Annotated in this window: 44 protein-coding genes, 1 tRNA gene and 1 pseudogene; 17 read left to right on the forward strand and 29 right to left on the reverse strand. The window is 40.5% G+C overall.

Going from position 1 to position 48,415, the window contains the following annotated elements; all coding sequences use genetic code 11:
- From ABJV04_RS17290 to ABJV04_RS17315, 6 genes and pseudogenes are all read right to left on the reverse strand, one after another.
- A pseudogene (locus ABJV04_RS17290) lies at positions 1-171 on the reverse strand (transposase); the annotation flags it as partial.
- 405 nt (positions 172-576) lie between these two features.
- On the reverse strand, positions 577-1,047 hold the full coding sequence (gene ybaK / locus ABJV04_RS17295) for a Cys-tRNA(Pro) deacylase (protein WP_348492898.1): 471 nt from the start codon (positions 1,045-1,047) through the stop codon (positions 577-579).
- 33 nt (positions 1,048-1,080) lie between these two features.
- Positions 1,081-1,698: an FMN-binding negative transcriptional regulator gene (locus ABJV04_RS17300; RefSeq protein ID WP_348492855.1), complete on the reverse strand. Its 618-nt coding sequence runs from the start codon at positions 1,696-1,698 to the stop codon at positions 1,081-1,083.
- A gap of 86 nt (positions 1,699-1,784) precedes the next feature.
- Positions 1,785-2,033 carry an EF-hand domain-containing protein gene (locus ABJV04_RS17305; protein ID WP_348492856.1) on the reverse strand — a complete coding sequence of 83 codons (249 nt, stop codon included), beginning with the start codon at positions 2,031-2,033 and terminating at the stop codon, positions 1,785-1,787.
- Positions 2,034-2,100: 67 nt separating this feature from the next.
- The gene (locus ABJV04_RS17310) at positions 2,101-3,093 is read right to left on the reverse strand and encodes a rhodanese-related sulfurtransferase (RefSeq protein WP_348492857.1); all 993 of its coding nucleotides are present in this window, start codon (positions 3,091-3,093) and stop codon (positions 2,101-2,103) included.
- 119 nt (positions 3,094-3,212) lie between these two features.
- Positions 3,213-3,683, reverse strand: a complete 471-nt coding sequence (locus ABJV04_RS17315; RefSeq protein ID WP_348492858.1) for a VC2046/SO_2500 family protein — start codon at positions 3,681-3,683, stop codon at positions 3,213-3,215.
- A 97-nt stretch (positions 3,684-3,780) separates the two neighbouring features.
- Here ABJV04_RS17315 and ABJV04_RS17320 point away from each other — a divergent pair.
- Together ABJV04_RS17320 and ABJV04_RS17325 are read left to right on the forward strand one after the other, a co-directional pair.
- Positions 3,781-3,865 (forward strand) — tRNA-Tyr (locus ABJV04_RS17320).
- 244 nt (positions 3,866-4,109) lie between these two features.
- Positions 4,110-4,415, forward strand: a complete 306-nt coding sequence (locus ABJV04_RS17325) for a hypothetical protein (RefSeq protein ID WP_348492859.1) — start codon at positions 4,110-4,112, stop codon at positions 4,413-4,415.
- Between the two features lie 124 nt (positions 4,416-4,539).
- Here ABJV04_RS17325 and ABJV04_RS17330 read toward each other — a convergent pair whose 3' ends face one another.
- The 3 genes from ABJV04_RS17330 to ABJV04_RS17340 form a co-directional block, all read right to left on the reverse strand.
- The gene (locus tag ABJV04_RS17330; protein ID WP_348492860.1) at positions 4,540-5,304 is read right to left on the reverse strand and encodes a 2,5-didehydro-3-deoxy-L-galactonate 5-reductase; all 765 of its coding nucleotides are present in this window, start codon (positions 5,302-5,304) and stop codon (positions 4,540-4,542) included.
- A gap of 64 nt (positions 5,305-5,368) precedes the next feature.
- On the reverse strand, positions 5,369-7,432 hold the full coding sequence (locus ABJV04_RS17335) for a DUF4962 domain-containing protein (RefSeq protein ID WP_348492861.1): 2,064 nt from the start codon (positions 7,430-7,432) through the stop codon (positions 5,369-5,371).
- 67 nt (positions 7,433-7,499) lie between these two features.
- Entirely contained in the window at positions 7,500-9,290 is a 1,791-nt protein-coding gene (locus ABJV04_RS17340; RefSeq protein WP_348492862.1) for a hypothetical protein, read from the reverse strand.
- 146 nt (positions 9,291-9,436) lie between these two features.
- Here ABJV04_RS17340 and ABJV04_RS17345 point away from each other — a divergent pair, with 146 nt between their 5' ends.
- A complete protein-coding gene (locus tag ABJV04_RS17345) occupies positions 9,437-10,444 on the forward strand; it encodes a LacI family DNA-binding transcriptional regulator (RefSeq protein WP_348492864.1) in 1,008 nt (335 codons plus the stop codon).
- A 100-nt stretch (positions 10,445-10,544) separates the two neighbouring features.
- Here ABJV04_RS17345 and ABJV04_RS17350 read toward each other — a convergent pair whose 3' ends face one another.
- The 3 genes from ABJV04_RS17350 to ABJV04_RS17360 all read right to left on the reverse strand — a co-directional run bounded on the left by ABJV04_RS17350 (position 10,545) and on the right by ABJV04_RS17360 (position 14,727).
- Positions 10,545-11,468, reverse strand: a complete 924-nt coding sequence (locus ABJV04_RS17350; protein WP_348492865.1) for a DMT family transporter — start codon at positions 11,466-11,468, stop codon at positions 10,545-10,547.
- A gap of 85 nt (positions 11,469-11,553) precedes the next feature.
- Positions 11,554-13,626 (reverse strand): TonB-dependent receptor, encoded by a 2,073-nt coding sequence (locus ABJV04_RS17355; RefSeq protein WP_348492866.1) that lies wholly within the window; start codon positions 13,624-13,626, stop codon positions 11,554-11,556.
- Positions 13,627-13,875: 249 nt separating this feature from the next.
- Entirely contained in the window at positions 13,876-14,727 is an 852-nt protein-coding gene (locus ABJV04_RS17360) for a DUF6279 family lipoprotein (RefSeq protein WP_348492867.1), read from the reverse strand.
- A 212-nt stretch (positions 14,728-14,939) separates the two neighbouring features.
- Here ABJV04_RS17360 and ABJV04_RS17365 point away from each other — a divergent pair, with 212 nt between their 5' ends.
- On the forward strand, positions 14,940-15,938 hold the full coding sequence (locus tag ABJV04_RS17365; protein ID WP_348492868.1) for an ATP-dependent 6-phosphofructokinase: 999 nt from the start codon (positions 14,940-14,942) through the stop codon (positions 15,936-15,938).
- 92 nt (positions 15,939-16,030) lie between these two features.
- Here ABJV04_RS17365 and ABJV04_RS17370 read toward each other — a convergent pair whose 3' ends face one another.
- From ABJV04_RS17370 to ABJV04_RS17385, 4 genes are all read right to left on the reverse strand, one after another.
- Complete coding sequence (locus ABJV04_RS17370) at positions 16,031-16,855, reverse strand: LytTR family DNA-binding domain-containing protein (protein ID WP_348492869.1); 825 nt, start codon at positions 16,853-16,855, stop codon at positions 16,031-16,033.
- Positions 16,845-17,924 carry a histidine kinase gene (locus ABJV04_RS17375; RefSeq protein ID WP_348492870.1) on the reverse strand — a complete coding sequence of 360 codons (1,080 nt, stop codon included), beginning with the start codon at positions 17,922-17,924 and terminating at the stop codon, positions 16,845-16,847. The genes ABJV04_RS17370 and ABJV04_RS17375 overlap by 11 nt, the downstream gene beginning before the upstream one ends.
- Positions 17,925-18,144: 220 nt before the next feature.
- Entirely contained in the window at positions 18,145-18,606 is a 462-nt protein-coding gene (locus tag ABJV04_RS17380) for an Mpo1-like protein (protein WP_348492872.1), read from the reverse strand.
- 121 nt (positions 18,607-18,727) lie between these two features.
- Complete coding sequence (locus ABJV04_RS17385; protein ID WP_348492873.1) at positions 18,728-19,408, reverse strand: flagellar brake protein; 681 nt, start codon at positions 19,406-19,408, stop codon at positions 18,728-18,730.
- 258 nt (positions 19,409-19,666) lie between these two features.
- On the opposite strand from ABJV04_RS17385, the gene ABJV04_RS17390 reads away from it, so the two are divergent.
- A complete protein-coding gene (locus tag ABJV04_RS17390) occupies positions 19,667-21,454 on the forward strand; it encodes a PDZ domain-containing protein (protein ID WP_348492874.1) in 1,788 nt (595 codons plus the stop codon).
- Between the two features lie 261 nt (positions 21,455-21,715).
- Here ABJV04_RS17390 and ABJV04_RS17395 read toward each other — a convergent pair whose 3' ends face one another.
- From ABJV04_RS17395 to yejK, 4 genes are all read right to left on the reverse strand, one after another.
- On the reverse strand, positions 21,716-22,117 hold the full coding sequence (locus ABJV04_RS17395) for a hypothetical protein (RefSeq protein ID WP_348492875.1): 402 nt from the start codon (positions 22,115-22,117) through the stop codon (positions 21,716-21,718).
- An 85-nt stretch (positions 22,118-22,202) separates the two neighbouring features.
- On the reverse strand, positions 22,203-23,015 hold the full coding sequence (locus ABJV04_RS17400) for a M23 family metallopeptidase (RefSeq protein ID WP_348492876.1): 813 nt from the start codon (positions 23,013-23,015) through the stop codon (positions 22,203-22,205).
- On the reverse strand, positions 23,008-23,883 hold the full coding sequence (locus ABJV04_RS17405) for a 6-carboxytetrahydropterin synthase (protein WP_348492877.1): 876 nt from the start codon (positions 23,881-23,883) through the stop codon (positions 23,008-23,010). The genes ABJV04_RS17400 and ABJV04_RS17405 overlap by 8 nt, the downstream gene beginning before the upstream one ends.
- 101 nt (positions 23,884-23,984) lie before the next feature.
- On the reverse strand, positions 23,985-25,034 hold the full coding sequence (yejK, locus tag ABJV04_RS17410; protein ID WP_348492878.1) for a nucleoid-associated protein YejK: 1,050 nt from the start codon (positions 25,032-25,034) through the stop codon (positions 23,985-23,987).
- A gap of 121 nt (positions 25,035-25,155) precedes the next feature.
- Here yejK and ABJV04_RS17415 point away from each other — a divergent pair, with 121 nt between their 5' ends.
- Together ABJV04_RS17415 and ABJV04_RS17420 are read left to right on the forward strand one after the other, a co-directional pair.
- Entirely contained in the window at positions 25,156-25,380 is a 225-nt protein-coding gene (locus ABJV04_RS17415) for a DUF1414 domain-containing protein (RefSeq protein WP_303473712.1), read from the forward strand.
- Positions 25,381-26,913: a DUF3413 domain-containing protein gene (locus tag ABJV04_RS17420; protein ID WP_348492879.1), complete on the forward strand. Its 1,533-nt coding sequence runs from the start codon at positions 25,381-25,383 to the stop codon at positions 26,911-26,913. It begins immediately after the preceding gene.
- 1 nt (position 26,914) lies between these two features.
- On the opposite strand, the gene gmhB is transcribed toward ABJV04_RS17420, so the two are convergent.
- From gmhB to ABJV04_RS17440, 4 genes are all read right to left on the reverse strand, one after another.
- Positions 26,915-27,451, reverse strand: coding sequence for a D-glycero-beta-D-manno-heptose 1,7-bisphosphate 7-phosphatase (gene gmhB / locus ABJV04_RS17425; RefSeq protein ID WP_348492880.1), 537 nt, complete (start codon positions 27,449-27,451; stop codon positions 26,915-26,917).
- Positions 27,451-28,266, reverse strand: a complete 816-nt coding sequence (locus ABJV04_RS17430; RefSeq protein ID WP_348492881.1) for a putative RNA methyltransferase — start codon at positions 28,264-28,266, stop codon at positions 27,451-27,453. The genes gmhB and ABJV04_RS17430 overlap by 1 nt, the downstream gene beginning before the upstream one ends.
- A 68-nt stretch (positions 28,267-28,334) precedes the next feature.
- A complete protein-coding gene (locus tag ABJV04_RS17435; protein ID WP_348492882.1) occupies positions 28,335-29,096 on the reverse strand; it encodes an SDR family oxidoreductase in 762 nt (253 codons plus the stop codon).
- Between the two features lie 136 nt (positions 29,097-29,232).
- The gene (locus ABJV04_RS17440; protein WP_348492883.1) at positions 29,233-30,390 is read right to left on the reverse strand and encodes an acyl-CoA dehydrogenase family protein; all 1,158 of its coding nucleotides are present in this window, start codon (positions 30,388-30,390) and stop codon (positions 29,233-29,235) included.
- A 363-nt stretch (positions 30,391-30,753) separates the two neighbouring features.
- Here ABJV04_RS17440 and ABJV04_RS17445 point away from each other — a divergent pair, with 363 nt between their 5' ends.
- On the forward strand, positions 30,754-32,394 hold the full coding sequence (locus tag ABJV04_RS17445; protein WP_348492884.1) for a response regulator: 1,641 nt from the start codon (positions 30,754-30,756) through the stop codon (positions 32,392-32,394).
- A 216-nt stretch (positions 32,395-32,610) separates the two neighbouring features.
- On the opposite strand, the gene ABJV04_RS17450 is transcribed toward ABJV04_RS17445, so the two are convergent.
- The 3 genes from ABJV04_RS17450 to ABJV04_RS17460 all read right to left on the reverse strand — a co-directional run bounded on the left by ABJV04_RS17450 (position 32,611) and on the right by ABJV04_RS17460 (position 35,006).
- Positions 32,611-33,387 carry a DUF4437 domain-containing protein gene (locus ABJV04_RS17450; protein WP_348492899.1) on the reverse strand — a complete coding sequence of 259 codons (777 nt, stop codon included), beginning with the start codon at positions 33,385-33,387 and terminating at the stop codon, positions 32,611-32,613.
- Positions 33,388-33,635: 248 nt separating this feature from the next.
- Positions 33,636-33,926 (reverse strand): putative quinol monooxygenase, encoded by a 291-nt coding sequence (locus tag ABJV04_RS17455; RefSeq protein ID WP_348492885.1) that lies wholly within the window; start codon positions 33,924-33,926, stop codon positions 33,636-33,638.
- Positions 33,927-33,980: 54 nt separating this feature from the next.
- Positions 33,981-35,006, reverse strand: a complete 1,026-nt coding sequence (locus ABJV04_RS17460) for a zinc-binding alcohol dehydrogenase family protein (protein ID WP_348492886.1) — start codon at positions 35,004-35,006, stop codon at positions 33,981-33,983.
- Between the two features lie 104 nt (positions 35,007-35,110).
- Between ABJV04_RS17460 and ABJV04_RS17465 the strand changes: the two genes are divergently transcribed.
- The 7 genes from ABJV04_RS17465 (at position 35,111) to ABJV04_RS17495 (ending at position 43,459) form a co-directional block, all read left to right on the forward strand.
- On the forward strand, positions 35,111-36,046 hold the full coding sequence (locus tag ABJV04_RS17465) for a LysR substrate-binding domain-containing protein (RefSeq protein ID WP_348492887.1): 936 nt from the start codon (positions 35,111-35,113) through the stop codon (positions 36,044-36,046).
- Positions 36,047-36,406: 360 nt separating this feature from the next.
- A complete protein-coding gene (locus ABJV04_RS17470) occupies positions 36,407-36,844 on the forward strand; it encodes a MerR family DNA-binding transcriptional regulator (RefSeq protein ID WP_348492888.1) in 438 nt (145 codons plus the stop codon).
- Positions 36,841-38,010, forward strand: coding sequence for an isovaleryl-CoA dehydrogenase (locus ABJV04_RS17475; protein WP_348492889.1), 1,170 nt, complete (start codon positions 36,841-36,843; stop codon positions 38,008-38,010). Before ABJV04_RS17470 ends, ABJV04_RS17475 begins: the two co-directional genes overlap by 4 nt.
- Before the next feature lie 72 nt (positions 38,011-38,082).
- A complete protein-coding gene (locus tag ABJV04_RS17480) occupies positions 38,083-39,690 on the forward strand; it encodes a carboxyl transferase domain-containing protein (protein ID WP_348492890.1) in 1,608 nt (535 codons plus the stop codon).
- A 13-nt stretch (positions 39,691-39,703) separates the two neighbouring features.
- Complete coding sequence (locus ABJV04_RS17485; protein ID WP_348492891.1) at positions 39,704-40,525, forward strand: enoyl-CoA hydratase/isomerase family protein; 822 nt, start codon at positions 39,704-39,706, stop codon at positions 40,523-40,525.
- Positions 40,522-42,552, forward strand: a complete 2,031-nt coding sequence (locus ABJV04_RS17490) for an acetyl/propionyl/methylcrotonyl-CoA carboxylase subunit alpha (protein ID WP_348492892.1) — start codon at positions 40,522-40,524, stop codon at positions 42,550-42,552. The genes ABJV04_RS17485 and ABJV04_RS17490 overlap by 4 nt, the downstream gene beginning before the upstream one ends.
- A gap of 4 nt (positions 42,553-42,556) precedes the next feature.
- A complete protein-coding gene (locus ABJV04_RS17495; RefSeq protein ID WP_348492893.1) occupies positions 42,557-43,459 on the forward strand; it encodes a hydroxymethylglutaryl-CoA lyase in 903 nt (300 codons plus the stop codon).
- 48 nt (positions 43,460-43,507) lie between these two features.
- Here the strand turns inward: ABJV04_RS17495 and ABJV04_RS17500 are convergent, their stop codons facing one another.
- Both ABJV04_RS17500 and ABJV04_RS17505 read right to left on the reverse strand, forming a co-directional pair.
- Positions 43,508-44,749 carry a glycine betaine ABC transporter substrate-binding protein gene (locus ABJV04_RS17500; RefSeq protein ID WP_348492894.1) on the reverse strand — a complete coding sequence of 414 codons (1,242 nt, stop codon included), beginning with the start codon at positions 44,747-44,749 and terminating at the stop codon, positions 43,508-43,510.
- A gap of 19 nt (positions 44,750-44,768) precedes the next feature.
- Complete coding sequence (locus ABJV04_RS17505; RefSeq protein ID WP_348492895.1) at positions 44,769-46,181, reverse strand: transporter substrate-binding domain-containing protein; 1,413 nt, start codon at positions 46,179-46,181, stop codon at positions 44,769-44,771.
- A 215-nt stretch (positions 46,182-46,396) separates the two neighbouring features.
- Between ABJV04_RS17505 and ABJV04_RS17510 the strand changes: the two genes are divergently transcribed.
- Both ABJV04_RS17510 and ABJV04_RS17515 read left to right on the forward strand, forming a co-directional pair.
- A complete protein-coding gene (locus tag ABJV04_RS17510) occupies positions 46,397-46,981 on the forward strand; it encodes a DUF922 domain-containing protein (RefSeq protein ID WP_348492896.1) in 585 nt (194 codons plus the stop codon).
- A gap of 86 nt (positions 46,982-47,067) precedes the next feature.
- A complete protein-coding gene (locus tag ABJV04_RS17515; RefSeq protein ID WP_348492897.1) occupies positions 47,068-48,093 on the forward strand; it encodes an endonuclease/exonuclease/phosphatase family protein in 1,026 nt (341 codons plus the stop codon).
- The last annotated feature ends 322 nt before the right edge of the window (positions 48,094-48,415 follow it).

Consider the following 48,415-nt stretch of genomic DNA (forward strand, 5'->3'; position numbering starts at 1 on the left):
TACGGTGGTTAAAAATAGCAACCTGTCCTCTACCCACTGACGACGATGCTCATAGCTTTTCCCTGTTAGTTTATCTTCTCCACACAAATAAGCGCGCCGAACACAGCGAGATACACAATGATAATAAGGGGTATCGGAAAGGTTGATTTGTCGCTTCCGTGCCAGTGGCATCATTCACTCCTTGAATTAAACATACTAAAGCTTAGTTGATTCTATTTTCCTAAGAGTCTAGTTCTAGTCTAGTTTGTGGCTGTCCATGTTAAAGGAGTTCATGTTAAAGGATATGTGGCTGTCCATGTAAAAAAAGTATGCACGGTGCAGGCGCACAACGTGCGATCCAAAAGTAGCAAGCGACGCAACTTCTTATGAGTTTGGGCATGGTCCTCAAGGGGATGCTGTACGACAATATAACTACGCCCTTTGCGTAACGGGAGGTGTAGCAAAATCATCAATGGGAGACGAACCATCAACACTAGTGTTATCTGATGCAGAGGTGAAGATGATGGAACACGGCAATATCCCACCTTTTGATGAGCCTAAGGAAAAATAAAGTCATCGGTAACCCCAAAAAAGGAGTTACTGCTGGCTAATCTCAGCAAATTTTCCATCGAGTAATTTGCTAATATCTTTAGCCGCTAATTCGATTTCTAAGCCTCTACGCCCTGCACTCACGTATATGGTAGGAAATTTTGTTGCACTGTCATCTATAATGGTTTTCAGGCGCTTCTTTTGACCTAAGGGGCTTACCCCACCTAACACATAGCCGGTGGCTCGTTCTACATCGGCTTTATCGGCCATATGTACTTTTTTAGCACCTAGTGCTTTGGCCATTAACTTCATACTTAGACTGGTATTAACAGGTAGGATGGCGACAGCTAAGGCTGTTCCGTCAAACTCCACCACCAAGGTTTTAAACACCTGTTCTTCGGCTAAGCCAAGCTTGTCAGCCGCTTCTAAGCCATAAGATTTAGCATCCGAGTCATGTTGATATTGATGGACGGTAAATTGGATTTTGCGTTTTTTAGCAAGGTTAATTGCAGGTGTCATTTTTCGAATACTCACTCAATTTCAAGCTAACGATTATGCTTCACCATTACCTAGATTGTGCTCTTTCATATATTCAGCTAAAAGCTTGGCAATTGGATCTGCACTATTTGTTAGGCCTGAATAAACACCCTGTTGATCTTCATGGCTGCGGTGTTGGCCTAATTTTTCTTTACCCTGAATTTCAGTGACTTCCAGTTTAAAACCAACAACACCTTGGCGCAGACGTTGCTGAAAATCATCGGGCATAGTGTTGTGATCGTTTAACAAATCAGGTTCATAGTGAGACACCAGTTGGTTCATTCTTGCAGCTGTCTCATTGTCGTTTAACAGTTGAACATCACCATAACAATGTACGGCCACATAATTCCAGGTTGGAACAGCGGGTTTCTTCACATACCAATTTGGTGAAATGTAGGCATGAGGTCCGCTAAACACAATTAACCCTCGTTTGTTATCAATGGTTTTCCAATGGGAGTTGGCTTTCGCCATATGCGCAAATAAACAGAGTTTGCCATTTTCGTCTAGCTCGCTAACAAAGGGAAGATGTGTGGAATTTAAGTCAGCTGTGATGAACAATCCAAAACTATTTTTTGCAATAATAGCCTGTAACCTTTCAAGATCAGACAATTGAAAATGTTTTTCAACATGCATGAATTTGTATCCTTACTCCACAATATCGCTATCAAAAATGAAAAAGCCCCATAAGGGGCTTTTAAAACGCTTAACAATCTTTGGAATTAATATTCCCACCAAGCTTCTTGCCACCACTCTAGGAATTCTTCGAAATCGATGAATCCATCGTTGTTCTCATCAATTAGTGAGAAACCTTCTTGTACGTGGCTCGCCTTAGTTTTTGGCGAAAGAATGGTTAAAAGTTCTATAAACTCAGGTAAATCAATCTGACCATTTTTATCGTGGTCAAAAAAGTCGAACTCTTTACGAATTTCAGCAATCTTGCTGTCATCCATTGGTGTTTTGTCGGTCATATTTAAGTCTTATAATACTTACTAATTTAATTCAAACATCAGTTTAACGCGTTATAAGTGTCTCTGTCTATGCCGACTTACCTGCTGCTATGCGTCTTTCTCTGCGCTCGGCAGCTTTCTGTTGGCGACGCAGCTTAGTGGCCTTTCTTGCCTCAGAGCCTACGTGCTCTTCATTACGCTCTTTGGCTAAATTAACCTGTTTCTCACGTTCGCGAAAACGTGCAATCTGCTCTTCAGAATGTTTCCCAAAACACTTTGGACAACTCACCCCAGGTTCATACTCTGGCGTTTGTTTATCTTCTTCGGTAATAGGTAGACGGCAAGCATAACAGGCTTCGTAATGACTTTTTTGCAACTTGTGATCAACAGCTACGCGGTTATCAAAGACAAAACAGTCCCCTTTCCACATGGTATTTTGCTCTGGTACTTCTTCCAAATATTTTAAGATACCGCCTTCTAAGTGGTACACCTCGTCAAAACCCTGCTCTTTCATAAATGCAGTGGATTTTTCACAGCGAATACCACCAGTGCAGAACATGGCCACTTTCTTGTGCTTTTTAGGATCAAGGTTCTCTGCTACGTACTGGGGAAACTCCCGAAAAGAGTCCGTTTTAGGATTCACGGCGTTTTCGAAAGTACCAATTTCAATTTCGTAATCGTTACGAGTATCAATGAGCAACACCTCAGGATCAGAAATCAACTCGTTCCAATCAGCAGGTTTCACATAAGTCCCTACGGTTTTTTGAGGGTCAATTCCTTCCACGCCCATAGTGACAATCTCTTTTTTGAGTTTCACCTTGGTACGATAGAAAGGCTGCACGTCGTCTAGTGACTCTTTACAGGAAATCGGGTTAATGCGGGGATCACTATTAAGATAAGCAACTAAGCTGTCGATAGCTTCACGGGTACCAGAAACTGTGCCATTGATACCTTCACTAGCCAGTAGCAAAGTTCCTTTAATATTGTGATTTTCTAACACGTCAAGAAGTGGCTGACGCATTTCTTTATAATTTTCAAGCGCAACAAATTTGTACATTGCGCAAACAATGAATTTAGACATATTTTACCTTTTTGCGAATTGGAACGTAAAACCAAAGCATATTTTTTGCGGCGCGGATTATACCAACTACGGATAATTTTGCAAAAACCTTATATTAAATAAGGTTAATTAGTCGTGGATCAACTCATCCCATTTAAAATATCGTATAGTTTGGTTTCATCTACTTTTATTTTATGTGGCTGTTCACTATGGAATCGTTGTTGGGTTTGCAAACCACAGTTAATGATAACTTCAGGTTCAATACGTTTTGCATCATTGAAGGTAGACAATGGTTGTGGATGCATTTGCTGCCAAAGAATAGCATCAGTAACATTTTGCGCCATTAACTGGCTAGTGGTGCGAGCTAACGACCAGTCCTGCTCTTCTGCTTGTAGCGGCGTTTGTGGATAGTGATGTTTTGTAATACTGCTGGGAAAATGACTAGGCTCATCATTGTCATCACTGATGTTAGGACGTTGCAGGTAATCATCTTCCAACATTGCTAATAGCAATGCGAACTTATCCCCTTGCTGTAACGCACGATTGAGGGTCCCCGACCACTCAAGATCGGAAACAACCACTTTAGATTCTGGGGTTATTTCAGCCGTCAACGTATTTTCCTTTTCATCTACTTTTTATCGTAAATTAAAAAAAAATCTTTAATTCTATTTACAGACTGAAATTTCCTGTTAGTATACGCGCCTCTTTGGAGGGGTACCCAAGCGGTCAACGGGAGCAGACTGTAAATCTGCCGGCTCAGCCTTCGCAGGTTCGAATCCTGCCCCCTCCACCACTTTTTTTTGAACGACTTCCGTTCAAATCTAAACTCAAGATTAAATAAATCCCTGATGGGGCCGGAGGAGAAGCTGCGATCCGCAGGTCGACTATTTTAATCCGCCTTCACAATTTGTTTGCAGCAATCCAAGTTCAGCTTCACTAAACGGTAAAATTTTTATTCGATAGCTTTTTTACGGCTACTCAGTTATGGTTAGCGAAAGTATAGTTTCTGATTAATTTCAATCAGCTGAGAGCATTTCATGGTTAATTCCCGTCCCTTTCAAAAAATAATTAAAACAGTTGGCACTTGTGTCTGTTTAATTTCTTTATCTGCTTGCGTGAGTAACGACAATCCCTGTGAAGAAGTGCTTGAAGTGAAACAACAACATCAAGATTGCGAACGATTGCGTAAAATCATGTTAAAAACGGATTATCCCCAGCAAGCTCTGACGGCTAAACTGAGATATGAAGAGGCCTGTGTAAATTTGCGTTACTACCGCGATGAATTTGATACGATTTGCAAAAAAGATGGCACACCTATTGGCCAAAAACCAAAAGAAAAGTAATTAGGATTGGTTGATTAACTGCATAATCTATCTCCCATTGAGAGAGGAGATAGACCCGCAGTTACTTTCTAAGATGTTCGTTGTAAATTTGTATTTTTGGCGTTGTCGTTAAAGTCGATACTAGTTATCTTCCCATCCATCCGCCATCAACTAACAACACGGAACCATTGACATAACTAGACGCCTCAGACGCTAGGAATACAGCAGGCCCTTCAAAGTCCTCAGGGGTTCCCCAGCGGCCCTGTGGAATGCGCTCTAATATGCTGGCAGCACGAGTCGGATCATTGCGTAAGGCCTCGGTATTGTCGGTATCAATGTAACCTGGTGCAATGGCATTCACATTCACACCTTTACCAGCCCACTCATTAGATAAAGCTTTTACTAACTGTCCAATTGCGCCCTTGCTGGCGGCATAACCGGGAACCGTAATGCCACCTTGAAACGTCAACAAAGAAGCCGTAAAAATTATCTTACCATGGCCACGGGCCACCATTTCTTTGCCAATTTCACGACTCAAAATGAATTGCGAGTTTAGGTTAACGTCAATTACTTTGTCCCAAAGCTCATCACTATGTTCAGCCGCCGGTGCGCGCAGTATGGTGCCTGCGTTATTAACTAAAATATCAATTTTTGGGAAGTCAGCTTTCACGTTTTGGATGAATGTATATAAGGCTGTGCGATCCGAGAAGTCACATTGATATCCTGTAAACTTTCGGCCAAGTTCATTTACCTGTTTTTCAACATCTGAACCTTGTGACTCTAAACTCGCTGAAACTCCAATAATATCTGCGCCCGCGGCAGCTAATCCCAAGGCAATGGCTTTACCAATTCCCCGTTTACAGCCGGTAACTAACGCAACTTTTCCTTCTAAACTAAACTTATCTAACATCTATGCCTCCAAACTTTATCGTGTCCAATACTCATATTTATTAATATTCGCCAACATCAATGGGCTAAACACCGTCATAACTTGTTGTTTTAACTAACTTACCAGCCTTATCCTTTAAAATGGACAGCCACTTTGTTTGGGCATGAATATCACCATACTCTATGCTATTTTCACTTGAATATAGGAAAGTTTCAGTAAACTTCTCAGAGCGAATCTCCACCCCAATACAGTTCTTGCCTTTAATAGATTGTATTGAAATATCATTCTCTTTATCTGAAAGCAGCGCATCTTTAGGTTGGAAAACATTCAAAAAGGTAGTGTTTTGACTTTTTTGCGGATTTTCAATCAATAGTGTTTTTAAGCTTATACGACGAATGTCATCAGGTCGCTGGGGGGTCATTATCTCTTCCACCAAGGTCTCATCTATTTTTGTATCCCGTGCTTCAGGAAAAACAGTAAAGACATTCAGTGCTCCTTCGCCATTGACGATTTCAAACTGATCGTCAGCGACTTTATTCGCATATTTTTCAGAGTGAATTCGCCAAGTGTAGGTATGCTCCAATTCACTTGCTAGTTCATCCAACAAAATAAAATAACCACATTCGCTATTAATGATATGCCTAGCGTTTCGGGTAAGTTGCATTTCTGGATAGTACATTCGACTGGATTCACCCACTACATAGGCGTAACCATCTTCATTGGAAAAGGCTTCAACTTTCGCAATGGCTTCTTCAGGTACATCACGCCAAACGTTATGAATGCCCTTACAGTTTAAATCGAATAATACTGGGTCACTTAAATCCCCTTCATCCCAAATTTTCTCACCAACACAACCGGTACCATCTACGGTAATTAAGTTATGAATTTCCGCTTTAGAGGTACGGTTATAACCTTCATCAATCACCAAAGACGCACCATTGTGGACTAACACAAATTGATTAAAGTCCACGTGATAATGGGTAAGACTGCGGGTTTTCCAATCATTCTCTTTATCCAGCTGCCAGCTCATCTCCCACTGTTTGTGGCCGCCTGCTGGGCTAGATTTAAATGACAAATGAGTGGCATCTGTATCCCAACTTGAGCGCATTACCACTAAACCAAGATCAGGAAAGTATTTAGTAAGCGGTAAGTTTTCTGGAGATTGTTGCTCTATCTCAGGGTTGTACCAAATCAATTCAAGAAAAGCTTCTGGCAAGATCCCAGGGAAAATTTTGCTTTGATAGGCCTCTCTAAATAAGAATTTAGTGCGAACCATCTCTCCTAACCACTGTGCTTGGCCATTATTGTATTCTGATGCGATTTTGTAATAGGCACATATTGAATGGGAACTGCGCTTGTCGTGCACATCTGCAAAATTAATATTCTCTTCCCAATTGGGCGCAGACTGATACAGTCGATAATCAAATGTATTTTCCATAAAGCCGGTTTTAAAGTGGTCAGTACCGCCGTCTTTACGGATCAAATCTGCGGCAACTAAGAAGAAGTTCATGGCAAATCGCCAATACCCTGTACCCTCATAGTTAGAGCCATCTTCAGGTAAATAGTCAAAGACCTTATCAAAGTTATCTTGAATTTCATCAATCCAAACCTGAGCCCCTGAATGCTCTGGACGAATGGCATATGCGGTGGTCAACAATCCTGAATAATTTATCCAATTGTGATTCTGCCAATAATTGGTAGACCAACAATGGCCTAGGTTTTCCTGTCCATAATCAAAAATTTTGTTGCCTTGCAGGATTAGTTTATTTAGAAATTTTTGACGTTCCTCATCACTAAGGTGATCTTTAAGCCAGTCATAGGATAAACCTAATCCAAATAGCATCCACGAAGCGCTAAGGTCAACATCCACTAGAAAACCATAACCCCACACATCGTAATCAACCGCGGTGAAAATCCAACGTTTTGCCTCAGTCAAATAATGTTCTTGCTCGGTGAGTAAATACGCCAAACTTAAATTTGCAGCTGCCATGCCCATGTAAGTAATGCTGGTATGTGGATGTTCTTTAGAAAGTACTTCATCTTCATACAACCGACATTGCTCAACAAGGCGAGTTAAATGCTCTTTACGAGTGGTTTTAATCTCAGCCTTCAGGGTATCCAGTTGTTCGTTGATAAGTAAATAGTTCATGGTTTCTTCCTGTAATCAAAATTCATTTTCGTAGATAAGTTGCGGTACGTGAAATAGCAGTGCGCCATTATTTAACCTGGGCCGCAGTGGAATTCATTTCTTTAGCCGGTGGTTTACCAGCTTTAAGCATTAAGGCACTTATCACACCGATAATTACTGCAAGCACCAAAATCGCTATCCTGCCCTCTAGGGGGTTAGGGATTAACAACATTAAGGTAATAAACCCCGTTACTGCGGCGCCAAATTGGCCGATGGCGGTTAATTGACTCAAATCGTTGCCCTCACCTATTTCTTTTTCAAAATCGATGGGTGTCTTCATATTTTTAAAAAATGCATTGACCATTTTGCGGTGTGCAGAGTTGGCATTAGGTGCAAATAACATGGAAATTAGAAAACCGAATGTACCAGTGCCCAGCACGCCAAAAAATTGCTGCTGGAAGTTCCACTCGAAGCCATCACTATAAGCTTGTGAAAAGCCTAAATAACTCAAAGGAACTTCGAAGAAAGCCAAACTAGAAAAAATTAATGCACATGCAATGGACGACAATGCCGCCCACCAAGGCGTTTGCCGAATAAACATGCCTAATAACAACGGAATGGTAATGGGCATAGATAACAAAGTTCCCACCTGCAACATGATCTCAAAAATTCCTGAGCCATCTTGCTGAGCGAAATACAGGGCTAAAACAACGATTAAAAATCCCATCACCCAAGTTAGGGTACGACCATAATTTAAAAGCTCCGACTCTCCTTTAGATTGCCAACGTAGTCTGCGGGCAACTTTGGGATAAATATCTTTAATCAAAATAGCAACGTTGGTATTCAAACCCGTGTCCATGGAGCTCATTGTTGCCGCTAGAATAGCCACCACAATCAACCCAACAAGCCCCACCGGCAGCAAACTAATACTGGCAACCGCATAGCTGGCCTCTGCCGGTTTTGCGATATCGAAGGCCATTACAAGTTCAGGATAAAGAAGTCGTGCAGTTATTGGCGGTAAAAACCAGATAAGGCTGCCTAATAACATTAATATTGAACAAAACAGGGCCGCTTTGCGGGCTTCCCGTCCGTCTTTGACTGAAAAGTAGCGTGGCGCAGCATTCATTGAGTTAAAGACGATGAATTGTTTGGCCATCATTGCGCTCGCCCAGCCCCAGGTATAAGCCCCACCAAACAAAGTCGCAGAATTGACCATACTGTATTCTTCGCTTAAGCCCTGAGCTTCTATTTCTGAAAATAAATTGCCAACACCGCCAAGGGCATCCAAACACAACCAAGCAACAATTAAGGTAAGGGGTACTAGAATTAATCCTTGTAGAAAGTCAGTGGCCATTACCGCCCAACGACCGCCGGTTGCTGAATACAGCAAGACCACAATGCCACAAACCACAATCACATAATTGATGTCATAACCAAAAACGGCGGAACAAAATATGCCCAGACCGTAAAGAGCCATGGCAGAGTATAAAATACGAATTGGTACTTCATAATATGCATAAAAATCACGGGTTGTTTCGCCAAAACGGCTGGCAATGGCTTCAGGAAAGGTAGTCACGCGCATCTGTCGTAACCAGGGTCCCATAAATAGAAAGTTCACAAAAAAACCAAGGACGTTGCCAAAGAAGATAAACATGGCAGAAAAGCCAGATTCGTATGCAATGCCCGCCGCACCGGTGAAGGTCCAAGCACTAAAGGCACTCATAAAGGCACTGCTCCCAACGAGCCACCAAGTGCCCTTACAGCCACCTTTAAAATAATCATCCGTATTGGCTGAGAATTTTTTAAAAACAAAACCAACGATAACAATTAACGCTAGATAACCAATAATTACCAAGTACTCAATATTCGAAATTTCCACACTTTGCCTCTTGTTAGATTACCTAACATTATCAATAAGATACAAAAACTAAAAGGTTTTACTAAAACGATTTAGTTGATTAAGTTAACATATTGTTGCAAAATGTCAACATCCGACTCATTAGGACTTTTTAAAGAAATATTTAAATGGCAAAAACAAAACTTATCGACGTAGCTGAACGCGCTGGGGTATCAAATAGTACCGTCTCTCAATATTTGAATGGGCGTTTTGATTACATGTCGGAAAAAACTAAAGAGCGGATTAAACAAGCCATTAGCGATCTGGATTATGTTCCCAACCCAATTGCTCGCAGCCTTAAAATGAATAAAACCAAAACCATTGGCGTGATTGTGAGGGATATAACCGGTTTTTATACCAGCCGGACCATAAGAGGCATTGACGACTTCTGTAAAACCAGTGAGTACAACTTATTAATTTACAACACAGATGTGGATCCAAAAGTAGAAGCGAAATCCTTGGAGACCCTCAATCAGTTGCGAGTTGATGGGATTATTATCGCCTCATCAGGACAAAATACTGATTTAATCAATAAATACAGTGAAAATGGTTTACCCATTGTTCACTTCCAACTCGAACATGATGGTAATGAAAAGAATATTATTATTTCCGACTACCGAAAGGCCGCGTTTGAAGCTACTGAGTACCTAATTCAATTAGGACACAAACGGATTTGTTTTGTCACACAAGACTTTAAACAGGTGAAGTCGCGCAAAGATCGATTTCTAGGTTATTCCGATGCCTTACAAAAGCATGGCATCCCTATGGATGAACAGCTGATTAAATATTGGCACCGTGAGACAGGGTTTGAACAATCCCCCGTCGACTTCTTGCAATCAGACAATCCCCCCACGGTATTTTTCACCCAACATTTGGGCATTACCACTGAATTATTATCCGAGTTAAATGCTGCAAATATAGTGATCCCCGATGATGTTTCTTTATTAGGGTTTGATGACATCCCCATGGCGGAATATTTTAAAGTACCGATTACGGTTATCACCCAAAACCCCTATGAAATAGGCCGGCAAGCAACAAAGTTATTGCTCAATAATATCAACAGTAAAGTGCCCTCTTCGGAAAAGCTCATGATTCCGTGTTCTTTGATAAAACGCTCGTCTTGTAAGGAGATTTAATGATTGAGCCTACGCACTAAACACTCACTATTTAGTGCTGGCTAGAGGCTATTGGGTGAAATGGGATATTCAAATACTTTCATTAGGAAAATGCTTGTGACTACACCACGGGCTTGACCACTTTACGTTTGGCTAACGCTGTGGTCATGGAGCCTCCCACAACACAAACCGCTCCTAGCAGGACAAATTCATTAAGCTTTATTAAACTAAACTGTTCTGGCAGCAGTTGCTGTGCAATCACCACACTTATAAATGTAAATACCGGTCCAGTTGCAATCACCGCACTAACTTTAGCAGCACTCCAAACATTTAAGGCTTCGGTAAAACAGCCATAAGCAATTACGGTATTTAAACAACAAAACAGTAAAGCAAAACTCTGTAATTGAGTTAAATCTGTTAACGCAGATAGATGAATAAAAGGTGTAAGAGCAAAGATACCGATAAGGTAAATAAGTAAGGTTAATTGTTTGGCGGTAAACGACCTTAGTAGTACTTTTTGCATGAGCGCGTATGCAACCCAAGTTACAGCGGCCAGTACCACTAATAAAATACCTGAGTTATACGAATTAATTGATGAAAACAACAAGCCTAAATTGGGACTAAAAAACAGACCTAAACCGACAAATAATATGACAGCTCCGATAATTTCAAGGCGATTAAGATGCTCTTTATAAAACACGATGCCACCTAACATCAATAGAATAGGTGCGATTTGCATCACCACTTGCACCGTTTCAGGATTGACATAATCTAAGCTTTTTACATTAGATACGTAGTTCACCACTAAAGCTAATGCTGCTATGAGCAATATAAACTGCGCTCTTGGCACTTGTTTTAAAATATTCGGTAACGCATTACGGCTGAACAACAAAACAAACACTACAAGCCCAGCGAATAAAAAACGTATCCACGTAATTGTCATACTATCGAGGGCTTGTAGGCATATTTGCAAAAATACGGGCAAAATGCCCCACAGAACAGCGGTTATCAAAGATAGAAAAAATCCGTTTAACATAAATTTCATGCTTTCATTACCGCTGACTATTTTTCGAGTTTTAATTCCGCTATTTAACCGTATTATCGTTAAGAATTACAGTTATTTAGGCCGATTAATAATTTATCGAAAAGTCGATACCAAAGGTACGAGGATCGCCTGGATAAACCGCTAAATTGCCAGTCGTACCGGATGCAGCATACTCTTCATCTAACGCGTTTTTAGCCCACAATGCGATATTGTATTCCACTTCTGTGCCCCATTTATAAGCGACACGAGCATTTAAGATATCAGTGGCTTCACGTTTAATAAGATCAGTGGTGGCCAAATCATTGAATTGATCATCGGTATAGGCATATTGCACATTATAAATTAATTGCCCCTGCCCCACTTCTTTAACGTAATTTAGGTTCACTCCGTAGCTCACCGGTGGAGCTTGTTTCAAATCAAAATCTTCTTCCACAAAGAATGTGGCTTCTTCGGTTAAAGAAACGTACTTAGCTTCCAGTAACCCTAAGAATGCATCAATGGTTAAGTCTTCTGTAGCCTGCCAAGTTATGTTCGTTTCAATACCATAGGTTTCAACATCACCAGCATTAATACGCGTAAAGCCATTAGCTGTTGAACCACTTGTTTGTAGATCCGTATAGTCGTTGAAAAAAGTCGTTACATTTAGACGGAAAGATTTAGATAAATCGCTCTTTACTCCCATTTCATAGGTCACAACTGACTCTTCTTGTACTGGAGCAAAACTATCAGGTGACCAACCGCCTGATTTAAAACCTGTAGTAATGGAGGTATAAGCCATAGTAACGTCATTTACATCATAGGAAACCACACCTTTCCAAGAGAACTTACCCCATTGATCACTTTGTAGTCCGGCATTGGCTTGACCAAGTGCACTCCAATAATCAGGTGTTGGCGCGGCATCAAAGTCTTTTTGTTCCCAGGTATAACGAATGCCGCCAATAACACGTAATTTATCAGACAGGTTATAGGTATATTGACCAAATAAGCCCGCTGACTCCGTTAATAAATCTATATCAACACCACCGAATACAAACTCACTATATTGGTCAGCTGACTCCCGGAATAAATAGGCTCCGGCTACCCAACTATAATCTTCAGCATCTTGGGCAAATCGAAACTCTTGGCTTAGCTGGTTTTGTTGCACGTCTTGGAAAAACGGCAGTGAAACTATGGTTAGCATCTTTTGATCTAACCGTCTGTATGCGGAGATTGAATCAAATGAAATGTCATTACCAAAGGTACGGTGTGCTTTGAAACTGGTACCACTTTGATACAGGTGATTATAAAACTCACCTAACTCTGTTTCACCGTTAACTAAACCACTAGTGGGAAATTGTGCTTGGTCTATTGTGAACAGATCACCATCATCATCTGCAACTAAGGAAGAATAACCTGGCTCTGAATTATCTCTCATGAAATCTGCTGACCAAGATAAATCCCATACATCACCATAATAGGCAAGTGCGACGCGGGCACCAACTTTATCTACATCACCAAGGTATTCACCGTTATCGGTATTTTTTATAAAACCACGACGACTTTTACTAAAAACAGATACCTGACCGGCCAGTTGATCTGTTAACCCTTTATTCACCATTAGATAACCGTCAGTCAAGTGATCTGACCCTAATGACATTTTTAAAATAGTGCGATCTGAAATACTTGGCTGTTTAGTGGTGACTCTGATTGCCCCACCATTAGAGTTACGACCGTATAAGGTGCCTTGCGGGCCACGCAATACCTCAATCGACTCAATATCAGCTAAATCTAACAACGCTCCTGTCTGACGACCAATATAAACACCATCAACATAAATACCCACTGCAGGATCAACCCCAACACGGGATTCATCTTCACCAATCCCCCTTAGGAACACCTTCATACCACTGGCTGCTCCCACATTTTTAGCAATATAGATATTAGGCACTGCATTACTAATGGAAAGCGCGTCTGTCATATTCCGCAATTCAATTTCTTCTTCACTGAGGGCTGTAATTGCAATAGGTACAGTTTGTAAGTCCTCTTCTTTATATTGCGCCTGAACGGTAATTCGTTCTAACTCTTGAGCACTGACATTTTGATAGCTCAACATTATTGATGAGGCCAAAAGCAGTTTTCCAACCATGCGGCAGGCATTCTTATTGTCACTTATAGTCATGCTAAGTTCCTTGGTGTTTTTAGTTGTGGTTTGCTTGCAGAATAAGCTATAGAAATATCAATATAATGTCATATTAATATAACATAACAAAACAGACATCAAGGAGTTTATGTAAATATGGTAAAGTTTATGAAGAAGGTTGACTGGTAACTTGAAGACCAATAAAGCGCAATTGATTCAGTACCTAAACTAGTTTTAACACAGAAATAGGAGGGTTAAGAAACATTCAACAATAGACTGTATAAGTGACTAATCGTCGATTAAGTCATCTATATCATCAATTAAATCATCTAATTCATTTAAAATATGCTTAGTTTGTTTTTCACTGAAGGTTGTTTGTAATTCTAGGAGTAACTGAATATACATTTTACGATTATGTTCGCTGGCCTGCTGGTATTCTGCAGTTTTAAATAGTTCAGGATGTTGAAACATGTAATCGACTTCTTCTGCATAGTTGCTTACTTCATGACGAGACAGCATGATATTTTTAACAGAAGCTTGAAAGTTACGACGGTAGTCTATCCATCCTTCAAAAGTAGGCAGAAACTTAACCGTATATTCGCTAATTAAATCTTTTTGTGACTTAGATAATTTACCCACCCATTTTTTAATTTGATCTTGGGTGTCTTCAATGGCGTTTTCCCAGCGCTGTTCTGCGGATTTTTTATTGCGTTTTTGCTCCTTTTTTTGATTCTCTTTTTCTAAGGCGTCAAACATTTCTTGTATCTGAGCATCATTGAGATGGATGGAAAGTTCAGCTAACTCTGGACTAATTTCATTTCTGAACCTTGCCCAATGGTTGTTTCCTCGTTGTATATGCGTAGACAATTGCTGCGCAGTTAAATTACCCGTTTGCAGATCCGCTTTAAGATCTTCTAAATGCTGACGGTAAGTAACTAACTCTTCTTGGCGGTGCCATTTCAACCATTTTTCAACTTTTTCATCTAACAAGACTTTTTGAGATTTATCTAAATCTACATAGTCGTCCACATACCAATACATCATCCAATCAATATTGTTATAAGCAAACTTCGACGTACAGCCGCCAAGCAATAGTAATGCAGCTAAACAGACACTGACAAATAAAGGTGTAAACTTCATAAAATTAATCTCTTATTACTCTTAGTACTATTCATATATTGAACATCATTGCCTACAAGGCCAAGGGAGGCAATAGCAATACATTAATTATTACAGTTTTAAACAATTAGCCTATTTATAGCCTTGCATGCTCAAATCTTTATAGTTTCTTGTATAAGGACTATGTTTAACAAGGAGTTATCAATTTTTGTTCAATCAAGGGGATTATATACATGCGTAAGATTGCGCTTCTCACGTCAGGCGGCGATGCGCCGGGAATGAATGCTTGTATCCGCGCGATAGTGTTAACAAGCTTGCGTTATGGTTTAGAGGTTTATGGCTATCGCCATGGTTATAATGGCTTACTTGAGCAGGAATATTTAAATCTGCGTTCGAAAAACATTCAAAATATTATTCAGCGCGGCGGCACTATTTTAAACAGTGCGAGGTGTCTAAGTTTTAAATCAGATGATGCCCCAAAGATGGCGGCAAAAAACTTGGATGCACTGGGTATTGAGGCGCTTTTAGTCATTGGAGGTGACGGGTCATTTCGCGGCGCAAAACACCTCACTGAGTTTTGGTCTGGTCAAGTTATTGGAATTCCCGGCACTATCGACAATGATGTAAATGGCACAGACGCTACAATAGGCTACTACACAGCGATTGAAACCGCGTTAGATTCAATTGATAAAGTTAGAGATACCGCTGATGCCTTTGAGCGTATTTTCCTTATTGAAGTAATGGGACGTCACGCTGGTTTTATTGGGCTCAATGCTGCTATTGCCTCTGCTGCAGATCATATTTTACTGCCAGAAATATCCCGTAGTTGCGACCATGAATTAGAAAATTTAGTTGAACATATCGAGGCGGTGAAAAAGCGCAGAGGAAATTCCAGTTATATCGTAGTGGTAACGGAAAACCTATGGCCAGATGGCATCACTAATCTTGCTGAAATGCTCACTGAAAAAACTCAGATTGATTGCCGTCCGGTGATCCTAGGTTATATCCAAAGAGGCGGTTCTCCTGTATCTCAAGACAGAGTTTTAGCAACCAAACTGGGAGCCTTTGCTGTTGAAATGGCACTTGAAGGTAAATCTGGCGTTATGGTGGGTGAAATAAATCAACAATTAGTGTGCAATGATATACAAACCAGTTGGCAGAAAAATAAAGCTTTAGATCCTTACTTAGTTAAAATCCAGCAAGATTTATTCGATATATTAAAACGTCCTTAGTGCCGTTAGGATCTTTGAGCTCAGCCACATTAAGGCATGTGACTGAAGCTGCTATTTACACACTAGGCGTTGATTAGTGAAAATAGAGGGTATTACACCCTAATCATTTCCTTCACTTTATCTCTGTGGCTGCGGCTAACTTTTAACTCAGTATCGTTACTAAGTACAAGATGATATTCACCACTAACATGGCTTACCATTTTAGTAACATACTGAATATTGACGATGGCTGAACGATGGGCTCTGACAAATTTTCGAGGATCTAACTCTTCTTCCAATTCTTTCATAGTCCGACGCATAATGTGAGTGCCATCAAGTGCATGAACACACATGTAGTCCCCTGCGGCATCAATCCATTGAATATCATCAACGGCAACCCGAGTGACTTCAGAACCATCTTTAATCGCTAGTATCGACGGATAACGTTTGTTATCTAAACTCTCACCTGATGCCAAACGTTGTAAAATATCTTCGCAATCATCCCCGGTGAACTCCGCCACTAACTTAGCGAGTTTTATTTTTTGCTCACCTTCGGTGGTTTGACCGAATACCGCTGTTACTTTTTCGATTGCTACTCGCAAGCGTTTTTCATCAATGGGTTTTAAAACGTAATCTAATGCATGAATATCAAAGGCTTTAATAGCATAGCTGTCATAAGCGGTAACAAACACAATAATGGGAATAGGTTGCTGTAATTCCCGTAGTTTATTAATCACTTGAAAGCCGTTCAGTCCAGGCATTTGTATATCGAGGAAAACCAAATCAGGACGTAATTGAGGAATGACAGAAACTGCTTCTAGACCGTTTTGACATTCTCCCAATACTTCAATATTGTCAAATTCTTGCAACCTTACCGCCAAGCCCTTTCTAGCTAACGGCTCATCATCAACAATCAACGCTTTAATTTTAGTTGTCACCTTCATTCACCTCAAAAGGAATTCGAATGCTCACTTTTAAACCGGTTGGTTGATTGTGAGATACGACGTAAGAAAAGTTATTGGAATACAATGAGTTAAGTCTTTCTTGAATATTAGGCAGTCCAACACCATTGCTTCGGTTTAGCTGGCCATTTTCAATATCCGCACCAGGGCCATTGTCACTGACTTCAAGCATCAAATCTCGCCCGAAAGATTTAGCAACCACTTTTATTTTACCGCCTTTTTCCATTTTGGAAATAGCATACTTAATGGCATTTTCAATGATGGGTTGCAATATAAGGCTAGGCACCAAGGCATCGTTACAATCATCAGCGATATCCCACTCAACCTCTAAACGCTCGTCAAAGCGTACTTTTTCAATTTCTAAATACAACTCTAACGCTTGTATCTCATGTTTAAGAGAAATCTTTTTAATGGGGTCTTTATCAAGAGAATAGCGTAGGAAATCACTTAAGCGACTGACCATAGCCTCAGCGGTTTTATTGTCTTTAACCAAAATTAGTGTACTAATGGCATTCAATGTATTGAACAAAAAATGAGGGTTAAGTTGATATCTAAGCATTTTCAAATGCGCTTGATGGGCCATTGTTGACGCTTTGAGGGCATTTTGCTTTTCTTTTTGTAGCATTTGGAAGTTCTTAATCCCAAAATACAAACCACTCCAACACACCACCATGATCAGCGAGTTGATAGTATTAGTAAAATACATAAACCAGGCATCAGGTCGATAGCCGTGCTTATAAATTTCCCAATAATTAATATTCTTTAGAACCGCCCAGAATAAAGCGATGAAATATGCACTGGCTGCTACTGTCAGTAGCATTTTCCAAGCACTTTGTTGATGAGCCCATCGATAAATGTAGCGAAGAGGTATAGTTAACAGCCAACCCGCCATAGCATTAAGAACTATAACAAGTATCCAAATTCCGCGCACATCATGCAAGAATGAACCAATGTAATAAACTATCGCGAAACCAAACCACCCTCCAGTATGAAGGGTCCAAAATAGTCTTTCACGATTTTCGTATAGTTTTTGCCAATTGAACAATAGTCGCTCTCAAGTGAACAAGTTAAGCCCTGAGTATACGCCTGCTAGATCCAAAAAACTCGTTATTAATCCCAACCTTAGTTAGGTTTGTCGCAAAGGCAGCAGATTAAGCAAAAGACTGGATTGGGTTATATCTTGTGGAAAAAACAAAATTGAATTTGCGCGGATCCGTTTCTTAGGTTGTGGCCAGAGCCTTACTTAAGTAAGGCTCTACCTTCATTTAATATTGAATATTAAATCGCTTTAACCAATGAACCCACCACCATGCTGGACCCACTAATAAAAACTGTAAATCTTTGAAAAATGATGGCTTTTTACCTTCAACTTTGTGCCCAACAAATTGTAAAATCCACATAATAACGAATAATGCCAAGCTAAATTGCCACACCGATATATTCAAATAAACTAACAGCCTCACGCCACCAAAACAAAGAATGGTAAGCAAGGTCATGGCTGCACCAATTGGTCCTGACAACTTAAAGTAATACCAAAGCACGGGAATAGAAATCACATGGGCCCAAGTGATATCGAAATGATTCAAAAATTCAGGAGTTGGAATACACCAAATCAGTGCAAAAGTCACAAAGTAAATGGCTGGTACAGCAATTCCGTGAATAAGAATATTCGTTTTATTTTTATGACTTTCGCCATATTCGTTTAATAACATTTCAACTCTGCGCATAAATACCTCTTAAATGGAGCGTTAGCTCTGCACAATATAAATTATTTTTAATTATTAATTGTGATGCTACCTAATTAGGAGTTATCCCCACGACAACGCCTATAATGTTGCTATGCATAGATTACGCTATCATCAACTGATGTAGCAAACCTTCTACAACTTTCTCAGATGCTTCAAATTTAACACCTAAGTAAAAACGAATCTCATCCACTTTTTGATTCATAACTATACCCGTTAATTCGGATATTTTTCCGTCGGGATTTTTAATCGCTAACGTAATATGACTTTTAATGGCTAACTTTTGTTTAACCAATTGCCGATCTACAGACACTCTACATCCGCTTGAGGATAGGTCCACAATCAAACCATCAAATAGCATCACATCAGTTTCCGTTTCCACCACGGTTACGTGCACATGGGCCTGTGCTCGTTGCTCGCTTCTTAACGCATGACATTGAAGTGAAACCGGGAATGTCGTAAATATATAACGTGCTGGACTGTTAACTATGACACTAATTTTAACTTTGAATGCAACCACTTCTCCAGCGTCTTCTTCATGAATATAGCGCACCACTAAAACAGCATCAGGATATATCACATCCCCTAAATTACCCCAACGAGTTTCATCAGGAAACTTAATGATTAAAAAGCGGTTACCGTCCATCCCCACAAATTCGGTCTTAATCCTTGAGACACCAGACCCAGCCATAATTTGCAGATCCAAAGCTAACCCGGGACGCATAGCGCGCAATTTACGCAAATCTTGCCGAGATAAGCCCGCTTTTTCCTGCACTATTGCCACTTGTTTGAATTCTCCTAAAGGTTAACAGTAGATTATCACTGAAGTCATAAATCCCTATGAATTGTATGTTTTTTATCATTTAAACTACGACTCTACAACTTTTAACTGCCCTATCAGAGAATAATATCAATGCCTTACCCTGTTTTAGACTTAACTCAACACTGGCTATCGGTTATGCTTGAACCTTATCATTTCGCCATTTACTAGGAGTAAACTGGCGGTCAATTCACATCACTACAGTTTAAATAGAGCACAACTTTGCAAACACCTGAACAAGTTCATTACGCCGTTACAGTTGACTCAATAGCCGGTCACACATTTAAAGTCATTCAAACTATCAATATTCCTGGCAAGCTAGATATCAAGTTCAAACTCCCCGCTTGGATCCCAGGCAGTTACATGATCCGAGATTTTGCCAAGAACATTGTGTCACTCAAAGCCTATGATGATAATCAAAACAGTTTGCATATAGAGAAGCTAGATAAACAAACTTGGCAAGTTAGCACGGAGACTGGCAAGGTTCATATTGAAAGTATTGTGTATGCGTTTGATTTGTCGGTGAGAAGCGCCTACATCTGCGATGAATATGCATTTTTTAATGGCACTAGTGTTTTCTTCGAAGTCGACGGCTACTGTGGCCCATGTAGTGTCAATGTTAGCCTACCCGAAACAAAGTCAGATACCTGGTCAATTGCAACGGCCATGTTGCAAACTCAAACCAACAAATTAACTCAGTCTTTTAAAGCTGATAATTACCAAACGTTGATTGACCACCCGGTTATTTTAGGTGAACTGGATATTGCCCGCTTTTCAGTTAAAAACGTGGAGTTTGAATTTATTTTAACCGGTTCTCATCAAGCTGATATGGCAAGGATCTGTACAGACTTACCGAAAATTTGTGAACACCATTTAAACCTTTTTGACAACAACACGCCAATAGATCGTTATCTATTTATTACGTTGCTGTGTGAATCTGGGTTTGGCGGCTTAGAGCACAGCCACTCGACAATATTACAATTCCCGCGTAATCAACTTCCCACAAAAGCGCAGCAACATAAAATGCCAGACGGCTATCGTACGTTTTTAAGTTTATGCAGCCACGAGTTATTCCATACTTGGCATGTTAAACGAACAAAGCCGGCGGAGTTTATTAATTTAGATTTAAGTAAAGAAACCTATTCAGAGCAATTATGGATTTACGAAGGCTTTACCAGTTATGTTGATGATTTGAGCTTGTTGCGCTGCGAATTAATTGACGTAGCCAGTTATTTTGAAGTTTTGGCTCAAACCTTAACGCGGCTCAAACGTAACCCAGGCTATTCCAAGCAAACGGTGACAGAGTCCAGTTATGACGCTTGGACTCGTTTTTATCAGCAAGATGCCAGTGCTGCTAACAATATCGTAAGTTACTATGCTAAGGGAGCGGAAATCGCCCTGTGCTTAGATTTATTAATTCGCAAAGAGTCCAATCACAAGCACACTATTTTTGACCTATTAAAATTACTTTGGCAACAATTTGGGTCAGTCAATTTGGGCACTCAAAACGACTCAATTCAACGGATATTGAAAGAAGACTTAAATCTTGATTTGGATAATTTTCTAGACACCGCTTTGTATTCTACCTGCCCTCTGCCAACGGAGGAATTGCTAGCCGAGTTTGGTGTTGAAATGCATTTTAGAGCAAGGAAAGACGCCAGTGACAAAGGGGGAAAACCAGCGGAAGAATCCCTTACTCTTGATTTTGGCGCTACTTTTGAATCTGCAGCAGCGGGCATTTCAATTCAACAAGTTTTAGAAGATTCAGCAGCATTTAAAGCGGGTTTACAGGTTAAAGACAACCTGATTGCTATTGAACAATGGCAAATAAACAAAGATACGTTTTTCAGTACCCTAGAGAATTATCAAGATCAGACTTTAGTGAAATTGTTTGTGTTTCGCGATGGCAAGTTAAAAACCTTTGAGATGCCAATACTACCCGCATCCAAAGACACTGTTTACCTAACAACCTCTGATCAACAAAAGCAAGCTCTGTGGCTGAACTCTTAGCACAACCATTTAATAACGGTGTTTAGAACAATTAACACCGTTATTGATCTAAGCTCTTAGTAGCTCGAGTAAATTTAGCTCAAATGAATTTACCCTGAGTGTATTTACTTTCGTAGACTACTTCTTGCCTGTGTTTGCCTTGAATGCCTGTGTTTGCCTTGAATGAGTTTTTGCCTTTATTTTCCTTGTGGAGTTTTACTTATCACTCCACAACATAAAGATTACTCACAGGCTTTTGTACCTATTTCGGCCAAGTCGAGACTAAAAATAACCGCCATTCTTATTAACAATGGCTGAGAGCATAAATCCAATTGTAGCACTGCAAAACAGCAAGCCGATTAAAAAGAATGGTGTAAATTTAGCGATGGCAAAACGTATGTTTCGTCTCTCTATACTGTCAATAACTTCATCTAAATCAGATTCGTCGTAGTGGTAACGATTAACAATATAACGGGAGGAGTCTCCCACCTCGGTAAAGTAAAAATGGTACTTATCTAATAACTCTCTTAACCGAACAGGATCCATTTTAGTTTGTTGCAATACATCTTCGAAAGCGACGCCGTTTGGTTCAAAACCATCCAACACTCGATGTATTTTTACCACTTCAGAGGCTTTCATGGGTTTAATGCCAATAATTGTACTCATGTCTAAATCGTATTTCATCGCAGAAACCTTTGTTTATGACTCAATACAAAATATATCACCAAATCCAGATAGCCATGGTACAGTTTTTAGCAAAGAATTTATTTTAATCAGCGACTCTTGTAGGGACAAGAAACGCAGGATCAACTCGTTGATTCTGCCAATTCATTCGCCAATCTAAATGTGCGCCTGTTACACGCCCAGTAGCCCCTATTTCTGCTACCAACTGACCTTGCTTTACTGTCTGGCCCACTTCTACATGACCGGCATGTAAATGCAGAAACGTTGAGGAAACACCATGACCATGGTCGATAATCATAGTGCCACCTGAATAATACATATCAGGTACCCAAAGGGTAACTATCCCATCGGCGGGAGCATAAACAGGTGTTCCTGTTGGTGCGGCAACATCAATCCCAAAATGCGGTCTTTTAGGCTGACCATTTAAAACCCGTTGACTGCCGTATACGCCGCTGATGGGGCCTTCTGCAGGCCAAATAAAGGTTTGCATAAAGTCAGTACGCGAGTCACGGAGGGCCCGTGCTTTAGCCACTTGTTGGTTATCTAAGCGAATTCTAGCCAAAACATCTTCAGGAGGAGTGACCATTTTAGGTGGTAACCCTTCAATCCGTTGAATATTGTATTCACGCTTTTTCAAAATTACTTCTTGGAGTTGTTTAGGCTGTTCTGGTGCCTGCCAGCTAAGTTCATGTTTTAGCTCGGCGTCACGACCAAAACCAAATACAAAATAACCCTGCTCAGATACCTCTAATGCTTTGCCATCCAACCACACTTGGCTGCCTTCAGGCGCTTTTCCGCGTATTAGTGATCCTTGGGAAAACTCTCCTTGCAGTTCAACTGCTAGGGTGTTCAAACTCACCAATAAACTAAAAAAACTAACAAATAAGATTTTAAGCATACGCAATGGCTCCTTTTCCAACCCCTTCAAATGCAAGCACTTTGAAACTACTTTGTGAACGTTGTTGTTTTAATTCTAACGCCATAAATTGGGCTAAACATTCCACTGTGGAGTCAGTATTTACAATGTCACATTCAGATTTAGGAATCGCCAGTGAAAATTCACCTTGAGATGATTCGTAATTAAAGAAAAAGTGCGTGGTGATATCTTCAACAAACTCAGATAAAACACTTTGTTGGCCGTCGATAATGTCTTCTTCACTACCAATGTATATATCTTGCCAACGTTTGGACCAATACTCCTGCCAATCTAAATTCAATTCATCGTTTTCATACACCACAACTTTAGAACGGTGTCCGTGAGCAATACGCTGACAGTTACCATCATGTTTTTTTAGGCCATGGGTGTAATGATAAAATGGCGTATTAATCACTTCGGGACGCAAGATTAATTCGATTCCATCAACATTACTTGGAAGATGGGTGGCAATTACCTCTTTTAAGTATTGGCCGACAGACTCGATATCGACTTCTGTTGCATAAACAAACGCATAAGCTTCAGCCGGGCACAGAAGGTGAATGGACTTACCATCTGGTCGCAGAAAATCCACTTTTACTTCACCGCTATTGGCATCACGCTTAATTTTGCTAAATGCATGTTCCGCCGGCACAAGTAATTTGTGATCGACATATTCGTCGATAAGAAACTTAAGTTCTTTTTTCACTTTTCCGAAGTCGAGTACCATACTTTCTTCGTTAAGTTCACCATCTAAGACCACATCCACAATCCAACTTTCACCAACCATCCCTCTTTGTGCACAAAGGTAGGAAAAGTCCATTACGGTTAAGTCGTTGACAAAAAGCTGCATAGTGTAAAGTAGTCCTGTAATTTTAATCTAGTGAATAAACGTTTAAAGATGCGCAAGTATATCGCATTCAGATAACAACGGCATGTTTGTATTAGACAAACCTAGCTGTTATTTCGAGTTAACTGATCTTTTAAATTAGGCGGGATGCCTTTAATTAATAAGGTGTCTGAATTTGAATCATATTGCACACGATCACCATATAATGCTCGGTCAAAACTCAAACTAATACCGCCACCTTGACCACTAAACTTAGCCAAGGTTTTTAATGCACTGCGATCCGCTTGGAACGATGATTCTAAAGGCGTTTCAGCTTGTTGATTAAAGTCTACAAAATTCCGCCCCTCTTCTTGAGGCAAGCTTTGTGACAATTCTTCAATTTGAATGTCATCCCCTTGTTCCAATTTAGCCTTATAATAATCGGACACAATTTGGCGGGTTTGATGTTGTTCTTCTTTATCTAATTGTTCAGAGGCAATAAACTCATCTACTGTTTTCAGCAGTTGTTTATTTTGCTGTTTAATATCTACAAGCTCTTCACAACCAATAAAGTGCATAAAGAAATCAGACACTTTTCTGCCCATTCGACCTTTAATAAAACTAATATAACGATTTTGTTCAGGTTGCGTTTTTAATTGGGTTAAATCAATTCTTACCGCCAGTTGCATTTTTGCAAGGTCAAGGTGATCGCTGTAAGTTAATTCTAACCCTTCGGTGATTTCAACGTGTTGTTTAGTATTTAACAACGCGATCATTAAATACTCGGTGGCTAAAAATTCATAGTGACTAAAGATTACAAAGCCGGTTTCCACCGTCGCCATCTCTAGCATACTTTTTTTGAGCTTTTCACAACTGGCAACACTGAAATCAATAAAGGTGTCAGGCTGGGCAATCATCGCTAATAATTCAGTCCGGAACGCATCGTTCCCTTTAATTGCGTCTTCATCAGCTGGATCATCAGTTTGAGACTGTTGATCAATAAAACTTCCGACCCCTTTGCCTGGCTTTTGATTGAACACTTGATTGATTTGCTGTGCCAGTGTTTCAATATCAGGCGTAACGTCAAAACAGGTGCTTTTGGGAACAACCGTTAATTCTTGTTGTTCATTTATACCTAATTGATGTACCACAAAGTGTTGAATAACAGCGCTCATGAAAATCTAACCTTCTAAAGTGATAAAAAATAAAAAAACCGACCATTGAATAAACAGCACCTAGTTACTATCTGTTCGAATACTTGTTACTATTTACCTAAATCGGTTTAAAGGTTCAAACATGCCGCAACAATCCAAATATTCAGACGCTCAATTTGAAGCGCTAATGAATGACATCGTATTTGCTCTTGAAAAAAATGAAGCAAACAGAGATTTATCTTTAATGGCGTTGGGAAATGTAATCACCAACATCTTTTTGCATCAAGTAAACGATAACCAGCGCGAAAAAATGGCCGCTCAGTTTACACAAATCTTGATGAAAAGTATCAATGGAAAACAAAAATAAATGATACTCTCAGAAACACCCCGCCGTATAATGTTAACCAAGTTAGTCACTTGGGGTCACTGGTTTACTCTTACCAATATTGTCGTCGCTTTAGTGATCGCTGGAATTTACGTTTTTGCATCACCCTTACCAGACTCATTGTTGGGAATTACCTTTCTATTAGTTAATTGGGTTAGCCATATTGGCTTCTTAACTTTTTTCGCGTTTGTGATTTTAGTCTTACCCCTTATCTATGCGTTTCCTAAATCACGCTTCATACGAGGGGCGGCATCTACTATTGCAGCTTTGGGCTTGGCCCTCTTAGCTTTTGATGCCTTGTTATATACTAAATATGGCTTACATCTTAACTTTGGCTCTGCTGATTTAATTAAAAGCGAAACCCAGCCTGTTATCAATGCTTTTGGATGGCAGCAATGGGGCTTTTTGTTATTGTTATTTGTCGTATGGTTATCATTCCAACTGATACTCGCAAACGCGTTATGGAAACGAATTGAACGATTACAAAAATTTCGTTTAGGTGCTCCTATTAGCAGTTTATTTGTAGTCTGTTTTGTGTGTAGTCATGCGTTGCACATTTGGGCTGACGCAAACTTGTACCAACCTATAGTTAAACAAGATAACTTGTTCCCCCTATCCTATCCAGCTACAGCTAAGGCACTCATGTCGAAGTATGGTTTATTGGATATAGAAAATTATAAACAGCGCAAAGCACTGCAGTTTGATCGCAGCGTTCATGGAGTTAACTACCCAGTAAAACCTGTTTATTGCAGCATAAACATTAACAAGCGTCTTGTGTTACTTATACAAACCGATGATACCGAGTTAAATCTACAGAACTCTTCGCTAACAGCGTACAACAATCATTATGACTTGAGTTCTAACCAGCATTCTTCTCAATTTTCGAGCCTGTTTGGTTTGCCTGAAATTTATACATCTGAATTAGCGAATAAAACTCCGTTAATGTTAGAGCTTCCGCAAAAGCTAGGACTACCTGTTTATTTATATTCTGATTTATCTTTGGAAAATGATAAATTAACGGCGTTAAATTCAGGCTTTGACACCTTTGCCAAGGCAAGTATTTCTGATAAACCGAAATTAGCAGTAGGCTTTGTTAGCGCTGAAAATATTCAACAATTGATAGCATCAGGTGTGTTGGATAATAATCAGGTGATTATCTCTAAACTTGCGTCTAATCGTGATGATATTCAGCAAGTACCTTTGTATGCAAACTTCGCTCTAAACAAAACCCTGTCTAGTCACTTAGATTTTCCGGCCACCGTGCTAGAAAATTTAGGCTGCAAAGCACTTTCCGACGATTACTCCATTGGACAGCCAATGCAAAGCCCTCGTCGTAATTGGGTAGTAGGAACGAAAGGCAGTAAAGTCATTGTGATGCAAAATGACAATCGCATTGAAGTATTGGCCAACGGTAGCTACAAGATCTTCGACCGCCAGACGGGTGAAGAGAGTATTGATAGTTTGAACACAGGTTTGTTAAGTCAGGCAATTAAACACTTAATGCACTTTTATTAGGCTACATGGGATATATGCGCGTTAGGCTATCAACCCATTCATAACCGATATTAGTGTCATCTGGTAAATCAGCAGTTGAGTAGAGGAAGCGTTTAGTCACCCCTGCTTGCGCTGCTGCCATCATATCTGTCTTGTTATCACCAATCATGACCGACTTTGACATATCAATGTCGTATTTTTGTTTGGCTTGTTCCAGCATGCCGGGGTTAGGCTTTCGACAAGAGCAATCCTTCAAATACTTCCCTTTCGCCTTTTCTGGGTGATGAGGACAAAAGAAAAATTCCGCTATTTTTATGCCGCGCTGTGCAAACTCTGCTTGCATCCACTGTGATAAGTGTAAAAAGTCCTCTTCTGTATAGTAACCACGTCCAATACCTGATTGATTGGTTACTACTATGATTAAATACCCCTGCTGTTGAAACCAATTGCACAATGGGAATATATCTTCAATAAAATCAATTTGCTGTGGTCGAGATGCATATCCATGATCAACATTGATCACTCCATCCCTATCTAAAAACAATGCTTTTGAGGTCATTATTTTTTTCTCAATATTTGGATATCAAACTCTGTTTGACATACTTTGTCGGATTGCAAGAAATGTTGTTTATTCTGTTCACTAGTATGCCAAAAATAGGGAGTCATTTTTAACAATGCCAAACGCTGCTCTGGGCTTTGGAAGTCCAAATCAAACGCCAATGACTCTCTGTCTTGTATTACAAAATTAGAGGTATCTAAGTGATTCAGTGTATGAGGTTTTGATTCCGCGTAAATTGACTCTTTAAGTTGCTGTAAGTGCATGGGTCCTGGATTCACTAAAATCCATAATCCCTCAGGTTTTAAGATACGCGCCACCTCTTCCTCACTGGAAGGCGCAAAAACTTGGATGACGACATCCGTACTTTCATTCCCCACAGGAATTTTAAAGGTGCTGGCTACGGCAAATTGACAGGCTTTGTGTGTTTTAGCCGCTCGTTGAATGGCCACTTTGGATATATCACAGCCCGCTGCAGTACATTGATAACTGGCGTTTTCTAAGTGACTGCGGATCTGATCAATATAATAGCCCTCGCCACAACCGGCATCGAACAAGGCTAAATCGTGACCTTCACAATGTGTCTGAATCAACTCAGCGATGCGCGCAATCAACGGGTCGTAAAAACCTTGTTGCAGGAATTCACGGCGAGCCAATATCATCTCTTTATTGTCACCAGGAGCCTTGCTGTTGCGCTCCTGAGCCAATTGCAGGTTTACGTAACCTTCTTTGGCTCGATCGTAACTATGATTAGCTGCGCAACGCCAAGTACCCGCTTCCAACGACAATGGAAGACCACAAGCAGGACAAATCCACATGTAATTAACACTACCTTAAATTTGACGCTAAGCTAAATTACAGCACAGCGATGAAAGAATGTGGGGTATTAGACCCTTGTTCCACCATCCAATTCAAGTGTCCGCCCCGTAAAATAATCATTCTCGAATATAAATTTCGCCGCATGACCTAATTCTTCCACTTCTGCTAAGCGTCCGACGGGCACTGTCGACAAGAATCGTTCTATCATTTCTGGGCGCATTTGTGCCGCCATGGCGGTGTTAACTAAACCAGGTGCGATACAGCCAGTACGAATATTATGACGAGCTAATTCTTTGGCCCAGGTCACTGTCATTGTTGCCACTGCTGATTTTGAAGCAGAATAATTGGTTTGCCCCATATTACCCCCACGAGACACTGAGGATAGGTTAACAATCACGCCTGAACTTTTGGTTTCAATCATGGTTGCAGCCGCTTCACGAGCGCACAAAAAAGTTCCTGTGACATTCACGTCGATAACAGATTGGAACTGTTGTTTTGACATTTTATCAACGACTTTTCCTTCCTTAACCTTCAATAACATACCATCACGCATGATGCCTGCACTATTGATTAAGCCATTTAATTGACCAAAATCATTCTTTATTTGGGAAAATACGTATTCCACATCGGATTCATCGGTAACATTAACCGCGTAGCCTCTAGCGGTTACGCCTAACTCAGAAATCTGTTCAGCGGCGGATTTAACCACAATATCTTGCATATCCAGCATGGCCACATGGGCACCAGCATCGGCAAAGGTTTTAGCCATCGCCAAACCAAGGCCTTGAGCCGCACCGGTAATTGCAATTACTTTATTTTTAAGTTCCATAACTCACCTTTCAATCTTTATCGCGATACTTAGTTGTTATCAAAATAGGCTCTAAAGGAATGGTATAGCGTAACGCTTTTTAAGCTGCAAACATCAATTCCCTGAACCTTAAATTTTATTATTTTAACCTGTTTATTTACAGAATTTGATTATCACTGTCGGCCAATAGACGTCGTCCAATTATCATTCGCATAATCTCATTGGTACCTTCTAAAATTTGATGTACTCGTACATCCCTCACGTGACGTTCAAGTGGGTATTCTTGAATATAACCATAACCGCCATGTATTTGCAGAGCCTCATTGCAGACCTGAAAACCAACATCAGTGGCAAAACGTTTTGCCATCGCACAATACGTGGTTTTGTCTGGGCTTTGACTATCTATTTTATAGGCTGCTAATCGCACCATTTGCCGCGCTGCAACTAACTCCGTGGCCATATCGGCGAGTTTGAATTGCAGTGCTTGAAATGCTGCCAACGGTTTACCAAACTGAGTTCGGGTTTGCATGTATTCCGTTGCCGTCTCTAACGCTCGCTGAGCAGTACCGATGGAACAAGTGGCAATATTTACTCTGCCGCCATCAAGTCCCATCATAGCGAATTTAAATCCTTCCCCTTCTTCACCAAGCAAGTTTTCTACGGGTACCAATACATCTTCAAAGGTAATTAACCGAGTCGGTTGCGCATTCCAGCCCATTTTTTCTTCAGCTTTACCATAAATAACACCTTCAGCATCTGCTGGAATAACCACCGCAGAAATACCACCTGGGCCTTTCTCACCGGTTCTTACCATAACCACTAAAACATCCGTTTCGCCAGCTCCGGAGATAAACATTTTAGAGCCATTAATTCGGTAATTATTACCTTCTTTTACCGCAGAGGTACGTAATGATGCCGCATCTGAACCCGATCCTGGCTCAGTTAAACAATAAGAGGCTAAATGCTCACCAGTCACCAAGGTTGGACACCAGGCCGATTTGATGGATTCGGTTCCCCAAGTGGCAATCATCCAAGTGGCCATATTATGAATGGTCATCATTGCTGTAGTGGCAGTACAACCACTGGCTAATTGTTCAAAAATAAGGGCAGAATCTAAACGACTAAGCTGCAAACCACCCGCGTCTTCAGGAGTATAAAGTGCACAAAACCCCAACTCACCGGCTTTTTGAATGACGGACTTTGGGAATATATGCTCTTTGTCCCAACGGGCAGCATGGGGAGCAAGCTCTTGCTCAGCGAATTGTTTCGCAGTATCGACGAAAGCAATCTGATCTTCGGTTAAGTCAAAATTCATATGAGTTACCTTTGCAAAATACCTATAAAACGAGTGTTAACTTGATGTAAATAAGATTATCAAACTTTTAACCTTAACGTTAACGTAATATAAAAATTAATGAATTAAGTCGCTGCCAACATCTGTATACACTTTGCTTTAACCATTGGATTGTGCAACCAACCTAGGCATTTGCGCTAAAGCTACCCCCTCCTTTTCACAGATTAAACTCACGGTAATTTATTGGGCTCTAAATTGTGTTTACCCCCTTTATTTTTACATTCGTATAGGGATAAATATCTATCCATAGCCATGTACATTGTTATTTTGATACTATGCTTGGTATATTGTCGTAATAAATTGATCAGAAAGAAGAAAATCATCGTGGTTGGACCTAAAATCAACATCGCTGTAGTTGAAGATAATGGCATGGCCCGAATTCTTTTGCGGAACCATTTGCTTGAAATGGGTTATTCTAATGTCTCCTGTTTTATCCATGGCAGAGAGCTCAAGAAAGCCTTGAAAATACGCCCATTCGATTTAATTCTGATGGACTTTCATCTTGGCGATCACAAAAATGGCGTAGAAGTCATTCAAGAATTAACCCGTGAAAAGCTGTTAAAGCACACCACAGGACTGATCTTTGTTACCTCTGACCGACTACCACTGATTATCGGACAAATTGTTGATATCCACCCTGACGATTTAGTCATTAAGCCCTACACCATTCGAATACTCGAAAAAACCATCGCTAATACGTTGAAAATTCGCAGACAATTGATGCCCGTTTTATCCTTGATGGACGAAAAACTATGGGAGCATGCTTTACAAAAACTGGAAGAAATCGCGAAAAATAATCCGCTCCCAAAATCACGCACAACCTTATTAAAGATCCGTGCAAGATTATTGTTAAAACTGTCTAGATTTGACGAAGCAGCAGCATTGTACAGTGGCGTGTTAAAAAGTGCCGAAAACGTAATTTGGGCAAAATGGGGCCTTATACACGCTCAGTATTTAGCCGGCAAAATTGAAATTAGTGAAGAATTACTAAAAGACATGTTAGGTGCCCACTTAACCAACGACAAGGCCTGCGAGTGGTTAGCTCGCATTTGTATTGGTAGAAAAGAATACGAAGTTGCAGAGGAATATATTGATTTAATCAATGAAAGCGCCCTTTCTATGCCAGCAGCTAAGCTCAAGTCCTCTATTTATCAATTGCAAAACAAAATGGATAAAGCAATTGATCTGTTAGAGCGAAAACGCCTCAATGCCAAAGATATCCGAGAAAAATATGCAGAATTATCATTGGAATTGGCTCGCTGTTATCTAACCATAGCGGAATCAAAAAAAATTAATGAAAGAGCAAACGCCTTACAAGTCGCACGATTTTTAATCGGTAACGCAGGTCGCAATTATTTGGAAGAAAACCTCGCGATCAAACGTGATTACATGAACATTCTTGTGGCAATACTAGAAAATGATCAAGACAAAGCCATTGCCCTTTTAGAAGAGGCGGATCAAAAAGACTTTAAGGCTGCAGACGTGCCTACCATGACCGACGCCATAAAAGGTTGGCTAGGTGTTGGAGATGAAATGCGAGCCGCACAAATTTTATTTGATTGCGAAGAGAAAATGCTAGAAACCGAAGATCTAACTGATCAAACCATTTCTTCAATGGCCATAGCCAAACAAGAAGAAGAATTAGGCGAACGGCGACCCCGAGCCCTTAAATTTAATAAACAAGGTCTACATCTGCATAACCAACAACGCTACAACGAATCCGTAGATTATTTTTATCAGGCTTACTTACTTTTCCCAAAAGAAGCGGCCTTTGGGTTAAACCTACTGCAAGGATTATTGGAATCTAATTTAGCTGAATATAAAAAAGCAAAAACCTTACAATTGTTTAATGAATTAGACAAACGAGAATTAAGCAGCAGCAACCGCAAACGGTTAAACGAAATTGGCGGACGGATCAGCGCAGATAAAGACCAATTCATTGTGAACGAAAACAAAGGCGAATAACTCATTTCTAAAATGTTCTACTGCAGTTTAAAAAGCCAAACAAGCTGAATTAGTCATCATTTAATCTGGCGATTCTATAATTAAAGCGAAATAAATCCTAACAGACTCTTGTGTAGTCAAATACGGACAAAAGCATAATCGCTAATGTAGGCCTTCAAGTGCTATAAGCAGCTGTTCACTCTCCCTGTGTACATTAACAAAAAACCTTGTTTTACCTTAATATATTCTATATTTGCCATTTGTCCGTATGTAGATGATTATTTCTTTATTGCTTTTATTCTCAATGAAGTGAAAGTTTTTTCCAGATGACTGTATGTAGCTACCTGGTTCTAGCGATACTGCTTTTTGCTCTTTGCTATTGTAGTTAACTTGACCTGCAATAATAACCGATTTAAATTCGCTCGCTTCAGTATGTATCGTGCCTTTGAACTCTGCGGGTATCTTAACCATCGAACCTGATAATTTAGAAGGTTCACCCCAAACAAAATAAGCCTTTACACCTTTAGCTTCGATGAAGTTTAAATCCTTATGTTCCATCCATACAATATTGTTTCTATGAAGGTTTATAGGGTGCTCACCATTATCAAATTTTTCACTGGATGGCTTTACAAGGTATGGGCCAGAATCAATTTCTAAGTAGATAAGATTGGTTTCACCATTTGCAGCAGTAATATGCTCTTCTCCAGCAGGCTGAGTCCAATAAGATCCCATTGGCATCCACATTTTTTCAGCCTTTGGATCGTCGTTATGTAATTGCCCCTCAATCACAATACCGCGATAGGTTATATTGTGTATATGAGGGGGCGATTGAAAACCTTTTTTAAACCGAACTAACATGCCTGTTGCTGAATCTTTAGTTCGTTCTCCCCAAAGGTTTGCTGCACCGGGGCTCAAATCTCCTCGTGCTGGATTTAAATAGCCCCAATCAATATTGCTAGCTTTAACAACTTTTAACTTTTTACTATCTGCCAACGTTGAGGCTGAGAAGAACATTGAGAATAAGATAAATGTAAAAGCTAAATGCTTCATAGTGAGTTTCCTTTAAAGGTTTGATTCAATCAATATAAAAGTAGGAAGACTGTATAGCCATAAAGTACGGCCATTAGTGGTAATTAAAAGATAACAATGGCAAATAAGATTTAGTTACTTTTATAAGTACAGCCTAGGTGTTTGAAGTGGTGAACAGCAATACTGTTTTGCCGTTCAAACCACCAGACATATGTTTTGACAATATTTAAAGGTCAAGCAAACACAGTCATTTCATTGAGCGTAAACTCGGCTACAGCTCCTTCTGTCGCAGACATATAATCTACTATGTGTTGGTTAGCCATGTGGGTTTGCCAAAGTTCGCGTGATTCCCAGTTTTCATAAAGCATGAAGTGTGCAGGGCTTTCATTGTTTTGATGCAAGTCGTAATTAATACACCCCTCTTCTGCACGAGTGATTTCAATAAGTTTTAAAAGTTCAGCCTTTACCAAGTCAACTTTATCTGCATTTGCTTTAATGTTTGCTACGACTGTTAAATTTGCCATGATTAATTTCCTTTTCACAATTTGTTCGTTAATTGTTAGTTGTAATACTTACGTTTAAAAACCTTCTAGGACTATTTTTCCAATAGATTTTCCTGATTCTAGTGCTTCGTGCGCTGCTCTTAAGTTTTCAGCATTAATCGTTCCTAAGTTTTTGCCAACCGTTGTTTGGATGTAACCTTGGTCAATTAAGTCAGTTATTTTATTAAGTATATGGTGCTGTTCATTGAGATCTTTCGATTGGAACATTGAACGAGTGAACATAAATTCCCAGTGTAGTGACAAACTTTTAGGCTTAAGCTTAGTTATGTCTAATGATTCAGGATCATCAATTAAGGCAATTTTTCCCATAGGCACAAGTAAATCGACATAGCTATCTAAGTATGAATCTGTGTGGGTTAAGCTTGCAACATGGGTTACTTGTCCAATATTTAATTGTTCAATTTGATTTTTTAGCGGCTTTGAGTGATCAACTACATAGTCTGCTCCAAGTTTTTTTACCCACTGTGCTGAACTCTCACGAGAGGCTGTAGCAATAACCGTTGCTCCTGTTAATACACTAGCAAGCTGCACTAACATTGAGCCAACGCCACCCGCAGCACCCACAATCAAAATAATGTCACTTGACTGCTCTTTATCATTTGCATGCTGTTGTTTTATTGACAAACGTTCAAATAATAACTCCCAAGCAGTGATCGTCGTAAGTGGCAATGCGGCCGCTTCACTATCAGATAAGCTTCTAGGTTTATTACCAACGATTCGCTCGTCAACTAATTGATATTCAGCGTTACTACCTGAACGATTTAAATCGCCAGCGTAATAAACTTTATCGCCGGGATTGAAATGACTAACCAGTTCGCCTGTTGCGATGACTTCACCGACGGCATCCCAGCCAATAACTTTGTATCCGCCATTATCAGGCTCGACATTTTGGCGAATTTTATAATCAACAGGATTAACTGCAATCGACTTTACTTGAACTAACAAGTCGTGCCCTGAAGCTGAAGGTTTAGGTAATTCAATATCAACCAATGACTGAGGATTGTTGATAGGTAATGATTGAGTGTAGCCAATTGCTTTCATGATAAATCTCCGCTGCTCTGTAAACTTGAGGTCATCATACCGCTTGATTGTAAATTCAAAAACAGCATAATAATTGAATCTTTATCAAATTATTTTTGACAATAATGTTATTAGAAGATTTAAAAGTTGTACTGAAAGTGGCTGAATTTCGCAATATCACCGCCGCTGCCGAAAGTTTAGACATGCGCACAGCTACTGCTAGTGCAGCAATAAAAAGAGTAGAGCGTTCGCTTGGCATTGAATTATTCATAAGAACTACTCGACACTTGAGGCTATCTGTTGCCGGTGAAAAGTATATTCCAAATTGTGCTCAAGCATTACAAATGCTCGATTTAGCCCAACAAAATGTTAAAGATGATCTGGATATCATAGACGGTGAAATAAAAATTTCGGTGCCTTCAGATTTAGGGCGAAATCTTATTTTACCTTGGCTTGATGAGTTTATGGCGACCCATACAGGAATTACACTAAAACTTCATATTACTGATAGCAACATCGACTTTTATCGAGATCCCGTTGATATCGCGATACGCTATGGTATACCTAACGATGCAAACCTTTACGGCTTTAAAATATGTAACGTACCTCGTGTGCTTTGTGCAACCGAACAATACTTACAAAACAATCCCCAACTAAAGCACCCTAATGATTTGATATCACATAATGGTCTTCTGTATCAATTACATGACATTATTCACGATGTATGGGAATTTACCGAACATGGAAAACCTATCAAAGTAAAAATGCAAAGTAATCGCAGTTCTAATGATGCTGATTTAGTAAGACGTTGGTGTGTTGCTGGCAAAGGACTAGCGGTGAAATCTAGCTTAGATATGTCACATGATTTACTAAACGAAAAAATTGTATCAGTGTTAACTGATTTCGCGCCAAAACCCTCTGAACTATGGCTTATTTGCCCGAGTCGACAAACCATAACCCCTGCGGTGAGATTACTAAGAGAGCACCTCAAAACAAAGTGTCATGCAATATTTAATCAGTTAATTGATAAAGGAATTTTAAAAAAGGGAGGCCTTGAATAAGTACCTCGATTGAAATATTTCAAATGCGACTCCGCAGTTTAGATACTAGTTCCCACTAAAATAGTGATTACAATCGGTAATCTTGTTTACTGTCCCTAAGCCATTCACAGCATCTAATATCTCAGGCTCATGAGTATGCTCTAGAGGGATCTGTACACTAATTTGAACATTTCCACCTTGCTCTAGATGCATAGCATGCAGTGAACATTTGACCTTAGGTTAACAGTATATTACTTTTATTTAACATCTTTACGTGAACGTAAAGGTAAGCCGATATAAAACCTTTGCGGTTTTTCCATGGTTAGTGGTGCTCCATTGTGAGACAAAACATAAATTTTAAACCACTTTTAGGATAGATAAATGAATGTTGTAAAACAAACAGAGAAGCAATCCGCTTCCAATAAAAAAGAAAAAACATACAGTATCGGCGAGCTTTCAAAAGTATTTGATGTGACCCCAAGATCTATTCGTTTTTACGAAGAGCAAGGCCTGTTATCGCCTACTCGCTCAGGGCAAACACGAATCTACAGTAAAAAAGATAAAGTCAGATTAAAGCTTATATTACGGGGAAAACGCTTGGGGTTTTCTTTAGCAGAAACACGCACCCTGTTTAACCTGTATGACAGCCATCAAAATTCAAAAATCCAACTTCAAGCAATGTTGGAAATGACCAAAGAAAAACGCGCCTTATTGATTCAACAACTCGAAGACATCAACGTTTTAATGATTGAGTTGGATGAAGTTGAATCTCGCTGCCAAGACGAACTTGAACAAATAAACAAAGGAAAAACGGCATGAATGCTCCCTACCCTACACTGAACTTTGGATTAGGCGAAGATATCGATATGCTTCGCGATCACGTCTACAACTTTGCACAAGCAGAAATCGCGCCTTTGGCAGAAAGTGCAGATGAAGAAAATGCGTTTCCCAATCAGCTTTGGCCCAAACTCGGTGAGATGGGTTTATTAGGAGTGACTGTCTCTGAGCAATATGGCGGCTCAAATATGGGCTATCTAGCACATACTATTGCCATGGAAGAAGTTAGCCGAGCATCAGCGGGAATAGGTTTGAGCTACGGTGCCCACTCCAATCTTTGTGTTAATCAAATCCACAAAAACGGCACTGACGCCCAAAAAGAAAAGTACCTCCCCAAACTTGTTTCAGGAGAGCATATTGGTGCCTTAGCAATGAGTGAACCTAATGCTGGATCTGATGTAGTCAGCATGAAACTACGAGCCGATAAAAAGGGCGATAAATACGTTCTTAATGGCAATAAAATGTGGATCACCAATGGTCCAGATGCCGATACCTTCGTTATTTACGCAAAAACGGATGTTAAAGGCGGCTCCAAAGGCATTACTGCGTTTTTAGTGGAAAAGTCTTTCGCTGGTTTTAGCCAAGCACAGAAACTCGATAAATTAGGTATGCGCTCCTCAAATACTTGTGAATTGGTGTTCCAAGACTGCGAAGTCCCTGCGGAAAATATCCTCGGAGAAGAAGGTGGCGGTGTTCGTGTGTTAATGAGTGGTTTGGATTATGAAAGACTAGTGCTATCCGGCGGCCCACTAGGGATCATGCAGGCCTGTATGGACTTGGTTGTTCCTTATATTCACGACAGAAAACAATTTGGTCAATCCATCGGCCAATTCCAATTAGTGCAAGGCAAAGTTGCCGATATGTATACCCAAATGAATGCGGCCCGAGCTTACGTTTATGCAGTGGCTCGCTCCTGTGATCGCGGTGAAACCACCCGCAAAGATGCCGCAGGCGCGATTCTTTATTCTGCTGAATTAGCGACTAAGATGGCGCTAGATGCGATTCAATTGTTAGGCGGCAATGGTTACATCAATGAGTTTTCAGCAGGCCGTTTGTTACGTGATGCGAAGCTTTATGAAATCGGTGCAGGCACCTCAGAGATTCGTCGTATGTTAATCGGTCGCGAGTTATTTAACGAAACCAGTTAAATCGCCGTACTTTGACATCTAGATGTCATCACCCTGTGTTCAAATTTTATTAAATGGATTAGGAGCGACTGAATGCCCCCTATCGTCAGCAAATTAAATGTTAAAAGTCAGGAATTTATCGATAACGCTGCCAACATGGCGCAGCAAGTTAGCGATTTAAAAGAGGTTATTGCTAAAATTAAATTAGGTGGTGGTGACAAAGCAAATGCTCGGCATACCGCTAGAGGTAAATTATTACCTAGAGATAGAGTCAATGCGCTGTTAGACACTGGCTCACCTTTTCTGGAGTTATCTCAACTTGCCGCATGGAATGTGTACCAAGATTATGTGCCCGCCGCGGGGGTGATTGCCGGTATTGGCCGAGTGTCAGGTGTGGAATGCATGATAGTGGCGAACGATGCGACAGTTAAAGGAGGTACCTATTATCCGCTAACGGTTAAAAAGCATTTACGAGCGCAAACCATAGCTGAACAAAACAATTTACCCTGTATTTATTTAGTGGATTCTGGTGGTGCAAACCTGCCTAGACAAGACGAAGTTTTTCCAGATCGGGAACATTTTGGACGGATCTTTTACAATCAAGCCAATTTGTCAGCACAAAATATTCCGCAAATTGCGGTAGTAATGGGCTCATGTACCGCCGGTGGTGCTTATGTTCCTGCAATGGCCGATGAGTCAATTATTGTCAAAAACCAAGGCACGATTTTCTTAGGCGGTCCGCCACTCGTTCAAGCGGCCACCGGTGAAGTGGTTACTGCAGAGGAATTAGGCGGAGGCGACGTCCATTGTCGAACATCCGGTGTGGTCGATCACCTTGCCAATAATGATCGCCACGCGTTGCAATTGGCCAGAAACGCCATTGCCCGTTTAAACCGCACTAAACCCAATTATTTGGATCTAGTTGAGCCTAAAGAGCCCGCCTATCCCACCAGTGACATCTACGGAGTTATCCCCAAAGACAGTAAACAGCCTTTTGATGTTCGAGAAATCATCGCAAGGATCGTTGATGGCTCTGAATTCGACGAATTTAAAGCCCTATATGGCACAACATTGGTTTGTGGTTTTTCGCGAATTTATGGCACCCCTGTGGGCATAGTGGCAAACAATGGCATTTTATTCTCTGAGTCGGCACAAAAAGGCACGCACTTTATTGAGCTATGCGCCCAACGTAAAATTCCCTTGGTGTTTTTGCAAAATATCACCGGGTTTATGGTGGGTAAACAATACGAAGCTGGCGGAATCGCCAAACACGGCGCAAAAATGGTCACCGCAGTGGCCTGCGCCAAAGTTCCCAAGTTTACGGTATTAATTGGCGGTAGTTTCGGTGCCGGCAACTATGGCATGTGCGGCAGAGCCTATGATCCACGATTTATGTTCATGTGGCCCAATGCCCGCATCTCGGTGATGGGAGGAGAGCAGGCTGCTGGAGTACTAGCTCAGGTTAAACGTGACCAAAAACAACGCCATGACGAAACTTGGAGTGCTGAAGAAGAAAACGCCTTCAAACAACCGATTATTGATACTTATGAACAACAGGGGCATCCCTATTACGCGTCCGCACGACTTTGGGATGATGGTGTAATAGATCCTGCTGATACTCGTTTTGTGCTCGCCCTGTCGATTTCTGCAGCACTTAATAAACCCATCGAAGAAACACGCTTTGGCGTGTTTAGAATGTAAGGCAATTTTTGTTATGAATGATATACCGAGTTCCTTAACCACACATTCAGAAAATGTACTCTACGCCCTCGACTCTCGTGGCGTTGCGACTATTACATTAAACCGCCCTGAGGTACACAATGCATTTGACGATAAAACCATTGCGTTGCTCACCCACTATTTTAAACAGGTTGCCAGAGATGAAAACGCTCGAGTGTTGGTGTTACAGTCCAATGGCAAGAGCTTCTGTGCCGGAGCCGACCTCAATTGGATGAAGCGCATGGCAAGCTTTAGTTATGAGGAAAATGTAGAAGACGCCAACGCATTAGCGAACATGCTACACACCCTTTACACCCTGCCCAAACCAACCATTGCTAAAATTCAAGGGGCGGCATTTGGTGGTGCCGTTGGTCTAGTCTCATGTTGTGATATTGCCATTGCCAGTCGCCTAAGCAAGTTTTGTTTAAGTGAAGTAAAGTTGGGTTTAATCCCTGCCACTATTAGTCCTTATGTGATTGATGCCATAGGCGATAGAGTCGCCCGCCGATATTTTATGACCGCAGAAGTGTTTTCGGCCCGCCGAGCTCGCCGATTGGGCTTAGTCAGTGAAGCCGTTACCGAAGAAGAATTAACCTCAACGGTGGATTCATTAGTCAAACAGATTATCAATAACGGCCCAGTAGCAGTGGCTGCCGCTAAGCAATTAGTGTTTGATATTAAAGACGAACCACTAGATGAAGAACTTATTGAAAAAACCAGTTTACGCATTGCGACCACACGTGTATCCGAAGAAGGGCAAGAAGGATTAGCTGCGTTTTTGGAAAAGAGACAACCAGCATGGCGGGATAAGTCATGAGTGGATTGAACAAAATAGACAAACTACTGATTGCTAATCGTGGCGAAATTGCCTGTCGCATTATAAAAACAGCCAAATTATTAGGCATTAAAACTGTCGCGGTTTATTCCGATGCAGATATGAATGCACTCCATGTAAAAATGGCAGATGAAGCTGTTAGACTAGGTCCAGCGCCGTCTCGAGAAAGCTATTTAAAAGCTGAACTGATTATAGCCGCGGCCATAAAACTCAATGTAGACGCTATCCATCCTGGCTATGGTTTTTTATCGGAAAACTCCCAGTTTTGTCGTCTATGTGAACAACATAATATTATTTTTGTCGGCCCTCCCATTGGCGCAATAGAAGCCATGGGTTCAAAATCAGCGGCCAAACATATTATGGAGCAAGCTGGCGTTCCTTTAGTGCCGGGTTATCACGGTGATGACCAATCTCCAGAACTGTTGAAAAAGCATGCCGATGAGATGGGCTACCCAGTGCTATTAAAAGCTGCCGCTGGCGGCGGTGGCAAGGGAATGCGACAAGTCGCACAGAGTCAAGAGTTCTATGCAGCCCTAGACGCGGCAAAACGCGAAGCCATGTCTGGCTTTGGTGACGACATCATGTTGGTTGAAAAATACCTCACCCAACCCCGCCATGTGGAAATCCAAGTATTTTGTGATAACCACGAAAATGGTGTGTATCTGTTTGAGCGTGATTGTTCAGTGCAGCGACGCCACCAAAAAGTCATCGAAGAGGCGCCTGCCCCAGGTATGCCTGAAGAATTACGCCAACAAATGGGACAAGCGGCCTTAACCGCAGCTCAAGCCATTGGTTATGTAGGTGCAGGCACCGTTGAGTTTTTATTAGATAGTGACAACCAATTTTTCTTTATGGAGATGAACACTCGGTTACAAGTAGAGCACCCAGTAACGGAAATGATCACCGGACAAGATTTAGTGGAATGGCAACTCCGTGTAGCTGATGGTGAGACGTTGCCATTGCAACAAGAACAATTAGAATTAAACGGACATGCTTTTGAAGCGAGAATTTACGCTGAAGATCCCAATAACCAGTTTTTGCCTTCTTCCGGCGTATTAAGTCGTTTGATGCCGCCAGCAGAGCACGATAATGTGCGTGTTGATACAGGTGTTTTGCAGGGAGATGAAGTCTCGCCCTATTACGATCCCATGATCGCTAAATTAATTGTCTGGGATCAAAATCGTGAAAAAGCCCTAACAAAACTTGCCCAAGCGTTAAGTCGTTATCAGGTGGATGGGGTTACTACAAATATCGATTTTCTTTACAACTTAGCCACTCATCCAGCTTTCAAACAAGCTCAATTAAGTACCCATTTTATTGAACAGCATGAGACTGACCTGTTTGTCAGTGACGCGCCACAGCGAGAGTTATTAACTCCGTTGGCAGTAACTTATTTGCTATTGCAACGACAAGCAGCAACCTTAGCTACACAAAAACAAACCTCAACTTTAGGTTCACCTTGGGATCTGCACAATCACTGGCGTATGAATGAACAGCTCAGGGAAGTTTTGAGTGTTGAAATTCAACAGCACACGATTGAAGTAAGCGTTGAATATTCGTCATGCCCAAAAAGCAGTAAAGAAGTCTTTAAGGTCACCACGCCGGAAGGCTGTTTTGAATGTGCGGGTAATCTCGAAGGAAATCACTTTGAGGCCAGCATCGACAATCAACACCTGAACGTAACCCTGCAAGCTCATCAAGGGTTCACTACCCTATTTACCCAAGAATATGCCATTCAATGTAAGCTCAATGGGCCTGACTTAGGGTTAAGTGATGCAGATGATCACCATGGCGGATTTGAAGCCCCTATGAACGGCACCATCGTCAGTCAAGTTGTTGAAGTGAATAGCACTGTTGAAAAAGGACAAACACTAATGGTGATGGAAGCGATGAAAATGGAACATGCCATTAAAGCGCCTAAAGCTGGTGTAGTTAAAGAATTCTATTTTGCTGCTGGCGATCTTGTGGATGGTGGCGCGGTCTTGCTGGACTTTGAAGCCGAGGAGTAAACCTATGACAAGCAGTTATCCAACACAGGTTAAAATCGTCGAAGTTGGTCCCAGAGATGGATTACAAAATGAAAAACAACAGATTCCCTTAGCCAATAAACTACAGTTAATCGATGATTTAACCCGCGCCGGAGTGAAATTTATTGAAGCTGGCAGTTTTGTGTCTCCTAAATGGGTACCACAAATGGCTGACAGCAGTGAGTTATTTAACAAACTAAAGCGTCAATCCGGTATGACCTATTCGGCATTAACCCCCAATCTTCAAGGTTACAATAACGCCAAAACAGCAAAGGTTGACGAGGTAGCCATATTTGGCGCGGCATCTGAAACCTTCTCGCAAAAAAATATCAACTGCTCTATCGCCGAAAGTTTAGCGCGCTTTGTTCCCATTGTGGAGCAAGCTAAACAGGATAAGATCCCTGTGCGAGGGTATGTTTCATGTGTTTTAGGCTGCCCCTATGAAGGCGATATTGCGCCACAAAAAGTGGCTGAAGTGAGTCAGCAGTTATTGGCCATGGGATGTTATGAAGTGTCCCTTGGGGATACCATAGGTGTGGGTACGCCCATCAAAACCCAAAACATGTTAGATGTTGTGCAGCAAGTGATACCCAAGGACAAAATTGCGGTGCATTTTCATGATACCTACGGACAAGCATTAGCCAATATTTTAATCGCACTGCAACAAGGCATAAGCACCATTGACAGTGCTGTAGCAGGTTTAGGAGGATGTCCTTATGCTAAAGGTGCATCAGGCAATGTGGCCACCGAAGATGTGGTGTTCATGTTAAACGGCATGGGAATAAACACCGGCATTAATATAGATAAACTGGTGAAAGCGGGAAACAAGATCATGCAAACACTAGGACGAAAGTCTACTTCTAAGGTGGCGAACGCTCTATTAGCTTAAGCATTGTGACTTACTTATTTATGCAAAAGTAACAAAAACTGGCATTTGTTATGCGGGTTTTGCTTGCTTCTGTTTGTGCTTTTTCAGTGCTTGCTGAAAGATGAGTTTCGCCTCTTCTTTTGCTCTAACCGGATCATTGTTAGATTTTCCAATCCTGGCGACAATGTTATTTAGATCATCGGTGTTCATGCAATCTTCCAGTATGCTCAGACGATCTTCTATCTCTGGAAATTTTTTCAAAACAGCTGCGGATATTAATGGCTGGGCTAAATAGCGGGGGAAAAATTGATCGGTATCTTTCAGTATAATCACATCGCCACCGGTAACCTGCGGATCAGACTCGTATCCCACAAAAACCTCGGCCTCACCACTTTCTTTTGCAGAATAGCGATCGGTTATGCTGCAAGGTAAAACCGATTTAAATTTAACGCCATATTCTAACAAACCCAGTAAACAGTCCTTGCGGTTCATAAATTCCGGATCCGCACTGAATGTTAGCTTAGCTCCCTTGGTTTTTAAGTCGCTAATACAGGTTATCTCTTCTGACTCAGCCGTTTCTGGTGTCATCACCAGGCAGTAATCTTCGCTACAACCAAGATTACCTAACCATTTAATGCCTAAGCCCTGACCATAACGATTCAACTCATCAGTTAAGGTGTTTGCTGATTTGACCTCATGGGCTTCAGTTTTATGCTGAATATTAAAATACTGCAAACAAGTGCCGGTGTAATCCATATAAACATCTAACCATCGATACTTTAATTCTGCGAAATTATGCATGCTGTCACCATTGGGATAACGTATTTCGCAAACGAAATGTGGATTATCATGGCGTATCGCCAAAGCTAACAGTTCAGTGAAGAACATCTGTGACAGATCACTCTTAGCACCAATAATAATTTTTGGATTTGGCCCTTCCAATCGTTGTGAGGCCAATACGTCTTCACCAGCTAATATAGGCCAAAATGATTGTTCGGAAGTGCTAACTTGACGCTGTACACGACCAATGGTTTGACTGAAGTTTGATTCCATTTCATTGAGTTGCACATGAAATTCTTTGTCGGAAACCTTCAAGGTTAACGATTGAATAAAACTAGGCATATTGATAATCACAAATGGCATGATCAATAACGCAAATAAGATCAAAACCTGATTTGTGGCTCGTAAATATTCATCAAGCCCAAATAGTTTTAACTCCGCAAGAAAAAATAACAGCACAGCTAAGCAGTATATAAAAAGTAAATAAGGTGCTGATTTTGATAAGAAACTACTCTTTTTCTTAGATTTCATAGATTCTCCATTAAACTTATTATTGCAACTGAACGGCTGTTGGCTCAAAACAATATAAGTTTGTTTTTGACGCTAAAGGACCATTTAACACATTCGCAATGACTTTTTGTTGGTTAATAATTTCAAGGTTATTTAAGAATAATTCAGGCCATTGCCGCACCAAGGCTTTGGTCCCTTTAGGAAAGGTAAATACTTCATTGGGCATACAACGCACTAATTGCTGATCATAACGCTGTCCTTGCACAAGTTGTTTACCGCCGGTTGATACCAACCTTACGGAATCGGCCATATCAATTTCATTGGCAGCTTGTGTGAGTAAACTTTTAAAAGCATGAGGATTGCTTTTTAAATTATTAAGTACCTGATTAAATTGATTTCTAAGAGATAGGTTGTTTGGATTGTTTTTCGAGAACATAACGCTATGGGGTACGTAATCAATATATTTAGCAAAACCAATTTTAGCGGATAACGTAGGCATAGACTGAGTTAAAACCGACTCCCCTACTTGTTTGGACTCAATAAATACTTTGGGTTTAGATGTATAAGCTAACCATATCAAGGCTTCAGACATTGGCATTTTACATTCATTGCGACCTGATGAGTTTATGGGGGTGTGCATCTCAATATCTGGCGTCACAATAAGGTGTGAGTTTTCGATTAGCTCTTCTACATTGCCTATTGTTGATTTAGTAGATTGGTAGACATAAAAAGGTTGTGTATCCAAATGATTCAAAATTAATGGATCTGTGTAGTCAATTTGTAAAACCCGTTGGGATATTTTCAACCTGCGTGCTTCAGCGCTATTTGCAACCTCATTTAATTGCCCTTGGGTTAACTTTTTTGCGCTCACAAGTACCCATTCTCGATTACCGTCTAGCATTTCAAAGCCTTGTAAGGTGTCTTTAAAATGACAGGTATTGTTAGGAATGAATTGGCGTAATTTGGGCGTATATTCATATCCAGCTAAAGTGATGACTGCGTATTTTTGTAAATCGGAGGGATTCGCTATTGTCGCAGCAGAAGGATTGTGTTTTAAATGAAAGAAGATCCCGTTAGGCACATCAATTATGGGGTCACTAAAATAAAATTGGTTTTCTCGTTCTGGCGTTTTAATGTAGGGATAGGTTCCCCTAATTTGACTATCCTGCTGTGACGATTGCGCTTTTGTATATGCCAGCTCCCAGGGCATAAATTGCAAATCTACGCGATAGCCCATCTGCTCAAAAACGGATTTAACCACGACGCTTGCGATACCATTCTGGGGTAAAGTCTCACCAGAATACGGAGTCCATTCCCCCGAAGATAGATGAATAACCTTTGGTCCTGTTGCAGGTTGTGAACTTGAATAAACAATGGCGGCGATTAAAAGTAACAATGCGATAATCAAACTAACCATAATCATAGGGTTACTTTTAGAGCGAGCTGTATCCAAAGTCTCAACCTTTCCATCAAAAAGGTGACATCGCATCACCAACCTGTATAAATTCTATACAACAATCTAACATTTGTCAGCTTGATAACAAACTTAAGGTAAATAAAAGTAATTATTCATGGCAAGCTAGTAGATAGTCAGCGTAAACCTCTTTCAATCTAGGCTATAAAGCCGTAATTTAGAGTTTATTCCTTTGATGTTACGGTGAATTATTGATGTTTTTAGCTGGAATAAAGCGCGCTAGTTGCGGCTTCTTGCTGTTTACAAGCTTAAATGCTTTTTCTGAGGTTGTGTTAACTGAAAAGTTCGAACACTATTCCATTGCCCCCACGACTCGACAGCAAATAAAAATTGAATTGCGCGCAAACTCCCCCGTTGTAAAAGAAAATCAACTATTTCACGGTCGCACACAATGGCAGTTAACTCCGGTTTTCGGATTACAAATTAGCGGCAACCTGTGCCGACTTGTAGGTATCAAAGTGTATTTAGAGGGGCTTTATACCATGCCCGAAATGTCTAACAGAGAAACCGCAGCAGAAAGCTTAAAACAAACCTTTGACGATTATTACGCTGCTTTATTGGATCATGAAAAAGGCCATCAGGCGATTTGGATTGAAGCTGGTGAAAGCATTGAACGAAAACTAAAAAGCATGCCTCCCCATTTTCAATGCAGCCAATTAAAATCCCAAGCCAGCAAAAAAGTCGCCAAACTCGTAAAGTTCTACCAACTACAGAATAAACAATACGACCAAGACACCGGACACGGCAAAACCCAAGGTGTGTTTATTTCTGGAAAATAAAGGGTTAAGGTCAAGAGAGGCTTGTTGCACCTTATTAATTTTCAGAAGTTATTTTCTCAGTACGTCCTGAATTGAAGAGACCATTTATGTTGCGTATTTTTTCACTATGTATAACTGTCTTGAGCATCAATACCGTTATTGCTCAGAGCACTTTAAGCGAATCTCCCTCTGTTTCCCTCAAAAATGAAACTATTAGCGAAATCCAAACTGCATCCACAACCAAGGATGTTAATGTGCTTTCATGGAACATTTCTGGTGATGCCTTCATAAAAGAGCCAGCCCTATTTAAATCACTGGTAGAAAGGTCGCGTCCTGATATTCTGTTGCTAGATGAAGTAACAGACAAAGCGAATGAGGCGCAACTACAAAAGGCTTTACAAGCATCTAACGTCCACGATCAAAGTAACTGGCACATGAGCTTTGGAGTGAGCGGAGGTAGACAAAGAACCGTTATTGCTAGCCGTTACCCAATTGAACCTTTAATAGAATTTCAAAGAATAGTGGCTTACCCAAACCTTGATAAAGCACGTTTAAAAGAGCTTATAATTAAAGACGGCGAATTAAAATATGCACAGAGCTTAGACTCAGGCATATCTGTTAATGGAGCAATAATTATTACCGAAAACAAACGACTATTAGTCGTTTCTCTTGATTTAGAGTGCTGCGGAAATTACCCAAGCAGTTGGGAAGAAGACAAGCGCAGAGTCGAAGCGCGAGAAATCCGAAAACAAATAAAACGTGTAATCCAGCGAGTACAAGTAGATGGTATTATTGTCGCCGGAGATCTAAATCTAGTCAGCACTGTTAAGCCACTAGTTATTATATCGGGTCCATATGAAAAGCCACATTCTGGTTTGATAGCAGCTGACTTAACTCATATTGACAAGAGGCAAACCTGGACATGGGACGGGCGTGGTACCAAGTTTCCATCTCGGGTATTAGATTTAGTTATTTATAGCCCAACAAGTTTAAAACTCAATAGTGGCTATATTTTTAACCCAGAGCTTCTTTCCCTTGAAGCCCAACAGTCTTTAAAACTTTCGGGAAAAAAATTAGAGAAGATATTTAGTCATCTACCCCTATTAACAAAGTTTAGTTGGAACGTTGAATAACTAAATAAAGCAGTGACATAGAATGGGTTATAGGCTCACGGTATGAGCTTATTTAGCCCCCCAAAATAACGACTTAACAAATACTTTCCAATCAATAAGCACTTAATGGTGTAAAAAGTTATGTTTCGTTTTTTTAAATGAGAATTTATTGGCGATTTTAGGGATGACGGTCTAAATACAGCAGCTTGATACTCATTGAGCCTCCCCAATCAGCGTAACTTTTCAACTACTCTGATAGGTGACAAAACCAAACGGAGAAGCTCAATGAACTTTTATACTAATACACATCCATACTATTGTGGAATTGATTTACACGCTCGCC

Origin of the sequence: Aliiglaciecola sp., assembly GCF_039982535.1 — a bacterium.
GTDB lineage: Bacteria > Pseudomonadota > Gammaproteobacteria > Enterobacterales > Alteromonadaceae > Aliiglaciecola.

Bases quoted from the DNA above. Each gene is read 5' to 3' on its own strand.
- ABJV04_RS17430 (WP_348492881.1), bottom strand. From the start codon at position 28,266: ATGTGGATTTGTCCTGCTTGTGGTCTTCCATTGTCGTTGGAAGCGGGT.
- ABJV04_RS17405 (WP_348492877.1), bottom strand. From the start codon at position 23,883: ATGCAGCTTTTTGTCAACGACTTAACCGTAATGGACTTTTCCTACCTT.
- ABJV04_RS17345 (WP_348492864.1), top strand. From the start codon at position 9,437: ATGGCAAAAACAAAACTTATCGACGTAGCTGAACGCGCTGGGGTATCA.
- ABJV04_RS17485 (WP_348492891.1), top strand. From the start codon at position 39,704: ATGAATGATATACCGAGTTCCTTAACCACACATTCAGAAAATGTACTC.
- gmhB (WP_348492880.1), bottom strand. From the start codon at position 27,451: ATGACCTCAAAAGCATTGTTTTTAGATAGGGATGGAGTGATCAATGTT.
- ABJV04_RS17515 (WP_348492897.1), top strand. From the start codon at position 47,068: ATGTTGCGTATTTTTTCACTATGTATAACTGTCTTGAGCATCAATACC.
- ABJV04_RS17300 (WP_348492855.1), bottom strand. From the start codon at position 1,698: ATGCATGTTGAAAAACATTTTCAATTGTCTGATCTTGAAAGGTTACAG.
- ABJV04_RS17310 (WP_348492857.1), bottom strand. From the start codon at position 3,093: ATGTCTAAATTCATTGTTTGCGCAATGTACAAATTTGTTGCGCTTGAA.
- ABJV04_RS17400 (WP_348492876.1), bottom strand. From the start codon at position 23,015: ATGCTTAAAATCTTATTTGTTAGTTTTTTTAGTTTATTGGTGAGTTTG.
- ABJV04_RS17355 (WP_348492866.1), bottom strand. From the start codon at position 13,626: ATGACTATAAGTGACAATAAGAATGCCTGCCGCATGGTTGGAAAACTG.
- ABJV04_RS17395 (WP_348492875.1), bottom strand. From the start codon at position 22,117: ATGAAATACGATTTAGACATGAGTACAATTATTGGCATTAAACCCATG.
- ABJV04_RS17510 (WP_348492896.1), top strand. From the start codon at position 46,397: ATGTTTTTAGCTGGAATAAAGCGCGCTAGTTGCGGCTTCTTGCTGTTT.
- ABJV04_RS17350 (WP_348492865.1), bottom strand. From the start codon at position 11,468: ATGAAATTTATGTTAAACGGATTTTTTCTATCTTTGATAACCGCTGTT.
- ABJV04_RS17360 (WP_348492867.1), bottom strand. From the start codon at position 14,727: ATGAAGTTTACACCTTTATTTGTCAGTGTCTGTTTAGCTGCATTACTA.
- ABJV04_RS17435 (WP_348492882.1), bottom strand. From the start codon at position 29,096: ATGGAACTTAAAAATAAAGTAATTGCAATTACCGGTGCGGCTCAAGGC.
- ABJV04_RS17305 (WP_348492856.1), bottom strand. From the start codon at position 2,033: ATGACCGACAAAACACCAATGGATGACAGCAAGATTGCTGAAATTCGT.
- ABJV04_RS17460 (WP_348492886.1), bottom strand. From the start codon at position 35,006: ATGAAAGCAATTGGCTACACTCAATCATTACCTATCAACAATCCTCAG.
- ABJV04_RS17415 (WP_303473712.1), top strand. From the start codon at position 25,156: ATGCCGCAACAATCCAAATATTCAGACGCTCAATTTGAAGCGCTAATG.
- ABJV04_RS17325 (WP_348492859.1), top strand. From the start codon at position 4,110: ATGGTTAATTCCCGTCCCTTTCAAAAAATAATTAAAACAGTTGGCACT.
- ABJV04_RS17455 (WP_348492885.1), bottom strand. From the start codon at position 33,926: ATGGCAAATTTAACAGTCGTAGCAAACATTAAAGCAAATGCAGATAAA.
- ABJV04_RS17440 (WP_348492883.1), bottom strand. From the start codon at position 30,390: ATGAATTTTGACTTAACCGAAGATCAGATTGCTTTCGTCGATACTGCG.
- ABJV04_RS17470 (WP_348492888.1), top strand. From the start codon at position 36,407: ATGAATGTTGTAAAACAAACAGAGAAGCAATCCGCTTCCAATAAAAAA.
- ABJV04_RS17500 (WP_348492894.1), bottom strand. From the start codon at position 44,749: ATGAAATCTAAGAAAAAGAGTAGTTTCTTATCAAAATCAGCACCTTAT.
- ABJV04_RS17330 (WP_348492860.1), bottom strand. From the start codon at position 5,304: ATGTTAGATAAGTTTAGTTTAGAAGGAAAAGTTGCGTTAGTTACCGGC.
- ABJV04_RS17480 (WP_348492890.1), top strand. From the start codon at position 38,083: ATGCCCCCTATCGTCAGCAAATTAAATGTTAAAAGTCAGGAATTTATC.
- ABJV04_RS17495 (WP_348492893.1), top strand. From the start codon at position 42,557: ATGACAAGCAGTTATCCAACACAGGTTAAAATCGTCGAAGTTGGTCCC.
- ABJV04_RS17490 (WP_348492892.1), top strand. From the start codon at position 40,522: ATGAGTGGATTGAACAAAATAGACAAACTACTGATTGCTAATCGTGGC.
- ABJV04_RS17380 (WP_348492872.1), bottom strand. From the start codon at position 18,606: ATGCGCAGAGTTGAAATGTTATTAAACGAATATGGCGAAAGTCATAAA.
- ABJV04_RS17365 (WP_348492868.1), top strand. From the start codon at position 14,940: ATGCGTAAGATTGCGCTTCTCACGTCAGGCGGCGATGCGCCGGGAATG.
- ABJV04_RS17465 (WP_348492887.1), top strand. From the start codon at position 35,111: ATGTTATTAGAAGATTTAAAAGTTGTACTGAAAGTGGCTGAATTTCGC.
- ABJV04_RS17335 (WP_348492861.1), bottom strand. From the start codon at position 7,432: ATGAACTATTTACTTATCAACGAACAACTGGATACCCTGAAGGCTGAG.
- ABJV04_RS17450 (WP_348492899.1), bottom strand. From the start codon at position 33,387: ATGTTCTTCTCAGCCTCAACGTTGGCAGATAGTAAAAAGTTAAAAGTT.
- ybaK (WP_348492898.1), bottom strand. From the start codon at position 1,047: ATGACACCTGCAATTAACCTTGCTAAAAAACGCAAAATCCAATTTACC.
- yejK (WP_348492878.1), bottom strand. From the start codon at position 25,034: ATGAGCGCTGTTATTCAACACTTTGTGGTACATCAATTAGGTATAAAT.
- ABJV04_RS17475 (WP_348492889.1), top strand. From the start codon at position 36,841: ATGAATGCTCCCTACCCTACACTGAACTTTGGATTAGGCGAAGATATC.
- ABJV04_RS17420 (WP_348492879.1), top strand. From the start codon at position 25,381: ATGATACTCTCAGAAACACCCCGCCGTATAATGTTAACCAAGTTAGTC.